The sequence below is a fragment of the Chlorobium ferrooxidans DSM 13031 genome, assembly GCF_000168715.1.
GTDB classification, from domain to species: domain Bacteria; phylum Bacteroidota; class Chlorobiia; order Chlorobiales; family Chlorobiaceae; genus Chlorobium; species Chlorobium ferrooxidans.
Genome location: NZ_AASE01000009.1, coordinates 1 through 57,671, shown reverse-complemented (window position 1 = coordinate 57,671; position 57,671 = coordinate 1). Strand labels below are relative to the sequence as shown.

General features: G+C 49.9%; 48 protein-coding genes and 3 tRNA genes (1 of these 51 running past the window's edge). 31 read left to right on the top strand and 20 right to left on the bottom strand.

Annotated elements, in window-relative coordinates; all coding sequences use genetic code 11:
* The 3 genes from CFERDRAFT_RS06320 to CFERDRAFT_RS06310 all read right to left on the bottom strand — a co-directional run.
* Positions 1–830: the 5' portion of an Nramp family divalent metal transporter gene (locus tag CFERDRAFT_RS06320; protein ID WP_006366379.1), read on the bottom strand. The gene continues 421 nt to the left of window position 1, outside the view; only the first 830 of its 1,251 coding nucleotides appear in the window; it begins with the start codon at positions 828–830; its stop codon lies off the left edge, out of view.
* Entirely contained in the window at positions 827–1,180 is a 354-nt protein-coding gene (locus tag CFERDRAFT_RS06315) for a nuclear transport factor 2 family protein (protein WP_006366378.1), read from the bottom strand. The genes CFERDRAFT_RS06320 and CFERDRAFT_RS06315 overlap by 4 nt, the downstream gene beginning before the upstream one ends.
* A 200-nt stretch (positions 1,181–1,380) precedes the next feature.
* Complete coding sequence (locus CFERDRAFT_RS06310; RefSeq protein WP_006366377.1) at positions 1,381–2,586, bottom strand: helix-turn-helix transcriptional regulator; 1,206 nt, start codon at positions 2,584–2,586, stop codon at positions 1,381–1,383.
* Positions 2,587–3,059: 473 nt separating this feature from the next.
* On the opposite strand from CFERDRAFT_RS06310, the gene CFERDRAFT_RS06305 reads away from it, so the two are divergent.
* Positions 3,060–3,335, top strand: a complete 276-nt coding sequence (locus CFERDRAFT_RS06305) for a hypothetical protein (RefSeq protein ID WP_040433338.1) — start codon at positions 3,060–3,062, stop codon at positions 3,333–3,335.
* 153 nt (positions 3,336–3,488) lie between these two features.
* On the opposite strand, the gene CFERDRAFT_RS06300 is transcribed toward CFERDRAFT_RS06305, so the two are convergent.
* The 3 genes from CFERDRAFT_RS06300 to CFERDRAFT_RS06290 form a co-directional block, all read right to left on the bottom strand.
* Positions 3,489–4,310, bottom strand: coding sequence for a fimbrial biogenesis chaperone (locus CFERDRAFT_RS06300; RefSeq protein ID WP_006366375.1), 822 nt, complete (start codon positions 4,308–4,310; stop codon positions 3,489–3,491).
* Between the two features lie 142 nt (positions 4,311–4,452).
* Positions 4,453–4,977 carry a hypothetical protein gene (locus tag CFERDRAFT_RS06295; RefSeq protein ID WP_040433336.1) on the bottom strand — a complete coding sequence of 175 codons (525 nt, stop codon included), beginning with the start codon at positions 4,975–4,977 and terminating at the stop codon, positions 4,453–4,455.
* A 60-nt stretch (positions 4,978–5,037) separates the two neighbouring features.
* Positions 5,038–5,295, bottom strand: coding sequence for a hypothetical protein (locus CFERDRAFT_RS06290; protein ID WP_006366401.1), 258 nt, complete (start codon positions 5,293–5,295; stop codon positions 5,038–5,040).
* Between the two features lie 277 nt (positions 5,296–5,572).
* On the opposite strand from CFERDRAFT_RS06290, the gene CFERDRAFT_RS06280 reads away from it, so the two are divergent.
* The 3 genes from CFERDRAFT_RS06280 to msrB all read left to right on the top strand — a co-directional run bounded on the left by CFERDRAFT_RS06280 (position 5,573) and on the right by msrB (position 9,473).
* Positions 5,573–6,052, top strand: a complete 480-nt coding sequence (locus CFERDRAFT_RS06280; RefSeq protein WP_006366373.1) for a hypothetical protein — start codon at positions 5,573–5,575, stop codon at positions 6,050–6,052.
* A 137-nt stretch (positions 6,053–6,189) separates the two neighbouring features.
* Complete coding sequence (locus CFERDRAFT_RS06275; RefSeq protein WP_006366372.1) at positions 6,190–8,868, top strand: hybrid sensor histidine kinase/response regulator; 2,679 nt, start codon at positions 6,190–6,192, stop codon at positions 8,866–8,868.
* A 161-nt stretch (positions 8,869–9,029) separates the two neighbouring features.
* Positions 9,030–9,473 (top strand): peptide-methionine (R)-S-oxide reductase MsrB, encoded by a 444-nt coding sequence (gene msrB / locus CFERDRAFT_RS06270; RefSeq protein WP_006366371.1) that lies wholly within the window; start codon positions 9,030–9,032, stop codon positions 9,471–9,473.
* A gap of 27 nt (positions 9,474–9,500) precedes the next feature.
* On the opposite strand, the gene CFERDRAFT_RS06265 is transcribed toward msrB, so the two are convergent.
* The 4 genes from CFERDRAFT_RS06265 to CFERDRAFT_RS06250 all read right to left on the bottom strand — a co-directional run bounded on the left by CFERDRAFT_RS06265 (position 9,501) and on the right by CFERDRAFT_RS06250 (position 13,502).
* Positions 9,501–9,854: a hypothetical protein gene (locus CFERDRAFT_RS06265; RefSeq protein ID WP_006366370.1), complete on the bottom strand. Its 354-nt coding sequence runs from the start codon at positions 9,852–9,854 to the stop codon at positions 9,501–9,503.
* A 109-nt stretch (positions 9,855–9,963) separates the two neighbouring features.
* On the bottom strand, positions 9,964–10,746 hold the full coding sequence (locus CFERDRAFT_RS06260) for a YoaK family protein (RefSeq protein ID WP_006366369.1): 783 nt from the start codon (positions 10,744–10,746) through the stop codon (positions 9,964–9,966).
* A gap of 189 nt (positions 10,747–10,935) precedes the next feature.
* Positions 10,936–11,781, bottom strand: a complete 846-nt coding sequence (locus CFERDRAFT_RS06255; RefSeq protein WP_006366368.1) for a thiamine pyrophosphate-dependent enzyme — start codon at positions 11,779–11,781, stop codon at positions 10,936–10,938.
* Positions 11,778–13,502 carry a 2-oxoacid:acceptor oxidoreductase subunit alpha gene (locus tag CFERDRAFT_RS06250; RefSeq protein ID WP_006366367.1) on the bottom strand — a complete coding sequence of 575 codons (1,725 nt, stop codon included), beginning with the start codon at positions 13,500–13,502 and terminating at the stop codon, positions 11,778–11,780. Before CFERDRAFT_RS06250 ends, CFERDRAFT_RS06255 begins: the two co-directional genes overlap by 4 nt.
* Positions 13,503–13,743: 241 nt before the next feature.
* Here CFERDRAFT_RS06250 and ygiD point away from each other — a divergent pair, with 241 nt between their 5' ends.
* The 14 genes from ygiD to CFERDRAFT_RS06175 all read left to right on the top strand — a co-directional run bounded on the left by ygiD (position 13,744) and on the right by CFERDRAFT_RS06175 (position 28,917).
* Positions 13,744–14,526 carry a 4,5-DOPA-extradiol-dioxygenase gene (ygiD, locus tag CFERDRAFT_RS06245; protein ID WP_006366366.1) on the top strand — a complete coding sequence of 261 codons (783 nt, stop codon included), beginning with the start codon at positions 13,744–13,746 and terminating at the stop codon, positions 14,524–14,526.
* Between the two features lie 20 nt (positions 14,527–14,546).
* Positions 14,547–15,107 (top strand): NADPH-dependent FMN reductase, encoded by a 561-nt coding sequence (locus CFERDRAFT_RS06240; RefSeq protein WP_040433332.1) that lies wholly within the window; start codon positions 14,547–14,549, stop codon positions 15,105–15,107.
* A gap of 86 nt (positions 15,108–15,193) precedes the next feature.
* On the top strand, positions 15,194–16,180 hold the full coding sequence (locus CFERDRAFT_RS06235) for a phosphate acetyltransferase (protein WP_006366364.1): 987 nt from the start codon (positions 15,194–15,196) through the stop codon (positions 16,178–16,180).
* 42 nt (positions 16,181–16,222) lie between these two features.
* Positions 16,223–17,428, top strand: coding sequence for an acetate/propionate family kinase (locus CFERDRAFT_RS06230; RefSeq protein WP_006366363.1), 1,206 nt, complete (start codon positions 16,223–16,225; stop codon positions 17,426–17,428).
* A 67-nt stretch (positions 17,429–17,495) separates the two neighbouring features.
* The gene (locus CFERDRAFT_RS06225; protein ID WP_156778016.1) at positions 17,496–19,916 is read left to right on the top strand and encodes a phosphoketolase family protein; all 2,421 of its coding nucleotides are present in this window, start codon (positions 17,496–17,498) and stop codon (positions 19,914–19,916) included.
* Positions 19,917–20,042: 126 nt separating this feature from the next.
* A complete protein-coding gene (locus tag CFERDRAFT_RS06220) occupies positions 20,043–21,518 on the top strand; it encodes an amidohydrolase family protein (protein ID WP_040433350.1) in 1,476 nt (491 codons plus the stop codon).
* Positions 21,519–21,545: 27 nt separating this feature from the next.
* Positions 21,546–22,352: a bestrophin-like domain gene (locus tag CFERDRAFT_RS06215; RefSeq protein ID WP_006366360.1), complete on the top strand. Its 807-nt coding sequence runs from the start codon at positions 21,546–21,548 to the stop codon at positions 22,350–22,352.
* Entirely contained in the window at positions 22,349–22,639 is a 291-nt protein-coding gene (locus tag CFERDRAFT_RS06210) for a nuclear transport factor 2 family protein (RefSeq protein WP_006366359.1), read from the top strand. Before CFERDRAFT_RS06215 ends, CFERDRAFT_RS06210 begins: the two co-directional genes overlap by 4 nt.
* Before the next feature lie 458 nt (positions 22,640–23,097).
* Positions 23,098–23,514, top strand: coding sequence for a DUF6088 family protein (locus tag CFERDRAFT_RS06200; protein ID WP_040433327.1), 417 nt, complete (start codon positions 23,098–23,100; stop codon positions 23,512–23,514).
* A 116-nt stretch (positions 23,515–23,630) separates the two neighbouring features.
* On the top strand, positions 23,631–24,425 hold the full coding sequence (locus tag CFERDRAFT_RS06195) for a nucleotidyl transferase AbiEii/AbiGii toxin family protein (protein WP_198002403.1): 795 nt from the start codon (positions 23,631–23,633) through the stop codon (positions 24,423–24,425).
* Positions 24,426–25,042: 617 nt separating this feature from the next.
* Positions 25,043–25,351, top strand: a complete 309-nt coding sequence (locus tag CFERDRAFT_RS06190; protein ID WP_006366400.1) for a hypothetical protein — start codon at positions 25,043–25,045, stop codon at positions 25,349–25,351.
* A 5-nt stretch (positions 25,352–25,356) separates the two neighbouring features.
* The gene (locus CFERDRAFT_RS06185; RefSeq protein ID WP_006366399.1) at positions 25,357–26,832 is read left to right on the top strand and encodes a B12-binding domain-containing radical SAM protein; all 1,476 of its coding nucleotides are present in this window, start codon (positions 25,357–25,359) and stop codon (positions 26,830–26,832) included.
* Between the two features lie 140 nt (positions 26,833–26,972).
* Entirely contained in the window at positions 26,973–27,746 is a 774-nt protein-coding gene (locus CFERDRAFT_RS06180) for an HNH endonuclease (protein ID WP_006366357.1), read from the top strand.
* A 367-nt stretch (positions 27,747–28,113) separates the two neighbouring features.
* Positions 28,114–28,917 carry a hypothetical protein gene (locus CFERDRAFT_RS06175; RefSeq protein ID WP_040433325.1) on the top strand — a complete coding sequence of 268 codons (804 nt, stop codon included), beginning with the start codon at positions 28,114–28,116 and terminating at the stop codon, positions 28,915–28,917.
* 149 nt (positions 28,918–29,066) lie between these two features.
* Here the strand turns inward: CFERDRAFT_RS06175 and CFERDRAFT_RS06170 are convergent, their stop codons facing one another.
* From CFERDRAFT_RS06170 to CFERDRAFT_RS06155, 4 genes are all read right to left on the bottom strand, one after another.
* Entirely contained in the window at positions 29,067–29,588 is a 522-nt protein-coding gene (locus CFERDRAFT_RS06170) for a hypothetical protein (RefSeq protein WP_040433323.1), read from the bottom strand.
* A gap of 1 nt (position 29,589) precedes the next feature.
* On the bottom strand, positions 29,590–30,309 hold the full coding sequence (locus CFERDRAFT_RS06165) for a hypothetical protein (protein ID WP_040433321.1): 720 nt from the start codon (positions 30,307–30,309) through the stop codon (positions 29,590–29,592).
* A gap of 1,059 nt (positions 30,310–31,368) precedes the next feature.
* Positions 31,369–31,665: a type II toxin-antitoxin system RelE/ParE family toxin gene (locus tag CFERDRAFT_RS06160; RefSeq protein WP_040433319.1), complete on the bottom strand. Its 297-nt coding sequence runs from the start codon at positions 31,663–31,665 to the stop codon at positions 31,369–31,371.
* Entirely contained in the window at positions 31,662–31,826 is a 165-nt protein-coding gene (locus CFERDRAFT_RS06155) for an addiction module protein (RefSeq protein WP_232209769.1), read from the bottom strand. Before CFERDRAFT_RS06155 ends, CFERDRAFT_RS06160 begins: the two co-directional genes overlap by 4 nt.
* Positions 31,827–32,422: 596 nt before the next feature.
* Between CFERDRAFT_RS06155 and CFERDRAFT_RS06150 the strand changes: the two genes are divergently transcribed.
* Both CFERDRAFT_RS06150 and CFERDRAFT_RS06145 read left to right on the top strand, forming a co-directional pair.
* A complete protein-coding gene (locus CFERDRAFT_RS06150; RefSeq protein WP_006366395.1) occupies positions 32,423–32,680 on the top strand; it encodes a type II toxin-antitoxin system Phd/YefM family antitoxin in 258 nt (85 codons plus the stop codon).
* 55 nt (positions 32,681–32,735) lie between these two features.
* Complete coding sequence (locus CFERDRAFT_RS06145; RefSeq protein WP_006366356.1) at positions 32,736–33,305, top strand: 3'-5' exonuclease; 570 nt, start codon at positions 32,736–32,738, stop codon at positions 33,303–33,305.
* Between the two features lie 166 nt (positions 33,306–33,471).
* Here CFERDRAFT_RS06145 and CFERDRAFT_RS06140 read toward each other — a convergent pair whose 3' ends face one another.
* Both CFERDRAFT_RS06140 and CFERDRAFT_RS06135 read right to left on the bottom strand, forming a co-directional pair.
* Positions 33,472–34,842: a metallophosphoesterase gene (locus CFERDRAFT_RS06140; RefSeq protein WP_006366355.1), complete on the bottom strand. Its 1,371-nt coding sequence runs from the start codon at positions 34,840–34,842 to the stop codon at positions 33,472–33,474.
* A 91-nt stretch (positions 34,843–34,933) separates the two neighbouring features.
* Positions 34,934–36,355 (bottom strand): amidohydrolase family protein, encoded by a 1,422-nt coding sequence (locus CFERDRAFT_RS06135; RefSeq protein ID WP_006366354.1) that lies wholly within the window; start codon positions 36,353–36,355, stop codon positions 34,934–34,936.
* A 605-nt stretch (positions 36,356–36,960) separates the two neighbouring features.
* Here CFERDRAFT_RS06135 and CFERDRAFT_RS06125 point away from each other — a divergent pair.
* Positions 36,961–37,332 carry a c-type cytochrome gene (locus CFERDRAFT_RS06125; RefSeq protein WP_006366394.1) on the top strand — a complete coding sequence of 124 codons (372 nt, stop codon included), beginning with the start codon at positions 36,961–36,963 and terminating at the stop codon, positions 37,330–37,332.
* A gap of 79 nt (positions 37,333–37,411) precedes the next feature.
* Here the strand turns inward: CFERDRAFT_RS06125 and CFERDRAFT_RS06120 are convergent, their stop codons facing one another.
* Positions 37,412–37,966, bottom strand: coding sequence for a hypothetical protein (locus CFERDRAFT_RS06120; protein WP_006366353.1), 555 nt, complete (start codon positions 37,964–37,966; stop codon positions 37,412–37,414).
* Positions 37,967–38,230: 264 nt separating this feature from the next.
* Here CFERDRAFT_RS06120 and CFERDRAFT_RS06115 point away from each other — a divergent pair, with 264 nt between their 5' ends.
* Both CFERDRAFT_RS06115 and CFERDRAFT_RS06110 read left to right on the top strand, forming a co-directional pair.
* Positions 38,231–40,129, top strand: a complete 1,899-nt coding sequence (locus tag CFERDRAFT_RS06115; RefSeq protein WP_006366352.1) for an ABC transporter ATP-binding protein — start codon at positions 38,231–38,233, stop codon at positions 40,127–40,129.
* Between the two features lie 220 nt (positions 40,130–40,349).
* On the top strand, positions 40,350–41,057 hold the full coding sequence (locus CFERDRAFT_RS06110) for a DNA alkylation repair protein (RefSeq protein ID WP_006366351.1): 708 nt from the start codon (positions 40,350–40,352) through the stop codon (positions 41,055–41,057).
* 1 nt (position 41,058) lies between these two features.
* On the opposite strand, the gene CFERDRAFT_RS06105 is transcribed toward CFERDRAFT_RS06110, so the two are convergent.
* Both CFERDRAFT_RS06105 and CFERDRAFT_RS06100 read right to left on the bottom strand, forming a co-directional pair.
* The gene (locus tag CFERDRAFT_RS06105; protein WP_006366350.1) at positions 41,059–43,257 is read right to left on the bottom strand and encodes a prolyl oligopeptidase family serine peptidase; all 2,199 of its coding nucleotides are present in this window, start codon (positions 43,255–43,257) and stop codon (positions 41,059–41,061) included.
* Positions 43,258–43,438: 181 nt separating this feature from the next.
* Positions 43,439–44,488, bottom strand: a complete 1,050-nt coding sequence (locus tag CFERDRAFT_RS06100) for an RluA family pseudouridine synthase (RefSeq protein WP_006366349.1) — start codon at positions 44,486–44,488, stop codon at positions 43,439–43,441.
* Between the two features lie 141 nt (positions 44,489–44,629).
* Between CFERDRAFT_RS06100 and lpdA the strand changes: the two genes are divergently transcribed.
* From lpdA to bchH, 4 genes are all read left to right on the top strand, one after another.
* Complete coding sequence (lpdA, locus tag CFERDRAFT_RS06095) at positions 44,630–46,045, top strand: dihydrolipoyl dehydrogenase (RefSeq protein ID WP_006366348.1); 1,416 nt, start codon at positions 44,630–44,632, stop codon at positions 46,043–46,045.
* 213 nt (positions 46,046–46,258) lie between these two features.
* A complete protein-coding gene (bchI, locus tag CFERDRAFT_RS06090; RefSeq protein WP_006366347.1) occupies positions 46,259–47,449 on the top strand; it encodes a magnesium chelatase ATPase subunit I in 1,191 nt (396 codons plus the stop codon).
* The gene (bchD, locus tag CFERDRAFT_RS06085; protein WP_006366346.1) at positions 47,449–49,302 is read left to right on the top strand and encodes a magnesium chelatase ATPase subunit D; all 1,854 of its coding nucleotides are present in this window, start codon (positions 47,449–47,451) and stop codon (positions 49,300–49,302) included. The genes bchI and bchD overlap by 1 nt, the downstream gene beginning before the upstream one ends.
* A gap of 137 nt (positions 49,303–49,439) precedes the next feature.
* Positions 49,440–53,270, top strand: a complete 3,831-nt coding sequence (gene bchH / locus CFERDRAFT_RS06080) for a magnesium chelatase subunit H (RefSeq protein WP_006366345.1) — start codon at positions 49,440–49,442, stop codon at positions 53,268–53,270.
* A gap of 78 nt (positions 53,271–53,348) precedes the next feature.
* Here the strand turns inward: bchH and guaB are convergent, their stop codons facing one another.
* Entirely contained in the window at positions 53,349–54,842 is a 1,494-nt protein-coding gene (gene guaB / locus CFERDRAFT_RS06075; RefSeq protein WP_006366344.1) for an IMP dehydrogenase, read from the bottom strand.
* Between the two features lie 210 nt (positions 54,843–55,052).
* Here guaB and CFERDRAFT_RS06070 point away from each other — a divergent pair.
* The 4 genes from CFERDRAFT_RS06070 (at position 55,053) to CFERDRAFT_RS06055 (ending at position 57,106) form a co-directional block, all read left to right on the top strand.
* A tRNA-Ser gene (locus CFERDRAFT_RS06070) sits at positions 55,053–55,143 on the top strand.
* A 579-nt stretch (positions 55,144–55,722) separates the two neighbouring features.
* Positions 55,723–55,805: transfer RNA gene (locus CFERDRAFT_RS06065), tRNA-Ser, on the top strand.
* 11 nt (positions 55,806–55,816) lie between these two features.
* Positions 55,817–55,906, top strand: a tRNA-Ser gene (locus tag CFERDRAFT_RS06060).
* Between the two features lie 591 nt (positions 55,907–56,497).
* Positions 56,498–57,106 (top strand): hypothetical protein, encoded by a 609-nt coding sequence (locus CFERDRAFT_RS06055; RefSeq protein ID WP_006366343.1) that lies wholly within the window; start codon positions 56,498–56,500, stop codon positions 57,104–57,106.
* Positions 57,107–57,671 lie beyond the last annotated feature (565 nt).

Below are 57,671 nucleotides of genomic sequence, written 5' to 3'. Positions count from 1 at the left end.
AGTGTTGCCGATGCCTCTTCAATATTGTATACCTGCACCTGATTATGAAAAAAAACCGCAGCCGAAACAATAATCATTGATGAATTGACAACCCAGCCGAGAGTCATGGCTGAAATGGTGTCGATTTTTTCATACCGGAGCAGCTTTATTTTTTCCTGTTCCGAGATTCCCCACTCTCTGCTGTGAATGACATTTGAATGCAGAAAGATATTGTGGGGCATGATAAGGGCACCGAGAATAGCCATCGCTACATAGATGTTCTCCCTGCCGAGTTGAGGACGAACCAGGCCGGTAGTGACTGCCGCCCAGTCAGGCTTGACAATCAGGAGTTCGATAAGATAACAGAGGGTTATCACCCCGAGAAAACCGACAATGATGGTTTCTATCCGATGGTAGCGCTGGCTGGTGACGAGGAAAATTTTGAGAAAAACAGTGAAGAGTACGCCGAGCCAGACCGGTATGCCGAAGAGCAGTGAAAAACCGATCCCGCCTCCCAGAAGCTCGGCAATATCCGTGGCAATGCAGGCAGCAAGTACCGTGATGCCGAGAAAGGCGGTCACCGGCCCCGGAAAATGTTCGCGTATGTTGACTGCAAGCGATTTGCCTGTGGCTATGCCAAGCTTGGCAGCCATATGCTGGATCAGTACAAGCATGAGTGTACTGAGTGTAACTACCCAGAGCAGCTCGTAGCCGAACCGTGATCCCCCTTCAATATTGGTTGCCCAGTTGCCTGGATCGACAAACCCCACCGTAACCAGAAAGCCGGGACCAAGAAAGCCCAGCAGCTTGCTGAACGGAACACTTTTTTTGGTTCTTGAGCTGCTGTTCATGCCTGCATCGCTTTACGCAGATCCGTAGCGTCAAAAACCAGCCGGATAGCTTTAATGCGGTTGCCGGAAACAGTAAAGAACTCCGCTGTGCGGATGACACCTGCCGGAGCAGGGGTTTCACAGTCATAGAGCAGAGCCGCTCCGTCGTTGTCATAGAAGCTCTTCAGCATGGTGACATGGCTTGTCATCCGGGCGAACTGTTTCAGTGCGGCAAGAAAATCGTCGGCATTTGAAAAGCAGTCAATACTGCCCCGGAAATCAAGGTCATCAGCCAGAAAAGAGCGTGCTGCGGCAAAATCTCCGCATGTCCAGGCCTTATGGTAGGCCTCTATCAGTTTACGGATATCCATTGACTGCCTCCCCTAAGGAAAAGGTTGTAAAAGCTGTCCGGTGGTCATTCCGGATGCCGCAAAAAAGCAGAACATACCATAGCTTAACAACAAACCGGGATGAAAAAATTCACAGAACGTGTAACCGGATGCCAAAAAAGAAAAAGCACTCTATCGCCAAAACAGATAGAGTGCTTTTTTCAACTATTCAGCAGGGGAGTTCAGAAGGTAACGGCCAGCTCGGAAAGATAGGTTTTGATGGATTGATGTTTTCCAAGACCGAGCTTTTTATGCATTCTGTAACGGATGCTTTCCATACCCCGTGTTGATATGCCGACAGAACGGGCAATATCGCCGGTATCGTAGTTCATCTTTACAAGCAGGCTGATTCTCAGCTCCCGCTGATTGAGGTTCGGGTGTTTTTTCTGAAGTTTTGAGAGAAATACCGAGTCGTCTTCAGTCTGTTCGGTGTTCAGCCTTTTTTCAATGGTTTCGGTCTCTATAAGGCCGAGACAGGTGTCGGCAATACCTTTTTTAACCTCTGTATCTATTTCAAGCGCATTGATCTGTGCAAGAATGTTCCGCAATTTGGTTGTTTTTTCGGCAATTGCAGTTGAAACCCTGGTGAGCTCCATATCCTGTGTTGCCAGCCTTGATTTAAGATCAGAGATCTCGGTTTTGAATTCGGTGACCGATTTTTTATTCAATTCCGCCTGTGCATTCATTTTTATAGTCATCTGGGTTATTCGATTTTGAAGGTTGTGGGTAAGCTCTTGTACTTCTTTTTCATAGTCAATATTTTTAGCGATAAGGTCAAGGCGAAGGGCTTCAATTGCTTTGAAAACCGTATAGTAACGGCTCTCCCCTGGTGGAAGCTCTATCGGCTCTTCAAGCAGGTTCAGCCACGACAATCTTGCGACAGCTCCAAGAAACCGATGCTCTTCCCTTCTCTCCTCATCAGGGAGCTCCATTGAAGGAAGCACTCCTGATTTATATTCCCTGACTCTTTCAATAACCTCTTCATAGGTTTTGGCCTGAATGACGCAAAGTTTTCCGGGTGCAATGGCGGCGAATGATTCGGTTATAATGCGCATTGACTCGGCGATATTGTAAAAACCTATAACCCCGAAAAAGGGACTCCAGTTAAAAAAGAGATCGGTAATCGCCAGTTTGTAGCGATAGGTAATGCTTGTGGTATTGGCAAGGTCAAAGATGATATGAAACTCTCTGTTTTCGAGGCCGGCTTCCTGAAGAACAACCTGCAGCAGCTCGGCATCCATGAAATCAAGAATCACATCCTTTTTTGACTCAATCCAGGTGTGAACGATATTATCATCAATCACCTCCATTCGCTTTGTATACCCGGCAGTCGGGTGTACACTTTTCCAGTTGCTGTTTTTTATGGTGCCCAGACTTGTTTCGCCCATAACAGAGAGGTGCCGGATTATTAACTTGTTATCGCTGTGGCGTATTAAGGTGAGTAATATCGGCTATTTATTTGAATAAAAACAACTATTTCAGCATTTTGAGAAATAAAATTTACTCTATTACGCCATAATACGTCTTAATGTGCCTCTTTGATACTGCATTGCTACAAGTCTCTCTATACCAGTTAAAACAGTATCTTTTCTTTATTAATTGCTCTATTATCATCTATTTTTACACCTGCATCTCTCTGTTTTATTTGTTCTTCCCTCGCGAGCGATCCATTCCTGCTTATTGCTGAGGCATAAACTCATCAACCGTCTCATCTTGAGTATTATAAAACGATACTCTTCCCTTTGAATTGAGAGGGGGGCTTTGGATTTTTATACCTTTTTTTATGATTCAGCAGATCATTGGATTATTTTTGACCGGTCAGGCTGTGAGCTTAATACAATCAAAAACAGAAGAGATCCCTATGCAGAAACAGAAGAGGTATGAGGCGCTGGTTGAGCAGATTGTTGAGGGGTGGGCCGAGGGAAAGCCGGCAAATCAAATGCCGGGATCAACCTCAACCAAACCTTGCGGTTATTACCGGTTGACCAATTACCTGCTGGAGTATATGCTGCTCCATAACGCCTTCCCCGAAGGGGTTCATGCCATGCCGGAGGGACGTGATCGCTTCAATCAGGTCGAACCATCTTTTCCGGTGGACTTTGATTCCCTGATCGGAGATGCAGAATTTCCCCTTTGAGGAGCTGACACTGTTTTTTTTCTCTCTCGCTTTCTGTGCGGGTGTGCACGCTCTTCGTAAAGGTTAAGCACAAAAAGGAGTTCAATGAGGTCCGCGACAGGATTGCAGCGTGTTTATTGCTGTCAGGCGCAGTGGTACATGGTAGAGTATTGTTCAGCGGAAAATCTTTTCAACCTTTTCGCCATCAATGGTGCCGGTTACAATAACGGTGTATCCGGTTGGAACAGCAGCAACCGGAAGCAGTGTTTTTATGGTTCGGCTGGTTCCGGCAAGTACCGGTGTTCTGTTCAGGCTGCCTGAAGTGATGAACCCTGCCGGCTTTTTATTGCTATGCGGCCATTCAAGGGAAGCGGGCAGAGATTTCAGCCCCGGAAACGACCCTTTTTTCCAGATCGCATAGTCTCCGTCAAACCTTGTGTGGACATTTCCCCGGTTTTCAATTTCGATATTCAGGATACCTGAGGTGCGGTCAAGCTTCAGGCTTTTTAACCTGGCAGCACGCCGCACAGCTCCGGAATAGCCATAGATCCCGATGCCCTGTCGGAAGGTGATTTCGACTCCCTCCATGCTTTTTGAGGGTGAGGTCTCGGTCAAAAAAATAATAGCCCGGTGTTCACCGGCTTCGTATGCCGGATCGGGTTTCAATGTAAAATGGATCACCTGCTCTTTTCCGGGTTCAACCGTGATGTTTTCGGGAGTAACCGTGATCACCTGATCGAGCGACTGGGGATCAGAGGGGAGTATGGCGAGGTTGTTCTGTTCATCTATTGTCCAGTTCCGGACAGTTGCTTGCAGAGTGAAAGGGGTTTCACTGTTGTTTGTAAGCTGTATGGATTCATTGATCGGTTCAGAGCCAAGATGCAGCTCAAACATTTGTGGCGAGATAAACAAGCTGTAGATATGATATGCATGGAGCGATCTGCCGAAAAAAACGCCCGTGACCAGAAGCAGGACGATCCATATCATGTACTTCATGAAAGCGATCCTTTTTTTTATTTATTAATCCGTTTGTCCCTTCCTGCCGGTGCACTCAGGGCGGACTTATGAAAAGGAAATCAACTTTCAGTTTAAAAGGTTGCAATCAAAGTGAGTGAATGACGGGAGCGTGGATTGCGTGTTAAATCTGGGCAAATGAGATGATTGTTTTAATGATCCCTTTGTATGCGCCCTTGCTGGTCGCAGCAAGGGGATAGATGATAATATCGACACTTTCCGACATCAGCCAGTGGTTGTTGACATACTCTTTTGAACGTATGCCTTTGGGTTTGATCTCTATTTTTACTGAAGATGAAGGATCGTTGATACTTGAGAATACATCCGCCTTTCCGTTCGTGCCGGTAACGATGTATTGGGTCGTGATTGCCGGGAGGTGCTCGTCCGGCAACTCCAGTTGCCATAGCCGGTTTACCGTTCGAATAACTTTTATTTCAGGTGATTTTTCCTTTAAAACACGTTTTTCAATGTTTTTGACATCGTCGAGCTGCAGGGTGGCAAGTTGTATGTCCTTCGGAATAACAACTTTTTCTGTGGCAGTGAGCCGTAAAGCCATCAATCCCTGAACAATGATCAAGATGAGGAGAAGAGCGAGCGGAAGCCTCTTCGGGCGGTTTTCCGCAGCGGATTTTATGCGCGATGTTTTCATGACAGGCAATTGACTGGTCACATTATTTTTCTTTCACCCCTGACAGAGATAACTGCTTTCTTATTGAGCAGATACGGACGTAGTATCGGCAGGTGAGGGCTTCGAAACCGTTGCTGAAGCAGGGTTGTTGTTCTTCAGAGCGCTCTTTTTTCTGAGCTTGTTGAGGTACTCGATTAACGATTCCGAGATGTTGACGGTAACTTTTGTCTGGACGGTGAGCGAGTTTTCAGCAAAAGCAGAGCCCTGCAATGCAAAAAGCTGGCTGAGAAGCAGGAGCGTAACGCTTCCGGTTATGGCTGTGAGTCTGGCCAGATTCATTGGCAGCGATTAATCCTGAAATTAACAAGCAGGAGCTCTGTCAGCCGGAAAAGAGAGTATCCTGGTTGTCAGAAATTCCGGATCAGGAATCCGGAATCCATCGAATACTACTGCAAAATACAAAATTCAGAATCATTATAAAGGGGAAAGCGGATGGACTTATCCATTTGCAAAACGGGGAAGGAAATTGCAACCGGGGCGGTGGTATGCATCTTTTCAATATTGTATTTTAGGGTATATCGTTATCTGTTCACAAAGAAACCCCGGAGATTATCCGATGGAGAGAGCCTCTCTGCTGCAACGTCTGCACGCAATTCAACAACCGGCCCTTCTTGATGGCGGCTACTGGCGGCTGGGCCATACGCTTTTCATTGTTACCGCAAAGGGGCTGATTACGGTGGATTGCCGTGTATATGATCCAATCCTCGGCCCGATTGAGTACAGTGAAAAACATTGCACTTTGATCGCCGGGATTGCCACCGAATGTGATACGCTCCAGGATAACAGCGACCTTGACCCTGATGAGAAACTCTTTCTTTTCAACAATGGCAAACCTGCTGTGCAGTACTGGGCTTTTCAGCCGAAAGATGATGCGGCTCTTGATGAATACTCCTTTTCAAGTGAAAAATCCGATATTGAGTGCGCCTTCATAAACCACTATCTCGGCGATGTAATTGAAGCCTGGGAGAGCATGGATGACAAGTCACTGGCCAGATGGGCCGGAAAAATCGAAAAACATGGCCGTAGGGACAGGTGAGGGGATTTATCATGAAAAAGCTGAAAACTCTTCCTATTTTGCTTCAGTAGTGACTCAGGCAGATGCTCTTCTGATGGTCACATGCTGAAGAGTTTCTGCCGGTTCAGCCGGGAGTTAACACGCCATTGAAATTTTCTATGCAGAACAGTACTCATAAGGGAGAGGAGAAGGAGCGCAATGCACAACAGCGCGAAAGCACACTCAATGCCGTTTTTGATGCCGTAGATGAACCGGCGTTTATTATGGACCGGGAAGGGACCATTCTTGACGCCAATCAGGCTTTTGCCAGAGTATATCACAAAGAGGTGCCTGCGTGCATTAACATAAATGCATATGATTTTTTTCCGCCTGAACTGGCAGCAACCCGGAGGATAAAAGCAGAGGAGGTGTTTTGTACCGGCCGGAGGATGATTTATGAAGATGAGCAGGAGGGCCATTGTTATCGCAATACCTTATACCCGATTGCCGGCCTTGATGGCAGGACGTCACAGCTCTATATTGTTGCGCAGGATATAACCGATCTGAAGAGAGCCGAAAGGGATGCGGAGACGACGCAGACTCTTTTTGGTGCGCTTAAAGAGGCGGTGCCAGGTGCCTTCTATATGCTTGATGCCGAATGGCATTATGCTGCATGGAATGCCTATCAGCGGGATGTTGTTGTCGGCAGACCGGATGCTGCAATGGCCTCTTTCACGGCCATTGATGCCATTCATCCCGATGACCGCTCAAAGGTCGGAGAGAAAATGGCTAATATCATGAAGAGCGGTGTTGAGGAGAGCGATGTAGTGAGAGTTCTTATTCAGGGAGGGCCTCGCTTCAGATGGTTTCAGTTGTCCGGAAAGAGAGTTTTTATCAAGGAGAAGCCTTTTCTTATCGGAGTCGGTACCGACGTCACCGAGCACAAGATGAAGGAAGATGAGGCGCTTCACAACAGCGAGGAGCGTTTAAGGAAGCTGTTTGACGAGCATTCCGCCGTCAAACTGGTTCTTGATCCTCTTACAGGCAATATTATTGATGCCAATCATGCAGCCGCAGCTTTTTACGGGTGGTCAATTGATGAACTTTGCCGCAAGCATATCCGGGAGGTCGACACTCATCCTGAAGAGGAGTTGAAACACCTTCTGGAGCAGGACCGTGTGTCGGAAAAAAATCAGTTTCCTTTTCAACACCGCCGGGCGGATGGTTCCCTTCGTGATGTTGAGGTGTTCAGCTCCAATATCAATGTTGGAGGCAGGGAGCTGCTTTACGCTATTGTGCATGACGTAACGGAGCGCAGAGCGGCGGAGCGGGAGCTGCAAAAACTGAGCGTTGCCATGCAGCAGAGCCATGCCATTGTGGTTATTACCGATCTGAAGGGAGATATCGAATATGTTAACCCGGCATTTACCATTGCCTCCGGTTACAGCCAGGAGGAGGTAATCGGCAAGAATCCCCGTATTCTTCAGTCAGGAACCATGCAGCAGTCGGTATACGAAGAGCTCTGGGGAACGATTCTTGCCGGCGGTGTGTGGAAAGGGGAAATGTACAACAGGCGCAAAAACGGAGAGTTTTACTGGGAGTCGGCCGTGATCTCGCCGGTTCTGAATGAAGAGGGTGTTATCACCAATTTTGTGGCGATCAAGGAGGATATTACTGAAAAGAAAAAACTGTGGAGCGAGTTGATTGCGGCCAAAGAGCATGCGGAGGAGAGTGACCGGCTTAAAACAGCTTTTCTTGCCAATATCAGCCATGAGATTCGCACCCCGATGAATGGCATTGTCGGCCTTTCAGAGATACTGAAAGATCCTGATCTGTCAAAAGAGGAGCAGTCGCTCTATATTGATCTTATTGACCAGAGCTGTCAGCGCCTGCTTTATCTCATCAATGACATCATTGATATTTCCCGGATCGAAGCCGGCAAGACCAACGTGAAGATCAGCAGGACGCCGGTCAACACTACTCTCCGGGATCTCCATGCCTTTTTCAAGCCCCTTGCAGAGCAGAAAGGGTTGCGTCTGAGCTGTACCACCGGGTTGTCAGACAGTGAAAGTGTCATTGAGACAGACAGCACCAAGCTTACGCAAATCCTGACGAATCTGCTGCAGAATGCCCTGAAATTCACCAGAGAGGGGCATATTGACTTTGGTTATGCCCGCAACAAAAATACGCTGGAGTTTTATGTCGCTGATTCCGGTATCGGAATATCGCCTGATATGCAGACGAAGATTTTTGAACGGTTCCGCCAGGCGGACAACTCCCTGACCCGTAACTATGAGGGTGCAGGTCTCGGTCTGAGCATTTCCCAGGCATATATTGAGATGCTTGGAGGCCTCATCTCGGTCAAATCTACAGAAGGAAAGGGGAGCGAGTTTATATTCACCCTGCCATACAATCCTGCCGGTTTTGTGGAAACTGATGTTCAGCCTGCTGCAGTCAAGCCCAACCATGATTCCTTGCCCGGAATGACCATTCTTATAGCTGAAGATGATGCCGTCAGCAGCATTCTGCTTGAGAAAACACTCCAAGCCGAAAGCATAACGATCATTTCCGCCGGTAACGGACTGGATGCGGTGGAGCTTGTAAAAGAGCATCCGGAGATCAGGCTTGTGTTAATGGATATCAAAATGCCGGTCATGAACGGTTTTGATGCGACCAGGCTGATCAAGCAGCTTCGGCCCGGGTTGCCGGTTATTATGCAGAGTGCCTTTACCTCAGAATCGGAGAGGGGAAAAGCGGAGGATGCCGGGTGTAATTCCTTTATCACCAAGCCGGTGAACAAAGCGCGGCTGCTTGAATTGATTCATGCAGCGCTGAATCGTCAGCCGGATAAACAATGAGATTTTCTGACGAACAACCTTTTTTGTAAAGGCCTTATTTCACGTTCCCGCATGCATATAAAACGAACGGTTCTTATCTTTCCTGTGTTTATGGAGAGGCGGCAAGGATTGGCTTGTGAAACGGAGCGCCATCGCCAACAGTCACTGAAAAATGCGAAACCATGACCCGGAAGACTCAAACCGTCAAATCCTACTTCTCCCGAAGTGATACATCCAAACTTAATGTACCGGATGCTGAGTGGAAAGAGTTGCTCTCCGGGGCACTTTATGAGGTTGCGCGAAAAGGAGCTACCGAGCAGCCATTTACAGGAAAGTACTGGGATAATGAAGAGTGCGGAACCTACTTCTGCGCCCTGTGCGGCAACACCCTCTTCCGCTCGGAGGCCAAGTTCTCCAGTTCATCCGGCTGGCCGAGTTTTTTTAAAACCGTGCGCTCGAACAGTGTCCGGTATCGCAAAGAGAGCTCAATGGAGATGGAAATACTCTGTGGTCGCTGCGGCGCCCACCTCGGTCACCTTTTCCATGACGGCCCTCCCCCCATGGGCCGCCGTTTTTCCATAAACTCCATTGTGCTTGGATTTGAAGCGGACTCTCTGCAACTATAAAGAGCAGCCCTGAGCGCTCTACTCTCCTCACGCCTTTGGCGGAAGCTCTTTTTTTACTGCCGCAATAAGTGCCTCAAGATCGCCGAGCCGGTCAATCTCTTTTTTGGAGAGCAGAATCTCGAAACTGTCGCTCTTTTTCAGAATGAGCGGGTATTCAAAGCTGCGACTATATTTTTTTTCAAATTCATCGCGGTGCAGGAACTCCACCGGAACACCGATCGAGATGCGGAACGCTTTCCAGGCATCCTTTTCGGTAAACGGGCCATGGGTCAGTTTGCAGAGACTGCAATCGTAGGTTTCGGGGCTGAGTATCTTGTGGCCCAGGTCGATAAGAGAGCTGAGCGGGTTGCTGTCGGTATTGTAGACAAAGATGAGCTTCATAAGGGTAGAGCTTTACCATCTGTTGGGCCGGGAGAGGTGAAATTCCGGCAAGCTGCATAGTACTTAAACACCCGCGGTTCTCAAGAGTTCCCTTGATGCCGACCCCTTGTCAATCCAGCCTACTTGCGGCCCTTTTTCGTGCCACTCTGTTCAGGTAGCCTCGAAGATCGTCTATTGCCGGTACGACGGCGAGCAGGACAAGGAGGAGTGCAAGAGGGACAGTCAGCGCATAGCCTATCGCCTTGAAGCCGAGAGCGCCAAAAAGTCCCCCGCCAAAGAAGGAGAGCGTCAGCGTCGCAAGCACCCTCAGCCGGTCCCGGTCAGCCACAACATCCTCCTCTGCCTCAAGGGTGTGGCGGTTCCAGTAAAAGAGTTTGCCGAGTTCAATGCCCATATCGGTAATAATGCCGGTCAGGTGGGTGGTTCGAATCACCGCATTCGAGAGTTTGGTGATAACGGCATTCTGCAGCCCCATCATGAAGCAGAGCAGCATCACCGTAACCGGTACAAATACGCCGTTGATGGTGGAGAGCTGAGCGCCAAGCAGGCCGAAAGAGAGCAGGAGAAGCGCTTCAAGCAGGAGTGGAAAAGCGAACTCGCTGTGCAGGTGCCGCCGCCGGGCAAAGTTGACCATGACGGCGGTCGTTGCAGCACCGGCCAGAAAGGAGGATACTCCGCCGAAAGCACCGAGCGCAAGATCACTGTTGCCGAGAATAATGTTGTCGGCCATTGATGAGACCATGCCGGTCATGTGCGAGGTGTAGAGTTTCACGGCAAGATAGGCACCGGCATTGGTTGCTCCGGCCACAAAGGCGAGTGCGAAGCCGAGATGACGGTTTGTTTCCGTCGATCGTTTGCGCCCCGACAGGCGTCTTGCATACTTGATGGGCATAAGAGGAGGGGGGATCCGGTTATTTTCGACAGCAGGCAGTATAGCAAAAAATTGAGTGCTTCTTATAGCCGGGCCCGGAGCAGAGGCTGATTTTTTCTGAACCGGCTCTTTGAAACGCTGACTTGCAGGGCGGGCGGGAAATCGTTTTTTCAGCTTCCCATTCAGTTGCTCAACAGCAATAAGCGTCAATCAGGGCATGAACAGCGTTATCGTCAGGCGGTTTTCGCTGATAGAGCGGGTCGCTCCGACGCCGATCAGCTCTTCATAAATCTCCCGCCCGTCACTCCGGAAGAGAACTCCCAGCGGAAGTTTGCCCGCTGCAGTCGCCAGCCCGAATGCGGCAGTACGGTCTGTGGCGTCGTGACTCTCCGGCAGGTAGACGGTATTCTCCCTGAACCACTGGTAGGTGTTCACTTTATTGAATATGACGCAGGGCTGGAAAACGTCAACAATTGAAAATCCCCTGAACGAAATTGCCTGCATGATCATTTTTTTTGTCTCTTCAACATCCCCGGCATAGGCCCTTGCAATGAAAGGCGCGTTGAGCGCAAGCGCTACGGCGAGCGGGTTGAAGGGCTCAAGCATGACGCCGTCAACCTGAACCGGGGTGGTCATGCCCCGCTGCGAAGTCGGAGATGCCTGGCCCTTCGTCAGACCGTAGACCATATTGTTGTGGACAATGACGGTGATGTCAATATTTCTGCGTATGGCGTGGATAAAATGGTTGCCGCCCTCTCCATACATATCGCCGTCCCCCGATTCCACCACAACAACAAGGTTTCTGTTCGACAGCTTTATGCCGAGTGCAGCGGGAAGCGAGCGCCCGTGAAGGCCGTTGAACATATTGACGTTGAGATATTGGGGAGCTTTGGCTGCCTGGCCAATCCCTGAGACCATCACCAGGTTGCTCGGGTCAATGGCGAGCTCATGCAGGGCCGCCTTTACGGCACTCTGCAGCATGTAGTTTCCGCACCCCGGACACCATGCGACATCAGCAGTCAGGGGCATATCAAAGAGGGTCGGTGTTTTCTTCATGGTCGGGCTCGTTTTGACTCTTTAAAGGCGCTCAAAGCTTCTGCAACCTCTTCCACACTGAACGGTTCGCCCGTGGTTTTAACTATCCGGTGCGCAATGCTCAGGCCTGTCTGAAGAGAGAGAAGATCGGCAAACTGACCGGCAGCATTGTTTTCCATAACCACGAGTGCTCTCTTTTCAAGCAGTGATTTTACATCCGGATTGAGCGGAAAGAGCTGCGAAAAATGGATACCGGCAACTCGTTTGTTTCCGAGTATTTCAATCGCCTCTTCAAGGACTCCCCGGTTGGAGCCCCAGGCAATCACCACAACATCAGCCTCTTTGATGCTGCCGATAATTGAGGGCATCAGGGCCGCTTCAGCGAGCGGTTTCATTCGTTTCAGCCGCTTTTCAACCATTCTTGCTCTCATTTCAAAGCTCTCCGTAATGAGGCCGTTTTCATCATGCTCATCGGAATCAACCCGAACCAGACCATCGCCATAGCCAGGAACACCGCGAGGACTCAGGCCGTCGTCGGTGAAGAGAAAACGTTGGTAGCCGGCCCCGGTTTTTATGACTGCTGTTTCAGCGGGGAGCCGTTTAATATCCCTGCGCTCAATAGTGGTGACAGCGTCGAGCAGGTACTGGTCGGTCAGCACAAACACGGGAATCTGGAAGCAGTGGGCAAGCGTGAAGGCATGCTGCATGGATTCAGCAAGTTCCTCAAGCGTGCCGGGTGCAAGGATGGCTCTTGCGAAATCGCCGTGACCGGCATGCAGTGCAAGGTTGAGGTCGCCCTGCTCCGTCCGGGTCGGCAGGCCAGTGGCCGGTCCGGGCCGCTGAGCGATATGGATAACAATCGGTGTCTCGATCATGCCGGCAAGGCTCACACCCTCCTGCATCAGGTCAAAGCCGCCGCCTGAAGTTGTCACAATCGCCCTTGCGCCGCAGTAGGAGGCGCCAATACCGGCATTGACAGCGGCAATTTCATCCTCAGCCTGATCGACTACGATGCCGAATGCTTTCGATCTGGCTGCAAGAAAAGTAAGGAGCCCTGTTCCGGGAGACATCGGGTAGGAGCTTATAAAATTGCAGCCGGCAGCGATTGCGCCGATACCGAGTGCTGAATTGCCGTCCATGAGCAGACGTCCGGAGCTCCCGGTCAGGGCCGGTGAAGGAAGAAGAATTGCTTTGTCAGCAGCAATCAGGCGTCCGAAATCGTAACCGAGCTTTGCCGCCATGCAGTTTTTCGAAACGGTATCTTCACCCTTTGCAGCAAACTGTTCACCGAGGTAGTCGGTAAAGCGTTCAAACGGCAGGCCGATCATGCCGAATACTGTTCCTGCGGCGACCGTATTTGAAAAAACAGGGCTGCCGGTTTCAACGGCAAACCTCCTGAAGGGGGTATCAATGTAGCGCTCATCCCATCTTTCAGCGAACTGCGATTTTTCAGCAAATATCAGTGTCCCGCTGTTGATCCGGCTTTTCAGGTGTTCGACAGCAAGCGGGGAGAGGGCAAAAAGCATATCGATGCGTTCCAGATAGGCGCGTTGCTTTTTGTCTGTTATCCGGATCTCCGTGGTATTGCACCCTCCACGGATTCGTGACATGTACTCTGTGCACGAGAAGACGTTGTAGCCGCTTTTTGCAAGAATGCGGAGAAGAGTTTCCGTCACGGTCTGAAGACCCTGTCCCGCCTCTCCGGCGAACACCATGGATATATCGTTCAAAAAGTGATGCATGGATCATTGGTTACAGGTTGCTCACACTCTGCTATAACCATTAATCTGCTTAACAAGTGCCGGCAGGCAGGAATATATAATCTGATTATTGAAAGCATGAGGGAAGCGTTCTGTCAGCGGCAACTCTCAGCGTCCGCTCTTTGTTTGTTCCATTACACATCCTCTTGCGAATGAGAGGAATCTATGCGGGCTGTTTCGTGTTGTAATAGACAGCAGATCATGAAAACAAGAGGCGAAGGCTATGAGTATGGTGATGCCGGCTGTTTTTTTCGGACATGGAAGTCCGATGAATGCGATGCAATCAAACAGATACAGCGAAAGCTGGCGCCGATATGGCCAAACCATACCCCGACCCGGGGCAATTCTGGCCATATCGGCGCACTGGTACCTGCCCGAAAGTGCGGTGACAGCCAGCCCTCATCCCGAAACCATGCACGATTTCGGAGGATTTCCGGCCGAACTCTACAGCGTAACATACCCTGCTCCGGGGAGTCCCGGACTTGCCCGGAGGGTTCAGCAGTTTCTTCTGCCGGTTGCGGTGCGTCTCGATGAGCAGCGCGGGCTGGATCATGGCACCTGGTCTCTGCTCGCTCATATTTTTCCCGATGGTGACATTCCCGTCGTCCAGCTCAGTATCGATGCCTCCATGAACCCCGAATTTCATTTTGAAACCGGGAGACGCCTTCAGCCACTGCGTGAAGAGGGGGTACTCATTCTCTGCAGCGGCAATATTGTCCATAACCTTGCCGCCTATGCCTGGGGCGATGAGTCGGTACCCCCCTGTGAGTGGGCTCTCAGATTTGAACATGAAGCACGCAAACTCATTATCGAAGGGCGGGGGCGTGAGCTTGTTGACTACCGGAAAATGGGTGAGGATGCCCGGCTGTCGGTTCCGACACCCGAGCACTTTCTGCCGCTGCTCTATCTGCTGGGTTTACAGCGTGAAGATGAACCGCCCGGCTTTCCGGTCGAAGGGATTGAGGGAGGTTCACTCTCCATGCTCTCGGTCTCTGTTGGCGGATAACTTTTAAAATGAAGAGGACCATGAAAGAATACAGAATTGCGATTATTGTCGGAAGCCTCAGAAAGGACTCCTTCAACCGTCAGCTGGCCAATGCGCTCGTCAGGCTGGCGCCCGGGGAGTTCTCGTTCAGCGATGTCAAAATCGGTGAACTGCCGCTTTACAATCAGGACGATGATGCCCGGCAGGCGGAATCCGTTCTGCGCTTCAAAAGCAGGATACGTGAGGCCCATGCTCTTATCTTTGTGACTCCCGAGTACAACCGCTCCATTCCCGGTGTGCTTAAAAACGCCCTTGATCACGCTTCGCGCCCCTCCGGGCAAAATGCATGGTCAGGTAAACCTGCCGGCATTCTTGGTGTCTCTCCCAGTGCAGCCGGTACGGCAATGGCGCAGCAGCATCTGCGCAACATTCTGGCGGCTCTCGATGTGGCAGTGCTCGCTCAGCCTGAAGCCTTCATTCAGCAGAAAGATGGCCTCTTTGATCAAAAGGGTGATATCGGGGAGGGGAGCCGACAGTTCCTGCAGAGCTGGATGGACAGGTATGTTGCCTGGGTGAAACTGCATGTTCCGTCGCCCTTGTAAGGTGCGGGCGTGGCTCCTCCGGGGCTGTTTCAGGCCTCTTACAGGGGATCGCTGAGCTTTTTTTATAAGGAACCAAAGGATAATTCATGACCGATACGCTTCATATGTTTGCAAGTGATGAACCGCCTGAAATACAGGTTCACTCCCATGACCGCTATCATGCAGTACTGAAGGCCTGCGAGGAATTGCCTCCGGTCATTACAGCAGTTGTCCATCCGGTCGATGAGCTGGTTCTCAGCTCGATTGTGACTGCCGAGCAGGAAAACCTCATTACCCCGGTTCTGGTAGGCCCTCTTGGCCGCGTTCGCGACGTTGCCGAAAGAGCCGGTATTGATATCTCCGCCTGGCAGCTTGTTGATGTCAAGCACAGTCATGCAGCAGCCCAGAAGGCGGTTGAATTAGCCGCTGCCGGCACGGTTGATGCAATCATGAAGGGCTCCCTGCATACCGAAGAGATGCTTTATCCTGTTGTGGCTTCAACGTCAGGCCTGCGAACCGGAAGGAGACTCTCGCACTCGTATGTTATGGATACGGCCGGCTATCATAAATGGCTGATCATTACCGATGCTGTAGTCAATATTGCGCCGGACCTTCTTGCCAAGGCGGATATCTGCCGCAATGCTGCTGATGTCTGGCTGGCACTGACTGATGAACACCGGCTGCCTAAAATAGCGGTTCTGGCCGCTGTTGAACTCGTGAATCCGAAAATGCAGGCGACACTGGACGCTGCCGCACTCTGCAAGATGGCTGAACGCAAACAAATCATCGGCTGCATTATTGACGGGCCGCTTGCTCTCGACAACGCTGTCAGCAGAGAGGCCGCTCTGGAAAAAGGTATTGTTTCCGACGTTGCCGGCGATCCGGATATTCTGCTCGCTCCCGATATTGAAGCAGGCAACATCCTGGCAAAACAGATTACGTTCATCAACCGTGCGGATGCAGCCGGAATTGTCATGGGCGCGCGTGTTCCGATCATTCTTACCAGCAGGGCAGACAGTCAGCGCACCCGGATTCTCTCCTGCGCACTGGCGGTTTTAGTGTCTGATGCCCGTCGTTCAGGTCGTATAAAATAAGATGGAGGGAGTCAACCCTGCCGTATCTTTTCACTGACATCTATGCAATTGAACAACCGAATTCTGGCTTTCAATACCGGGTCATCCAGTATCAAGTTTGCCCTCTATGAGGTCGGTGAAGAGTCGCGTGTGATTTTTTCGGGTTCACTGACACGCATCGGCAGCTCCGGAGGGAGCTACTCGCTTTTTGATGGAGGGGGTCGCTCTCTGGCGAGCGAAAGTGCATCGGTTGAGGATCATGTGGCAGCATGTGAATTTGTGTTCTCCCGTCTGACTTCGTACTTCGCAGCTCTCCGGCCTGATGCCATCGGTCATCGCATGGTTCACGGGGGCCCCCTTTTCTCGGAACCACAGGTGGTTACCAGGCAGCTCATCGCCTCGCTTGAGGAGCTCTCGCCGTTTGCGCCGGAGCACCTCCCTCCTGCATTGAAGGCTTTGCGCCATCTTGAAAAGCTTTTTCCCGGCACGCTGCAGGTCGCCTGTTTCGACACCTCCTTTCACGCAACAATGCCCTCTGTGGCAAAGCTCTATGCCCTGCCGCAATCCGTCCGCTCCGCAGGGGTTAGGCGCTACGGCTTTCATGGACTCTCCTATGAATACATCCTCGGAGAGCTTCTGAAGCAGGCTTCTCCGGGGAAGCTGGAGGGTCGAATTATTATGGCCCATCTGGGGCACGGCGCAAGCATGGTTGCCGTCAGGGATGGCCGGAGCATAGAGACCACAATGGGCTTTTCTCCGGCGGGAGGGCTCGTGATGAGTACCCGTACCGGTGACCTGGACCCCGGAGTGATTTTGTTTCTGCTTGAGCAGGGTCGCATGACTCCTGCCGAAATCAAGGAGTTGGTGACCCGGCGCTCCGGACTGCTCGGTATCTCCGGCCGGACGGATGATATGCGCGAACTGCTCAATGCAGAAGAGGCTGACAGCGCCGCACGTGAGGCTGTTGAGCTCTTCTGTTACCAGGCCCGCAAATCTCTGGGTTCACTTGCCGCTGTGCTGGGAGGGGTTGACAGGCTCATATTCAGCGGAGGGATAGGTGAAAATTCAGCTGAAATCCGCTCCCGCCTCTCTGCCGGGCTGGAATTTCTCGGCATCAGGATAGATGAGGCCAAAAACCGGGAGCATGCGGCGGTCATATCCCATGAAGAGGGAGCGGTTGAGATCAACATTATAAATACCAATGAGGAGCTGATGATTGCCCGCCACACCCTGAAGGTGCTGAAAGCGCGTCAGCTGAAAGAGATGTAGAGAGTGCCCTTACGGGTACTCCTGAAAAGCGTGTGAAGTGACCCTGAACAAACTAACTGATACGATGATGAGCAACCAGACACAGGAAGAGGTTTTTGCAGCACCGCTCACCCAAACCGGGCTTCATGCCATTCACGCCTGCTGGAGGGCAGCGAACTATCTTGCGGTGGGGCAGATCTACCTGCTCGATAATCCGCTGCTCCTGCAGCCATTGAAGCCCGAACATATCAAGCCCCGTCTGCTGGGTCACTGGGGCACAACACCGGGCCAGAATTTTATTTACGTGCATCTCAATAGGGCGATTCTTCAGCGCAACCTCGATATCATCTACATTTCCGGGCCTGGTCACGGGGGTCCTGCTGTTGTGGCCAATGTCTGGCTTGAGGGGACCTACAGCGAATACTATCCCAACATTTCGCAGGATGAGGCAGGAATGAAAAACCTCTTCAGGCAGTTTTCATTTCCAGGAGGAATTCCAAGCCATGTTGCGCCTGAAACGCCCGGCTCCATTCATGAAGGGGGTGAGCTCGGCTACTCGCTCTCACATGCTTTCGGTGCGGTTTTTGATAATCCCGACCTTGTTGCAGCCTGTGTTATCGGTGACGGAGAAGCTGAAACTGGCCCTCTTGCAGCATCGTGGCACTCCAGCAAATTCCTCAATCCCGCCCGGGATGGCGCGGTGCTGCCGATTCTGCATCTGAACGGCTATAAAATTGCCAACCCCTCACTGCTCGCCCGCATACCGCACGATGAGCTGGAAAGCCTCCTGACCGGGTATGGTTACAAACCCTATTTTGTTGAAGGATCAGAGGCTGAGCCGATGCATCAGAAGATGGCTTCGGTACTTGACATCTGCCTTGACGAAATAGCCGAAATTCAGTACGCTGCCCGCAAGCAGGGACTGCATGAACGGCCATGCTGGCCTATGATAGTATTGCGCACGCCGAAAGGATGGACAGGCCCGAAAGAGGTTGACGGCCTGAAAGTCGAGGATTTCTGGCGCTCCCATCAGCTTCCCGTTACAGCGGTTCGGGAAAATCCTGCACACCTCCGCCTGCTTGAGGAGTGGATGCGCAGCTACCGTCCCGAAGAGCTCTTTACCCCTTCCGGTGCTCCCCAGCCGGAACTGATGGCGCTTGTTCCGAAAGGGAAGAAGCGTATGGGTGACAATCCCCATGCAAACGGAGGGCTGCTCCTGAAGTCGCTGCGGCTGCCGGATTTCCGTGAGTACGGTGTTGCCGTGCCCTCACCCGGTTCGGTCAGGGCCGAAGCGACCATGGTGATGGGTGCCTTTTTGCGTGATATCATGAAACTGAATGAATCTTCCAGGAATTTCCGGGTATTCGGTCCTGATGAAACCGCTTCAAACCGCCTTGATGCACTTTTTCAGGTCACCGCCCGATCATGGATGGAGAATATTCTGCCCTATGATGAGCATCTTTCGCCCGACGGCAGGGTGATGGAGATTCTTTCAGAGCATACCTGCCAGGGCTGGCTTGAGGGCTACCTTCTGACCGGCAGGCACGGGCTTTTTTCATGCTATGAAGCCTTTATTCATATCATCGACTCCATGTTCAACCAGCATGCTAAATGGCTTAAAATCACCTCGACGCAAATTCCCTGGCGCAGGCCTGTCGCCTCGCTGAACTACCTGCTCACCTCCCACGTCTGGCGACAGGACCATAACGGATTCTCCCATCAGGATCCCGGCTTTATCGATCATGTCGTCAACAAAAAGTCGAGTGTAATCCGGGTCTATCTGCCTCCGGATGCCAATACGCTTCTTTCGGTGACCGATCACTGCCTGAAGTCGCGCAACTATATCAATGTCATTGTTGCCGGCAAGCAGCCTGAATGGCAGTGGCTTGACATGGAGGCAGCCGTCCGCCACTGTGCCTTCGGCATCAGTATCTGGGAGTGGGCCTCGAATGATTCAGCCGACGGTGAGCCCGATGTGGTCATGGCTTGCGCCGGAGATGTTCCCACACTTGAAACACTTGCAGCGGTTGATATTTTGCGGGAAAAGATTCCCGACATCAAAATCCGCGTTGTCAATGTTGTTAATCTGATGACCCTGCAGCCTCGTGAAGAGCATCCTCACGGATTGAGTGACAGGGATTTTGATGATATTTTTACAACCGACAAGCCAATAATTTTTGCCTACCACGGTTACCCATGGCTGATTCACCGGCTGGCCTACCGCCGTACAAACCATAAAAACCTGCATGTCAGGGGCTACAAGGAGGAGGGAACAACGACAACGCCATTTGATATTCTGGTGATGAACGATCTTGACCGCTTCCATCTTGTTGCCGACGTGGTGGAGCGCGTTGACCGTCTCCGGGACAGGGCGGCCTATATAAAGCAGTTTGTGCGCGATATGCTTATCACCCACAAGGAGTATATCCATGAGCACGGTGAGGATATGCCGGAGATCCGTAACTGGAAGTGGAAAGGCAGAACGGGTGCAACCTCAGCAGGAGATTGAAACCGACTGAGTGGTCAGGGGTGAAGGGGAGTGCAATTTCTTCTGCAGGTCGGATGAGTAATAATATGTAAATTACCGTAACCGGCTTTGCAGAGTACCCTTTATCATCAAACAACGTTGATGGTTATGCACAGAAAATCAGCTCCCCTGATCATGCTCTGGATGCTTCTTCTCCCATTAGCAACCCTGCATGCACGACCGAAAGATTCAGGTCCGTACAGCGCAACCAGGGCATACTATCAGAGGCTTATAACACCCGCAAAGCCGGATATTGCCGGACTGCGGCTCTTCTTTACCCTCATGCCGAAAGGGGGGGATATTCATCAGCACTTCACCGGATCACTCTACGCGGAGAACTATCTGGAGTGGATACAGCGGGAGGGTTGCTGGATCAGCAAAAGTGACTATTCGGTTATAACTCCAAAGGATACCGACAGACTGAAAGACACGGTCTCCGTTAAAAACCTGAGGAGCAACAGGGCGATGTCCAGTGACTTCTTCACGCACTGGTCCGACAAGGATTATGCCAATCACTATCATGATCAGCTTCCTCCGGACGCCCAGTTTTTCAATACCTTCATCTACTTCTCAAAAATCTTCAACAGTAACCGGAACTACTACCGCGAGGGGCTCCTGAAGCTCAAGGAACGGGCGAAAAATGAGAACGTGCAGTACCTCGAAACCATGTTTGTCTCTCCCGGTTATCAGAAGTCCGATCCGGTGTTTGACAGCCGTGCCAGAAGCGGCGTGATCAACATCGATAACAAAGATTTCCGCACCCTGCTTGACAGCTTCCTGCTTGGTGTTACCCGGGATACCCTTTTCAATGACAGGGTCCATCAGTATCGTGAACTTGTAGAGTCAAGCAGAAAAGGAGTTGATGACGAGAATTTTATCCTCCGGTTCCAGAGCTATGTTTCCCGGAATTCCCCCCCCTCGGTTTTCTTCTCCGGCCTCTATACCGCATTTTATGAAGCTGACAAAGTTAACGGGGTTGTCGGTGTCAACATCGTCAGTGCCGAGAACGATCCGGTTGCTCTCGGTGACTACCGCCTGCACATGCAGATGTTCCGTTATCTTAAAGAGAAGTATCCCCATATCAGAACCTCCATGCATGCCGGAGAGCTGGCATCAGGCATGGTCCCGCCGGAAGAGCTGAAATATCATATCGCTGAGGCCGTCTCGGTAGCCGGAGCCGCCAGGATCGGTCATGGAGTCGATATTGCCTATGAAACCGGAGCGCTCTCCACCCTGATGCGGATGAAGGAGGATCGGATTCCGGTCGAGATAAACCTCACCAGTAATGAGTTTATTCTCGGCATAAAGGATGAGGCGCATCCGGTCAGGCTCTACACAGGGAGCGGAGTGCCGGTAGTGATCTCATCTGACGATCCCGGTGTTTCACGCAACTCACTCACCGAAGAGTATGTGCTGCTTGCCAGCCGCTACCGCTACTCCTATGACGAGGTTAAACAGTTTGCTGCAAACAGCATCATCTATTCATTTCTGAAAAAGGATGAAAAGGAGCGAGCCCTGCTGCTCCTGCAGAAGAAGTTCACCGAGTTTGAAGGCAGGATTGCCGACTTTGCCCGTCGCAAGTAGCTGGCAACAATCAAAAACCTATCGGATATGTTTACCCTGATCATCTGTCTGTTGTTTGCCGGTCTGTTTGCCGGTATGCTGTTCAGTGTTGAACTCGGGCGTCGTATCGGCCTCGGAACCATCAGGCGTAACCCTGACGGTCTTGCAAAAGGGATTGGCCCGGTTGAGGGAGCCGTGTTCGGTCTGCTCGGACTGATTATTGCCTTTACCTTTGCCGGGGCCGAGTCGCGGTTTGAAAATCGCCGCCACCTGATCACCGAGGAGGCCAATGCGATTGGCACTGCATACCTGCGTATAAAACTGCTCCCACCCGATACGCAGCCGGAAGTCAGGGAGCTCTTCCGCCGGTACCTCGACACCAGGGTTTCTGCCTACAGAAATGTGGAAGATGAGGCCACAACAAAAGCAAACCTTGAAAAAAGTACGGCGCTGCAGGAAGAGATCTGGCAGAAGTCAATAACTGCCTGCGAAAGGCCTGATCTTCCGAAGCATTCCGGCATTCTTGTCTTTACAGCGTTGAATAACATGATTGATATTACAAACACCAGAGCCACTGCCACCATTGATCATCCGCCGTTTGTCATTCTGCTGCTCTTTTTTGCATTGAGTTTCATCAGCTCCCTGCTCGTCGGCTACAATATGTCGGTCAACAACAGGCGTCACTGGTTTCATCCGGTAGCCTTTGCTGCGATTGTTTCACTTACGGTATTTGTGATTCTTGATATCGAGTTTCCGCGCAGGGGACTCGTTCGCGTTGACCGGGCTGACAAACCCCTTCTCGAACTCCGTCAGAGCATGCTGAATTCACAGCAATCAAACAAGACAGCTCCATGAACAGCAAAAGCCGGGCCGCATTGGACGTTGTCCTGCAATTTCTCGACAGCTACTCAAGGCAGGATGTCGAGGCTTGCCTCTCTGCGTTCAGCAGCGTAAAAGAGCTGAAGCTGCTCGGCACGAACGATAACGAAGTGTTCAGCTCGCTTCAGTATATCCGCGAAGCCTTCAGCCGCGACTTCTCCAGCATGTCGAATATCCGCTTCGGCGAGATCCGCCACAGCCATTTGGAATCCACCGACACACTTGCCACTGTTCTGGTTGAACTGCCGATCACCTTTGAATAATATCCCCTTCAGCGCCGGAACCTACTCATTCTGAACCGGAGAACCGGGCCGACCCGTTTTTCAGCTTCCGATCTCTTTGGAACTTGATGCTGTTCGCTTCTGAATGAAACGAACAGGCATGGTATACCAGTATCCCTTTCGGGGTATATTCCTGAAATATACCTTGCGGGTTATATTTGAATCTCTTATCAAAGGGTTAAAATGGCTATGGCCAGCCGGATTTCCGGCACAGGTAGCCGATTCGATTTTTAAAGGGCTGAAGCACAGCTTTCCTGAGATATCAGATATGCCGGTTTCTGACAGTAATGAATACGTTTCGTTACCGCCTTCCCACAATTTCATCTCGTTATATTGCATGAATACCGGCAAAAAAAGAAAGGCTTGTTGTTATACCTAAAGTGTCGTATTTTTGCATAAGTAAGGTGTCGTATTTATGTGCATCTAAAGTACATTTTTTAATGAGCAGATACAGGAGTATTGAGTCCCGGATTACGGCACGAATAGCGAGAAAGAAATGCGCTGTTTTTGTTCGTGATGATTTTAAAGATTTAAGTAATGACTACGATCAGGTGGGAAGGGCGCTCAGAAATTTGACGAAAAAGGGGTGTCTGATCCGCCTTGGTTATGGTGTCTACGCAAAGGCGAAAACGTCACCCATAAACGGGATAATCGTTCCCGTGGCGCCGTTACCGGTATTGGCTAAAGAAGCGCTTGCGCGCCTGGGAATCAAGACTGCGCCATCCCGTCTTGAACAAGACTATAATGCAGGCAAGACAACGCAGGTACCTACAGGCCGATTAATCGGTGTAAAGGGCCGTGTCAGTCGAAAGCTTGGCTATCAGGGAGCATACATCAGCTATGAACGAGCGGCCTGAACAGGAGCTTTTTGAAGGTGTCGCAGAAATCAAAGCAATTGATGCGGCATTTGTCGAGAAGGATTGGTTTGTCACGCAAGTGATTTCCTCTCTGTTTGAGTTTAAATAGGAGGGGTTTGCATTTGTCTTTACGGGAGGAACTGCTTTTATCAAAAGCACATAACCTTATCCAGCGTTTTTCTGAAGATGTGGATTTCAGGGTTATTGCGCTGAAAGATCAGCAAAACCGCAGCTCTTTATCCAGGTTTAAGCACGAAGTGATTCAGCATTTGTGCCTGAACGATTTTCCTCTGGAGAATCATCATATTACGGCCCTGAATGATAACCGGTTCATCGTGATTGAGTTCGACTATCCAAGTTATTTTACTACCCCTGTCGCAATTCGACCTCATGTCCAGATAGAAATATCAGTCAAAGCTACACAGCGCAAAGGGATTTTGCTTCCCGTTTCCTCCTTCGTGAATACCATCACCAAAAGCCCTCCGGAAGCTGAAAGTGTTCTTTCAATCGATCCTGTTGAAAGTGCCGCCGATAAACTGAGTGCGCTTGCATGGCGAATTCCAACCAGAATCCGCGGTAGTGAAAATGATGATCGAGCTCTTGTACAGCATATTCATGATCTGGCATTGCTCAAAAAGCTGGCCCTTTTTGATGAAAATTTTGTTGACCTTGTTGCGGCCTCGATGCTTGAAGATGAAGGCCGTTTGAGAAAAAATCCTGAGTTTGCAGCCTACTCAATGGCTGAGAAATTTCAGCTTATGTTGAGCATCCTGAATTCAGATAAGGAATATCCGCGCGAATATGATTTGTTCGTCAAAGGAGTTTCCTATGCTGCGGAAGGAGAAGCACCGGATTTCATAACGGGGTTAAATGCACTCCAAGCCCTTGTGGATCAATTTTTAAAGGCATGAAGCAAAGCACTGCACAGCTCATCTGACCGTTCAGATTCTCCGGTTTCTGACAGTAATGCACACCGCCCCGGAATTGAGTTATAACCCGTCCATGTTATTTTGTTACCTCCGTCACTTACGTCCCTGAATATTAGCTATTGATGATGCGGTTTCAGGAGCTTTTTCCGCTTCCCGCTTCCCGCTACCGGATTACCGCTCGCCCCCTCCTTCAGGCTGCCGTTCAGTTCCATATTCCTGAAGCCTGAACCATTTTATGGTACTTCAGCCCCGTAAGATCGGGCTGTTGGCAGAAGAAGAGCATCCCGGATTGTCCTTCCTGTGTTTCGTTACCTCCGTCACTTACGTCCCTGAATAGATGTATGCCAAGCCTGGATTGGCATGATTTTCTCTTTCTCCTGTGACAGTTTCTTGTTTTCCTTATTACATCAAAAAGTGTGTTTGTTTTGTTGAAATATTTTGAAATAAGTGTATTGAATAAGTAAATTTATGCTACAAAAGTTTGTATTTGTCTGAGAAAGTCATTGGGAGCTAGATTGTTAGCTTTTATGATCAGGCAAAGTTTTAAAGGTTAAGGTGCATAAAGCGGATCAACATTTATTCAAAGGAGGGGATGAATTATGCAAAACGAAACTGACCATATCGCATTTGAACGCGGGGGAGTGAAGGTTAATACCACTAAAAAACAAATGGCTACTCTTATTGATAGCCTTGTTTTTGATGATAAATTCCGAGCTCGTTTCAGTCGAGAATATGTGGATATTCTTCAGAAAGAGGGTATCAAGATTGACGCTGATACTGTGAAAAAGCTCAATGCGGAAAACGTGGGAGCATTTGTCAGTGGAATGGTTCCTCATACAAAAAATCCTGCTGCAGTTGCAGTAATAGCTGCGGTTATTGTTGTGGCTACAGCACAACCAGCAGAATAGAGGTTTTGGGCTGCGAAGAATACAGAATTGCTTTTGTTATTACTCCAATTATTGAGTGGGATGGAGAAATTCTGCGTCCAGGTTATTTAGACAGGGTGCGGAGCAATCCGCACCTTGGACCGAATCTTCTCGCTGGTGTTCTCGAAAGTCACGACATTGATGTTACTGTTGTTGATTTGGTTTGTCGGGCGTCTTTTGAGGAAAAAATAGCAGAAGAACTTGAGGCTTATGACATAATTTTTCTATCATCAAACTCAACAAACTGGCCGGGATGTGCCCTCCTGGCTTGCTGGTTAAAGAGAAGAAACCCACGTGTTATCATTGTTTTGGGTGGTATTCATGCAACCTTGTTTGCTGAAGATATTCTCAGGCGATATCCCATTGATTACATCATACGCGGTGAAGGGGAAAAAACGTTGATCCCCTTATTAAGTGCCATTCGTGATGGGACTGGCTTTGAGAGGGTTCCTGGCCTGGTTATCAAAACAGCAAGTGGGAACATCATTCAAAACCAAATAGCTGAACTGCTTACCTCTCAGGAACTTGATGACCTTCCATTGCCATTATATGACCGGCTTGCTGAAAAGCAATATCGATCACTGACCATTGAGTCTTCAAGGGGATGTTTTGGAAACTGTGCATTTTGTGCGGTCCCCTTCAAAAAAAGCTGGCGTCCAATGTCTCCTGAACGTTTTGTTGATAAAATAGAGCTTTTGGAGTCAGCTCGGGCTAAAACACTCTACCGTTATTTCACTATCGTAGATGATTGCTTTACATCAGATAATGCTCGCGCAATTGCAATATCTAAAATTATCTCTGACAGGAGTCTTGATTTCCAAGCAACTTACGATGCAAGGGTGACGGACTTATTGAATGAGGAACTACTCGAAGCTATTGCTCCATATACGAAAGGGGTACTCGTAGGTGCAGAATCGTTTCTCCCTGATACACTTCTACGTATCGGTAAAAATATCAGCCCTGAAAGCATTGAAAAGTGTGCAAAACTTGTGCATAAGTATGGAATTGCAAAAGACAGCGTGTTTTCATTTATCATTGGATTTCCCTGGGAAACTAAACAGGATATAAGGGAAAATATTAGCCGAATAGCCCATCTTTCACTTACATGGGGGATTCAGATTTATCTTCAGTGGCATTTGGTTACGCCTGGATCAAGGCTTTGGAATAAAGCGATTAGTGATAGGCTCTTGAAGATTGAGGATATTGATGAAGTTGAATTTATCACAAGTGAACGGTGGTTTAGAGCCTCATCCAGTTTGTCTGACGAAGATCTTCTTTATCTCTCCGATATTGTTTTTGCGATTAAAAAAGTAGTTATGCTCACTGCACCGAATGGGATTGATAATAGCGCCATAACGTTCATGCTTCCTCCTCATCTTGCCCAACATCCAGATCGAATACAAACTTGGCTTGAGGCATATGAGCGACGTGCTCGACCCAATCTTTATCAAGGCAAACAATAGTGCCTTTTTACTTCCTATTCTCTAGAACTATGCGAAATCAATGACATCCTGGAATTTGTTTTTCTGGATGGCGGGGATGTTCTATCTTGGGTAGTGTGTTATCTCGGTGATTCCCTTGTGTTTAAATAATCGGCACCCACATGAAAGCAGGAGAGAAACTCTGGTCAAGAGACGAACTTATTCTTGCAATAAACCTCTATTGTAAGCTCCCCTTTGGTCGCCTGCATGCTCATAATCCAGAGATCATCAAGCTGGCAGCATTAATTGGCCGAACTCCGGGTGCGGTGTCGTACAAGCTGGGGAATTTTTCGAGTTTAGATCCCTCTCTACAAGCAAGAGGGATTAAAGGTGCGCCTAACCGGAGTAAGCTGGATAGGGAGATCTGGGAGGAGTTTTACCAGAACTGGGATGAGCTTCCGTTTGAAAGTGAAAAACTCAGGGCATCGTTTGAGCATTCTACGGTTGAGAAGATCAACTCAATTGATGAAGATGAACTGCCGAAAGAGGGAAAGGAGAGAGAGAGGATTGTTCGAGCAAGGGTGAATCAGTCGTTTTTCAGGAGTATGGTTCTATCCTCCTACAAAAGCACCTGCTGCATTACCGGACTCCAGAATAGTGAACTGCTTATTGCCGGTCATATCAAACCGTGGAGCAGTGACGAAAAGAACCGGCTCAACCCGAGGAACGGCATCGCAATGAATGCCCTGCACGACAAAGCCTTTGAATCAGGGCTCATTACCATAACGCCAGAGTACAAAATCCGGATTTCCAGCTTACTCAAAGAGCAGAAACAAAACCCATCAATTCAAACCTACTTCCTGCAATACGATGGTCGGGAAATAATCCCGCCTCGCCGATTTTTACCTGATTGTGAGTTTTTACGATATCACAACGAGGAGCGGTTCAAGGCATAATCCCTTCCATGACTTGATGACCAATCAGCTCAATTCTGATACAGGCTTTTAATTATGGCAGGGGGAGGCGTGAACGCTTAGCTCGGATGCAGTGGGCGTGATTGAGGTAACTGTCAATGAAGCTGGCGGTTATGAAGAGACCCTTTTAACGAATATTTTCAAAACGAAAAGACTTTTCTCGGGCTTTTGCTGATAAATCGCAGGAAATCTCTGTACTTTAAGGCTAATATTTGCTTCTTATGAAAAATATCAATTCACGATAGACAATGTGTGTCGTCGTCTAAAGGTAAGACGTCTGCCGATTACAGCAGTTATTTAAAGCAGAAAATTGAGGTTCGAATCCCCACGACACATCAAAAGTTACATTATGGAAAGTTTGGGTCTTACAGAGTTTCTTAAAACCGTAGGTCGCGCAGTTCATTCAATGAATACTATATGTGTTGGGCTGCATGGAGTAGGAACAGGAAAATATGAAAAACCTGATGACCTTACGATATCTTGGAATACAAAAGATCCTTGTGCTTCATCTCGTACTGCACGTCAGTTTGCAGTCGAGTCGGCACTGGTTTTTATTGAAGAAGCACTACTCCAATATCTTAAATATGTTTTAAATCATCCTGCAGCGCCTTCGTCTATGAAAGCAGCAATGCAAGAAGAGAAAGCAGCAGACAAGGTTGATAAGCTATCAAAACAGATACAACTAAAAGAGGTTTACTGGGCACCAATAGTAATTCTTCTTATTCATTGGAGAAACAGGATTGTTCATCACTCATCAAAAGCAAAGTTAAGTGACAACCAAGAAAAAATATTAATTGATAATCAGGATAAAATTAGATCAAATCATGCGAATATTGATATCTCTGAAACATTGGCGCATTTTTCAGAAAGAAAAATAACCCTTAAAGATGCTTCTACAATCATCGCGATCACCATTCGTTTTGTTCGGGATATAGATGAATTTCTTCAGTTGTATATTGTTACGCCTAATAATATACGTTATTTTATTGAATATTTGGATATTGTCGACGAATATAAAGAACAGTTAAAAGCTAATGGGATAGAGGTGAAAAGTCGTAAGATTAAGCAATTATTTAAAACATATTTACCATTTGTCTCTGAAGATTTTGTTGTTCAGGTCATTGAAAAACCGATTGAGTTTAATGATAAATAGTTTGCGCGGTATCGCATAACTTAATGGAAAAAAACATTTAAGCTCGCCTTTTTACCAAATATAATGGGTTGGTAATGGAATTAGGTTTCTATGTTTAAGTATAAATGTCTGAAGGACATTATGGGGAAATCTTTAATCTATGAGCCTTTCTAAGGATTCATGTAATTTAATGATTGGCTTACCATGCCATCTACATAACCAATAGTTACGTTCACACTTGGTTTATAGAGCGTGGGGTGAGCGCATTGATTTCTTTGGGATAACTGCCCTTGCAGTAGTCTGAGTTGAGCACGATTGATATACGCCACATCTTTACTGACATCTAATATCTGGGACTCCGAATATTGTTCTTTAAGTTCAATTAAATCTTTGAATGACCAATTTTTTCTAAGATTTCGTATATCAACCTCATGTTTTATGAATAAATACTCCGAGAAAACCTCAAAGTGACCTGCCCAAGAGAATACAATAGCCGCTTTCAATAATCCGTATTCCAAACATCGGATAGATTCTTTGAAGTATTCTTGAACATCAATTGGTGCACCTGATAGTTTCTTTAATAAATCTTCTAGTAGTACAATTCTCGAAGCGGCGGACTCATGTACTGAAAGGATGCTATGAGCATTACGTTCTGCTTTTCGAGCCCTTGCTATCCATTCGAAATATTGCATGTTAGTTCTTTGGACTAATTAACTGTTCTCGTAATGCTTTGAATAGTTTTTCATAGACTTCTCCGTTATCTGTTTCTGGCAGATGAAGCTGAATATTAATAGCTATCTGAGGGACATTCATCCCAACATTACTCATTATATTAGATGGATCTGTTTTGGCTTCTTGCCGTATATCATTGGATAGTAGACCAAGTTCAGATTCGGATTGCGACCGATTGTTTACAGATAAGTTTAATGGAGTTGCCACGGTTAGTTTGTTGTCTTTTTCTTCTAATAACATGGAAGCAATCAAAACGTCAACGACACAACGAGCTCCTGTTTTATTCCTTGAGTTGTTTTTTTGACCGGATACATAAAGGATATGTTCAGAAAATTCTTTCTCAGACATTCCTCCTTTTATTCGTACAGTCGAAATTAGGCCAGACACTGTTTCATTTGTTTGAACAGCTTCAGCAAAATATTTACTAATGTCTTCATTATGATGATGATCTAGTGCTCTTCCTAGGCGTTTTCCTAGTTCTGTGGCAGATTTTTTCATGCCACCGGAAATAATGCCTATATCGCTTAGGAATTTATTGTTGCTACTAATTATGGTTGAATGCAACCCTATCAGTTTAGCCAACGAATCAAGTGATGCATTATCCTGAGAATGGCTGTACCCCTTTATTATTTTCTGAACTTCTTCGTACGAAGATCCTGGGAGGTTGAATGAAGCGTTCATGATTTTGATGTGATGGTTAAAAGTGGGTTGTTTATTCATGAAAACCATGAAAATATTCCTTAGTTGCAAACGACAAGAGCTATAACAACAAATTCTTCAAATGGTAGTGTAGGATTAACAGGTAACTATCATATCCCCTTTGATCTCCACTAATCAAGGCTAAAAAGAGACCAATGTGATCTTTATTATCAATTATTTTTCACGCCTGTGTAAAATAGATGGTTTTGATCAGTGAATAGAAATATACGTGTTGTAGTTGAGAAATAGAAGTTTGATTGATGTATATGCCTACATGGGGTGCAATAATATTTCCTTGTAATTCTTTAACTTTTAGCTTACGTACCTGTTTTTCATACGGAGTCAACGGGGTTGCCGGGGAACTGGACGGCTCCGGTGAGGGATCTCGGCAACTGGCAAAGCGCACGCGGGGACGGTTATGATTTTCTGTATTTACTCCCGATTTCCAACTGGCCAACTACAGTATTGATTTAGCTTAGCTTTCTTATATCAGATTCCGCTGGTATCCCCGCTCCTTCGACTTGAGGGACGACAATTCATTCCGCTCAGTTACGCCAGTTAACCCCTACAGGGTCAAGACTCAGGATATCCTTGGGGTCGGCATGAAAGCGCCGATGAAAACCGGCAATGAGTAAAGTATGAAAGTTACTTACATGAAAGGCATAGCCAGCCATCATGACCCCGAGTTATGCCTCGACGTGCAGAAATGCAGTGGGGAAGCATTGACAGGGGGAAGCACAGGCACAACTATGAGCTCCGAAATCACCTCAATTCGCAGGCTGACTTCATTTAACTTCCGGGACGTCGTTGAGTAACGATAATAACTCCTCGCCCCTCTTCTTCTCATTACCCCGCTAACTCAATTTCATTCAATCCGATAACCGCTTTTTCTCAGCTCGGAGACGTAGACGACAAACTCTACTTGTTTACCGCAGTTCAATATGTTATCACTGGGGAACTTCAGGGATAGTCATGATTTACTGTATTTACTCTCGATTTTCATATGCAGATGGAGGCACGGGAGACGTTTTTGACTCTGTTTCATCCATGTGTCAGTGATCGCTTGATTTTCTTGGGGTTCCCTCGCAAATCAAGAACTCTCCAGACTACAACTGCATCGTCTGCAAGCTTGTAATAGATGGCATAAGGAAATCTTTTGGACAACATCCTGTGATAGCCGAAAAATCGAGGGTGAACACCACCGTAGAGCGTCAAAGAATCAATGTCGGAAAAGAGAGAGTCGAAGAAGTACTCGCCCAATCCTTCACCCTGTTTTTCGTAGAATAAACGCGCATCCGTCAAATCATCCAATGCGGAAGAGAGTACCCTGATTTTCATTCGAATTTTTTTCGAAGTTCGGATTTCGCTTGATGCCATTCCACAATCTGCTCTTGGCCTGTGCTCAATCGATGTTCAGTTTCCCGCAAAGCGTGATTGTGCCAGTCTGGAGATTCTAATGACTCTTTTTCATGCGTCAGATCTTCCCATATGGCTTCCATGACTCTCAGTTTTTCTGCCCGCGAAAGGTGCGCGATTTTAATGGTATTTTGCATCGCATAGAGGTCAAATTTGTGAATCGAAAAGTACCATCCATTGGTAAATATAACACATTCACCTCTATCGCAATTGTTTTAGTCCCGGCAGATGGAGGCACCTTACTCTGTTAACCAACGCTTGTCATGTTCCCTTTTGCTGATGCCTCTGGGCGTTGTTTCGAGACCCGGTTTCGTACTTTCTCAAGAAAATAACACGTTGCAGGGGAGAGGGATGAGCTCCTTCACTATGTCGCATTATCATCGATCCGACTCAGGCAGACGTCATCTGTTACCGGTTAAGCCATAACGCCGATCGATTGATGCTGAAGTATGGGGGACGTAAGTGACAGAGGTAAATAATTTATTTTCTGCTTGAGGGAGAGTACCATCCTACGGGACGACATTTATTCTTTTCAGTTACGCGAGTGAAACCTGCCGGGTCGTGATCCGGCGCTTTGAAGATCAACGCAGGTTGCAGCATGGGATGAGGGGAGTTATCCGGAATTGGGCTATATTGCTAATAATTTGTACACTATAGTGATACCTGAAGAGAAACAATTATGATTGCAATAAGTACTACAGAGTTGCGGCGTAACCTCCGGAAATACCTGGATATCGCAAACAAGGAACGGGTAATTATCCAGTGCGGAAAGAGCGAAACCTATGAAATTATCCCTGCCCGTAAAATGAGCGATACCGACCGTTATTTTTCAGATCCCAAGGTTGTTGAGCATTTACAGCGCTCTCTTCAGCAGGTAGAAGAGGGTAAAACAACAGTGCTCAACAAATCAGATATCAAAAACCTGCTGAAACCCTGACAGTCAACCTTCTTTCTGTTTACGGCCATTATGACGACCGATAACATAATAACCCATGTACCTATTTTTTGATACGGAATCAACGGGTCTGCCGCGAAACTGGAAGGCTCCGGTTACGGATCTCGGTAACTGGCTGAGGCTGGTGCAGTTGGCTTATCTCTCTTTTGATGGAGTCGGCAATCAAACCGGTTCAGGAAACTTTATCGTCAGGCCTGAAGGGTTTTCTATCCCGCCGGAAGCGGCTGCAATTCACGGGATATCGACCGCGCAGGCACTGGCTGAAGGGCTGGAGCTGAAGCGGGTGATGGAGGAGTTTTACGCCGAAGTCGAAAGGGCGGAGTGGCTGGTTGCCCACAACATGAGCTTTGACGAAAAGATTCTCGGGGCTGAGTTCCTGCGGCTCGGCATGCCGAACATCCTGCTTGCAAAGAAGAAGATCTGTACCATGCAGGAGTCGGTCGATTTCTGCGCCATCAAAAACTCCTACGGCAACAAGTGGCCGAAACTCTCCGAACTCCATCAGAAACTCTTCAACTGCGATTTTCAGGAGTCCCACAACGCATCGGTTGACGTGGCTGTCACCGCCAAATGCTTCTGGGAACTCAAACGTCTCGGCGTTATTTGAGCATTCTCTTCCCGGTGAAGGACGATATTCAACAAATTGCTTAAAGGGTGAACAACTGCGATAACTGCCCACCCGAGTTGATACCCTTAAAGGAATGAATCAAACGCAAAGCGGCCAATCATAAAGAGCTGAACTTCATGATTGGCCGCTGCAGTATATAACCCGCTTACTTTTTGACGCTCGTCAGGGTTTCTGTGGCCAATTGCGTTATCGTTCCGTCAGGCAAATAACGATAAAGAGTGACAGATTCGGCTGAAATACCGCTTTTCCCGGGTGTTACAACCACAAAAGTCATGATCGGGATATTGTTGTTATCGACCTTGCTGTCAATCCATGTTCCGGAATTGGCGTAAATCTTGTTTGCTTCCTTGTCATTCTTCTTCTCCTTTTGGAAGGGAATAATTTTCGCATCATGAGTGTGTCCAAAGATGACAATTCGCTTGTCAGAGGCTGGATTGGTAAAATATTGGGTTATTGCCTGGCTGTCGGTCTCAGTGTTTGAATCGGCCATTGTTATAGCATTCCGTGCCGATATAGGTACTGCTACCCTGTTGTGCTTCTGCCGGTCATCCCATGCTTTCTCCGTTGCAATTCCCTTGAATAACCGGACATCAATAAGGCGAGGCTTCAACTGAAACGGCACAAGGTCGTTGATTGAATAGTTTAACGTATAGCCGTCAATGCCGGTTTTTATGATCTTGTCATTCAGACCCGCTTTTATCGGGAATGCGGTCATGAGTTGGTGCCACTGCTTCCAGTATTCATACATCAGAAGTGTCTTGCTGCCGGGAGGTATTATCGGCAGAATGCCGCCAGGACCCTGTTTGCCTTCTTTAACTGATTGCGTCGCAATGCGTGTGAAAAAATAGCCCGGAGGCAGTATGGAGCCCTTTGCAATGGCCTGGTTTGAATAGGGGTCAGGTGCACAGAAAAAATTGTAACGATGCCCGTGTTCGATGACTATCTCGGGGTGTCCGAGGGGTGAGTATGACCCCAGACCCTGAACATCCCTTGCCTGAGTTATTCCCGGCAGGATACTCTGAACATCGCCGGCTGTAATCAGCAGATCGTGATTTCCCGGCAGATAGGTAACCTTGATCCTGCGCTCGTTGATAATCTGCTGAAAAGCATTGATAACCGGTTGATTGTTGTGTGCCAGGGCAGTGACAAAATTACGCTGATTTCCGCCGTTGAACGTATTAACTTCTGCGGGAATGAACCATTCATCAATAAGATCTCCGGCTATGACCAGCTCCCTTACAGCGGGAGATTGCCGGACCTCGTTCAGAAAGCGGACGAGGGGCTGACGGTTTTTGTTACACTCGGCATAGCTGTCATCGATACCTAAATGGATATCGCTGATGCAGACGATCTGGCCGATCTGATTGTTCGGGTTGGGGATTGCAGTTGTTTCATGGTTAAGGGGCGTTCCATTGCCTTTAACCGAATTTTCAGCGGCATTAACCTCAAGCAGGCTGCAGCAGCTGAGAATGGCGGTAAACGCGATGAGGAAAAGCCTTACGGGTGATTTTTTCATGGTTAAGCGTTTATGGTTGGTTTATTGCGCCGCTTTTCTCTTCCTGCACCAAAAAATCCTGAGCTCTCTGGCGCAGGGGAGAGGTTATTCATTAAATCCGGAGAAATGCCGCAGCATTATCTCCTGCCAGGCGGGAGTTAATGCCGGTATAATGGTTGAAGTACTCCTCAAGTCTCTCATTTGTCATGATGATCATAACAAAATCAGTGCCGAACATAAGGCGCTCCTCAACAATCGGGTGTTGTTTGATTATGGCCTCGATCTCCTGAAGCGAAACATCGGGGCAGTAGGCTATATCGGCGTACACATGCTCGAATCGCTCCATCAGGCGGATGATCTCTGCTGTCCAGTTATCCGGAGATGATGAGCCCCTTGAGGCGGCACAGGCTTTGATATGATCCGAACCGCCGAAATGGGCAAAATTAATGCGTAATTTGCTGAATTCGCTGTTTTCAAGCACTTCAACCCAGTTTTGCGGTCTGGCAAAAAAGAGACTTTGAGCGGTATCTCCCTCATGAACCCTCTTAACGGTTGTTTCGTCAAACAGTACTTTCACCACAGTTCCGTCTCGCTTCCGGCTCAGGGTGCTGATTGTGCCGCACTTTGACTGGAACCCACCCGGGGAGGTGTGGCAGGTAATGGGGATATCGTGCTCAATGCAGAGTTTGTAGACAGGATAGAGGTCGGGATGGGAGGGGAGGTATCCGAGAGGACAGTAGAGTTTTACTCCCTGGAATTTACCATCGATTACCTGCTCTTTTACAAGCTGCTCGATTCCGATACGCCTCGGGTCAACGGCCAGAAACGGGAAAACGGTTTCAGGGCTCTTTTTTTTAAGATCCATCAGGGTTTTCAGGTGTTTGCGATACCCCCTCGTCATCTGGACATCGCTGCGGGCAGTCAGCCCTCTCGTGTTGGGCTCTTCACCGGTACCGGATTTAAACTCTCTGATTACGCGGTCAAGCTCCGCAGTAACAGGAGCTGTGCTTTCTGCTGCCAGATCAATACCCCGCTCGTTCCGGGAAACCCGCTCTGCACAGGCACGGAGAACCTTTTGTTTCATCTCCTCCGCAAATGCATCAAATGAGTACTGTTCCTGCTCGGTAATCAGCGACGGGGAAAAAGCCGCCCTCTTTTTTTCTGCGGGCAATTTCAGGAGTTTTGATTTCTGCTTACAAGAGGTGCCGTTATCAAACATAAAAAAAATGTCCATCATGAGCGGCGCGGTAATCAACGGCCTGGAGGGTTTCCAAAGACTCGCGGTATAGCAGTGCTGTTCATAGTTGTAATTCTCTTCAGGGCTTCTGATGATGGCGGCAAACAACGAGGCGACATAGTTGATGAGCTTTTCCAGCTCTGGAGGAATGATATTGAGGGCTTTCAGTCTGAGCTGTTCATCCTGTTTATACGGGTAATGGTCATGCAGCAATCTCCATCCGATTTCGAGAAGTTCATCGAAGGCAAAAGCTCCATTGAAAAAATGGCAGTGAACATCAACGCTTCCTTTCTGCATAACCGTCCCCTTTTTGTTTCAGTGTGTTGATGGAGAGAGTGTTTAAGGGAAGTTAATGCTTCTGACGGATGCTATCATACCCTCCTTTACACCGGAGAACAGGAGTGCATCAGAATGGTATACCTCAGCTCTGTTCCTGCAAACGAAAGGCTACGGTCAAAAAAAGGGGGAGCGGCGGTTGCTCCTCAGGCCGGTAGTTGTGTGCCGGGAGCCGAAATATGGTGCAGAGACCGCTCTCTGTGATTAATGCAATTTTCTGCCGGTTTATTATTGTAAAGTATGTAATTGCTCTGTTTTAAGGAAGTATATTTCCTGTATATGTCCGTCGCATTACTCTTTTTTTAACTGCTTTTCCGTTTTTCCGACGATTTTCTCCCCCCGGTTTGATTTTTGTGCATTTTTTAGTCTCCCGTTAATCCCCTCTTAATCTGGCGGTTCTAAATTGTTAACAGTTGAAAGATGATCTATGCTGTGACAGACGAATGAATACGAGAGGGATTGATGAACATCCGGGGGGTTTTGTTTTTTTCGACAGTGTCGGCACAACGCGGAATAAACAGAACCCCCCATTTTTTGCAAAAGAATTATGAAAAACCGGGGGAGTTATGATGAAGAGGGTAATAAGAGCTGTTGCGTTGCTTTTTGCCTGTATCGGGTTTGCCCGGCAGGCAGAGGCTCAGGAGATGACCCTGGCGATGTTATCGTCGAAATACAACCTTCCACAAGGTCAGGAGACCTACAACCGGGCTTGTGGAGTCTGTCATGATAACGGTGTGATGAATGCACCGAAAGTTTGCAACGTAGCTGATTGGCAGCCACGGATGGCGCAGGGTATGCAGGCGCTCATCAATCATGCTATTGATGGCATCAATACTATGCCTGCAAAGGGGGGAATGGAATCACTGACTCTTGCCCAGTGTTCCGATGCTGTTGCTTATATGATGTCACTGTGTGATATAACAGTGGCCAAAAAATAGCAAAGTATCCTGCTCAGCTCAGTTCCCTGGAGGTTTTACCGCCGTGAAAAGATAAAGGCTTTTCACGGCTTTTTTGTTTCTACTGCAGAGCCCTGATTTTGTCAAAAACCGGTTTATGCGGGTGATTGAGCAGCTCCTCTTCATTTTCGGGCAGGGTGACATGCTTTGCTACGATTTCAAGCATGCGTTTGTCGAGATGCTGTGCGATGTCGAGCATGCGGTCGAGCCGGTTTTTGAGTTCGCTGAGAATGAACTTCTCGGCACTGTTTTTTTTCATTTTCTCAAGAATCTGAGCCATAACCGGAGCTTCAAGATGCAGTGAAACCTCATTGAAGTACTCTATCGGAAGGTCATTGGCATAGCCGACAGCCTGATCAACTCCCATCTTGCCGCATACACCGGCGGCTATCCGCGGTTTGATATGATCGACCATAAGCGGAATGACGACAAAATTCGGGATATACTTGACGATCATACCTATGGCGTTATAGAGCTCCTCAAATCCGTCGGTCTTGTGGCTGACCAGCGTCTCAGCCCAGGAGAGTATCTGCTGCTGCTGGCTGAACGGAAGCTGGCGCAGTACCTCCGGTACGGGAAGATTGGTCCAGGCCAGCGATTTTTCCAGTTCACTCATAGTGGTTCAATTCTTGCTTAGTGGAGGTCTGTGGAATGTATGATGTATTGCGAAGTTGATAAAAAAAACAGAGAACAGGAAACAGGAAAAATCAGGGATGGCTATCCTCCATCAGCTGACGGCAGCCCGGGCGGGAGGAGGGGGAGAATTACATGGAAACAAAACTGAAAGCATTGGTTATATTCCACCCTTTGCAAGATAATAAGGCGACACTATACAGGTGTAGCGATGCCGCAATGATAATATAAGGAACGGTGAAAAGGTATGGTGCTCTTAACAGTAGAAGGATTACAGAAAAAGTATGGTTTGAAACATCTGTTTACCGATGTCTCATTCGGTATAGATGACCGCGACAAGATAGGGATTATCGGAGCGAACGGCAGCGGAAAGAGTACGCTGCTGAAAATTCTTGCCGGGGTGGAAACTCCCGATAAAGGCAAGGTGATGGTGGCAAACCAGAAGAGGATTGCCTATCTCCCGCAGGACTCTCCGTTTGATCCGGATGATACGGTGCTTGAAGCCATTCTGAAATCGAGCGACAAGGTCATGGATCTTATCTATGAGTATGAAGTGGTCTGCAAGGAGCTTGAGACAAAACACACTGAGGACCCCTCTCTGATAGACCGCATGAGCCAGCTTGCCCATGAACTCGACGTCTGCGGAGCCTGGGAGCTGGAGTCGAATGCCAAGACGGTGCTTGGCAAGCTTGGTCTTTATGATCTTGAGGCTAAAATGGGCACCCTTTCCGGCGGTCAGCGCAAGCGGGTAGCCCTTGCCCATGCTCTCGTTGTGCCGAGTGACGGCCTGATACTTGATGAACCGACCAACCATCTCGATGCCGACAGCGTTGAGTGGCTTGAGCAGTACATCCGCCGTTACCAGGGAGCAGTGCTGCTCATTACCCATGACCGATACTTTCTCGACCGCGTGGCGACACGCATGCTTGAGCTTGACGGCCATACGGCTACAACCTATACCGGAGGGTACTCAAGTTACCTGCAGCAGAAGGCCGAGCAGGAGGAGCAGGCGATACGTGATGACCGCAAACGCCAGGCGCTTGTGCGTCAGGAGCTTGACTGGATGCGCGGTGGCTGCAAAGCCCGTACCACCAAGCAGAAAGCCCGCATGCTGCGTGCCGAAACGCTTGTCTATGCACCGAAAAAGGAGAAGCAGAAAGAGCTTGAACTCGGCTTCGGCGCGGGACGGCTCGGCGACAAGATCATTGAGTTTCACAAGGTCTCGAAATCCTACGGCGACAAACTGCTGCTGCACGAATTTGAGTACCACCTCCAGAAGGGAGACCGCATCGGCATTATCGGTCCGAACGGTTCCGGCAAAACAACCCTTTTTGATATGATTACCGGGCGCGTCAAGCCCGACAGCGGTCATATCGATATCGGCAAGACCGTCAACATCGGCTATTACGATCAGCAGAGCCGGGGACTGGATGACAGCAAGCGGGTTATTGAGTTTATTCAGGAGGAGGCCGAGCAGATCAAGCTGAAGGACGGAACGGTCTTTTCGGCGGCCAGAATGCTTGAGCGTTTTCTCTTTGCCCCCTCAACCCAGTACAGCTATATCCGCACGCTCTCGGGCGGAGAGCGCCGCAGACTCTACCTGCTCAAGCAGCTTATCGGTTCTCCCAATGTGCTGCTGCTTGACGAGCCGACCAACGATCTTGATATTCCCACGCTTCGGGTGCTTGAGGACTACCTCGACACCTATCAGGGGTGCCTCATTGTGGTCAGTCACGACCGCTATTTTCTTGACCGTACTGTCGAGTATATCTTTGCCTATGAAGCCAATGGCACGGTACGCCGCTACCCCGGCAACTATACCGTCTATCTTGATATGAAGGCCGCTCTGGCGGAGAAGGAGAAGGACGACAGGAAATCGGGATCGAAAGAGCAGCAGAAGATTCTTCCGGTGGTGTCGGCAAAGCCGAAGCAGAGCCGGCTCGGCAGCAAGGAGAAGCGTGAACTTGAACAGCTTGAAAGCTCCATTCATGAGGGCGAAACCCGGCAGTCGGAGATAGCGGCCAAACTTGCTGCAGCAGGCAGTGATTTTGAGCTGCAGCAGAAGCTCGGGAAAGAGTTGCAGGCACTCCAGAAGCAGCTTGAGAGGGAGATGGCCAGGTGGACAGAGTTGGCGGAACTGGCTTAGGGCAGCGATAAATCTGTTGCGCGATGCGATTGCTTCGTTGGGCGGTGCTCGAAAAAGAGATCAAGGACAACAAGGACAGCAGGGACTGCAAGGACGAAGAGAGCAGCTTGATGGTTTTCTTGGGCAAAATTTCGTGTAATTTCGTCTGTTTCGTGGTTCAAAAATCTGCAAACCGATCACGATGATGTGATCGGGGTGACTGTAACAGAACAAGCAGAAAATGGTAACAGCTGATGCCATATCCGCCCGGCTTGAGGTGCTGGGCAATCCGGAGGCGTCTCGCTTTGCCCTGAGGTTTTTCAGGACCGGGCCGGGAGAGTACGGCGAAGGGGACCTCTTTCGCGGCATCCGGGTTCCTGTGTTGAGAAAGCTTGCCTCCGGGCTGGACAACGTGCCTCCGGAGGAGGTGAACCGTCTGCTTGCTTCTGCGTTTCATGAAGACCGTCTGCTTGCCCTTCTCCTGCTTATTCGCCGTTTTCGCAGGGCTGACGGTGTTGAGCAGGAGCGGATCTACAACAGCTATCTGGCCAATACCCGCCGCATCAACAACTGGGATCTGGTTGATATTTCGGCGGAGCACATCGTCGGCTCTTTTTTGCGCAATCATGACCGGGCGCCGCTCTACCGGCTTGCTGTTTCGGAGAGCCTCTGGGAGCGCAGGATTGCCATCGTTTCAACCTTTCATTTTATCCGCCGGAATGAGTTTCACGATACCCTTGCGATTGCAGGAATGCTGCTCAACGACCGGGAGGAGCTGATTCACAAGGCCGCAGGATGGATGCTCCGTGAGGTCGGCAAGCGGGATCAGCCCGCAGAGGAGGAGTTTCTGCAGGTGCACTGCCGCAGCATGCCGAGAGTGATGCTGCGCTACGCCATTGAACGGTTTGAAGAGGGGAAGCGGCAGCGCTATCTCAAGGGGCTGGTGTAGCTCATTTAACCTGAAATTCCGGATGGCCGGTCTGCCAGAGGGCGAAACTGAGAACATCAGCCATGGTTTCAAACTCCCGTGTTTTGGTGTTACCCATGCCGTGACCGGCTTTATCGTCGGCAAAAAAGAGTACCGGTTTGCCTGAACGTGTTGCCTTTTGCAGTCGTGCGGCAAACTTTCCCGGCTGCCATGCCGCTACTCTCGGGTCGTTCAGTCCGGTGGTGACAAGCGCCGCCGGGTAGGCGACACGCTTTTTGATGCTGAGATAGGGGTCCATCTCGATGAGAGCCATACACTCCTCCGGATTTTTGATGGTGCCGAACTCCGGTACGTTGACCGGGCCGTTGGGAGTCTCCTCTCCCCTCAGCGGGTTCAAAGCACCGACCTGTGCAATCACGGCGGTAAAAAGATCAGGTCGTTCGGTCATGGCTTTTCCTACAAGAATTCCCCCTGCACTGGCTCCGTTGATGGCGATTTTTCCGGCGCCGGTATAGCCTTCGGCTTTAAGATACTCTGCACAACTGATCAGGTCTTTCCATGAGTTTTGTTTGGTGGTTTTCATGCCGTCGGTGTGCCACTGGTTGCCAAGCTCTCCGCCTCCTCTGACATGGGCAAAGGCAAGTACCCCTCCCTTTGTGGTCCAGAGCAGCATATCAGGACTGAAAAAGGGGGTTATGGACCTGCCGTATGCACCGTATCCATAGATCAATGCAGGATTTTTTCCGTCTCGTGCCATCCCTTTGCGGTAGATTACGGAGAGCGGAACCCTGACGCCGTCGTGAGAGGGAACCATCAGCTCTTCAACCACAAGATCCCGGTACTCGGGGTACTCTGCCGGAGAGGAGAGTGTCTCTTTGCGGAACTCGTGTTTTACACTGTCGAAGCGGTAGCGGCTGCTGTTGTGGCTCCATCCGGCAATGATCACCCAGAGATCGGGGAAGCGGAACCCTTTTGACGAGAGATGGATGGTACCCGTTTTGAAGGGGAGTTCCAGCTCCCCCGGCGCAGCACCCGGAGTATACTCCTTGCGGAAAAGCCCGGCCTCGACACCGTTGCGTGAGTGTGTGAAGTAGATCGCATCGCTGCAGAGGGCGAATGAGGTGAGCATAGCGGTGGGGTCTTCGGGCACGACCGTTTCAGCATGCTGAATGTCGGGATTGCTCAGCGAAGTTTTCAGCACCGTGAACCGGGGGGCATTTTTGGGGGTGTAGAGGTAGAGGTCGTTTTTGGTGACGGCAAAATCATGAATTTCATCCGAAGGCTGAAAGAGACTCTTCCAGCTGATTTTCTTTTTTGATAATTCGGAGACCGGGGCATAGTAGATGGTGAGCCGCCGTTCCACGCTTGAGACATTGGCAAAAAGGTAGCCGCTTTTGTGTTCATACTCAACAGCGGGGATCTCCTCGCTCCTGATTTGCAGTTCCGGATTGAGCGTGCGCGATAATATCTCCCGGTCGATGGAGGGGTTGCTCCCGATCCGGTGGAGCATGGTTTTGCTGTCGCTCTGGGGGTTCTGGCCGGATTGTGTAACCGGCCGCAGGCGATTATAGAGAAAGCCGCTGTTATCCGGCAGCCATGAGGGGGAGGCAAACCTGCAGCGATCGATTTTTTCGGGATAGAGTTTTTTTGCAGCAACATCCATGATGAGGAGGATGCTGTTCTCGGAGCCGTTGGCCGAGACGGCAATGGCCACCTTTGAGCCGTCATTGGAGGGGTAGAGTGCGCTGATTACATACTCTTTTCCGCTTTTTGCAAAGTATTTCCGGGCATCAAAGAGCAGGCGCTCCTTTCCCTCAAACCGGTCGCGACAGTAGAGTCTGCCGGTTTCATCCTCCGGCCTCTCCTTCAGATAGAAGTAGCGGTCGTTGTCGGTAATGGAGAGGTTGTAGACTTTTGATGAACGACGGCTGTCGAACTCATGCATTTTTTCAACGAGCGTGCTCCTGCCGGGGATGCTTTGCAGCGTTTTCCGGGAGGTTTCCGACTGTACTCTGAACCACTTCTGCACCAGCGGATCGCCGGTATTTTCAAAGGAGCGGAAGGGGTCGGCAACTTTTATTCCGTAGTACTCCTCAACCAGATTCTGTTCGAGAGAGGAGAAAGCATCCTCTTTCGGAGCTGCGGCTTCAAGAGAGGTGTGTGAAGCCGCGATGAGCAGCAGCACGGTTGCGAGGCGGATGAGCGAGCAACGTAGTGTCATTATTGTCGTTCAGTTCTTAAAGTGGTTAAGCCGTCCGCTCATTGAGCTGTTTCTGTTTTCACAGCTTCAGGGGCGTTCTGCTCAAAGAGAGCATTGATCGGCCGGGATTGATTACGCCCGCAAAAGAGCGAGGCGGCAGTAAGGAAAGAATAGCCTTATCGGCGAAAAAATACAAACCTCCTCATCGGGAGTTTGCCTCCACTACCGCTCTGATTTTTTCAATTGCACTCTGCATGTCTTCGGGCAGCGGGGCGGTGAAGGAGAGCGGCTCACGGGTGGTCGGCTGGTGAAATGAGAGTGTTGCAGCGTGCAGGGCCTGGCGCGGGAGCAGTTCGAGCAGGTTGCGGACGAACCCTTCACTACGGCTGAACGGGAGCGTGCGGAGCACTGCTCCGCCATAGGTTTCGTCACCGAGAATCTGGTGGCCGAGGTGCTGCATGTGAGCCCTGATCTGATGGGTTCTGCCGGTGTGGAGCGTCAGCGAGAGCAGGGAAAACCAGTGGAGGTTTTCCGTAACCGAATAGTCGGTGATTGCTGTTTTTCCGTCTTTTCCTTCATAGGGAAAGTTTGCCATAACCTTCCGGTCCTTTTTCGAGCGTCCGATATTGGTTGTTATGGTGCCGGATTGCTCTGCGGGCACGCCCCAGACAATAGCCTTGTAGATTTTCACAACCTGCCGGTCAGCAAACTGGCGGGCAAGACGGTGAAGGGCAACGGGATTTTTTGCCACAATGATGAGCCCCGAGGTGTTCTTGTCGAGCCGGTGCACGATACCCGGCCGGAGCGATGATTTGTCAAGCTCTTCAGCCCCGATGCCGATGTGGTGGAGGATGGCGTTTGCCAGTGTGCCGGTCCAGTTGCCGAAGGCCGGATGGACCACCATCCCGGGCTTTTTGTTGATGACCATGAGATCCTCATCTTCATAGATAATATCGATCGGGATATCTTCGGGTGCCAGTTCAGGAGCAGGGGGGCGCAGAAAGGTGATCTGGATGGTGTCGCATGACTTGATACGGTAGTTCGATTTGACCCTCTTTTCATTGACCAGCACCCGTCCCTCTTCAATGGCCTCCTGTACCTTGTTGCGTGTCGCGTTTTCAACCTGCCGGGTCAGATACTGGTCGATGCGCATCGGCGTCTGGACACGGCTTACCTGCAGGGTAAGCTTTTTCGGTTCAAGCGGGAGTGGATCCGGCTCTGTGGATTCGTTTTTTATCGGCTGATTTTGCATTTTGTGAAACTTGAACGCGCCCTGCGGTAATGCCTGTTACAATAAACGGTGCTCCTGACTGCCGCGGAAATTGCCTGTAGATCCGGCGCGGCAGATTTACTGAAGTGTCCACAAGTATACTAAAACCATACCACATCTTCTATGCATTCAACGCAACAGTTGCCTGAAGCGGAGGTTCTGAGGGTAGACCTGGCTGTAATCGGTTCCGGTCCCGGCGGTTATGAAGCGGCTCTTCGCGGGGCAAAGGCCGGCATGAAGGTCTGTATCATTGAAAAAGCAGCTCTCGGCGGAGTCTGCATCAACTGGGGCTGCATTCCTACCAAAGCTCTGCTGAAGAGTGCAGAACTTTTTGAGTCGCTTAAAAATCCCGGCACCTTTGGTCTTTCGGTGAAAGAGGTCTCGATTGATCTTGCCGAAGCGATAAAACGGAGCCGCAATGTGGCGCTGAAAATGTCGAAAGGAGTTGCTTACATGCTTCGCCGTAGTGAGGTTGAGGTGCTGCAGGGTGAAGCGCGCTTCAGCTCCCCGAACGATCTTGATGTTTATCGTGAGGGTACGCGAGTCGGCAGGGTCTCAGCCCGTCATATCATTATTGCATCCGGATCCCGTCCCCGTCTCTTTCCCGGTCTTGAGCCGGACGGCAACCGTATTATTACCAGCCGTGAGGCGCTGGCCATGAAATCGCTGCCCGGCTCCATGATTGTGGTCGGCGGCGGTGCTATCGGTGTTGAGCTGGCATGGTTCTATGCCATGGCCGGAACTGCGGTGACTCTTGTGGAGATGATGCCGCGGCTCCTGCCGCTTGAAGATGAAGAGATCTCGGCAGTGCTTTTGCGTTCTTTTCAGAAAGCAGGGATTACGGTCGCTGCCGGAGCGAAACTTGAGGGTGTCAAGGCAACCGGAGAGGGTGTTTCCGCTCTGCTTACGGTTGACGGCCAGGAGCCGCAACCGCTCAGTGCAGACTATCTTCTGGTTGCTATAGGGGTAACCGGTAATTGCGCCGATCTCGGCCTTGAGCATGCCGGAGTGGAGAGTGCACGGGGATTTGTGGTGACAGACTCGCTCTGCCGGACAGCCGCAGGGCATATTTTTGCTGTTGGTGATGTCCGTGGCGGCATGCTGCTTGCGCACAAGGCTTCCGCTGAAGCGGCCATTGCCATTGAGGTCATGAAGGGAGGAGCACCGGAGCCGCTTGAGGATTCGATGATCCCGCGCTGTGTCTACGCCGAGCCGTCGGTTGCCTCTATCGGTCTCGGTGAAAAGCAGGCTGAAGAGCGCGGTTACCGTGTCAAGGTTGGCCGTTCGATGTTTGCCGCATCCGGCAAGGCCAATGCTTATGGAAATCTTGAAGGGCTGGTGAAGCTGGTGTTCAATGCCGCCGATGATCGTCTGCTCGGTGCCCACCTGATCGGGCATGGAGCGGTTGAGCTGATCGGGGAGCTGACGCTTGCCCGCCGCCTGGAGGTTACGGCCGGGCTTCTCGCCGGAACGGTTCACGCGCACCCCACCCTGTCGGAGACAATCAGGGAGGCGGCGGAGAGTGTGCTGGAGGAGTGACAAGTAAAATAAATGGCACAAAAAAACGCGGAGTTGAGCTGCAGGATAAAAAACTCTCGGTGCATCCGCTCCGTTTATGAAAACCATTTTCTATTGTCTTTCTAAAAGCATAAATTCAATGTTTATTATCAAAACTCATTAAAAAACAGTAAACCTTTTTCTGTGAATGACTTCTCGGTTCATGGAGCAAGGGTACCAACCAAACCTTCAATTATGACTCAGACTGACAAGGCTGGAACGAAAACTGCTGCTAAAAAAGCTCCTGCAAAGAAAGCTCCTGTGGCAAAAGCTAAGGCGGGTTCAACGGTAATTGCAGCTCCGGAACCGAAAAAAGCAGCGCCTTCTGCTGCAAAGAAGAAGTCCGGTCTTGCCTTTCCTTTTACTGCTATTGTCGGTCAGGAGGAGATGAAGCTCAGTCTGATCCTCAATATCATTGATCCGAGGATCGGTGGAGTACTGGTTATGGGTCACAGGGGTACCGGAAAAAGTACCACGGTGAGGGCTCTTGCTGAAGTGCTTCCTTTTATTGACAGGGTCAAGGATGATACCTACAACCGTACGGTTGAACAGTATCTTGAGGGTGAAGAGAACAAAAAAGGGAAGGCGGCCATAGATCCGGCGTCCCTCCAGACAGAGAAAATTCCGGTTCCGGTCGTTGACCTTCCGCTTGGTGCTACCGAAGACCGTGTCTGCGGTACCATCGATATCGAACAGGCGCTTACCAGCGGTGTAAAGGCGTTTGAGCCGGGTCTTCTTGCCCAGGCAAATCGCGGGTTCCTCTACATTGACGAGGTCAACCTGCTTGATGACCATCTTGTTGACGTTCTGCTCGACGTTGCCGCCAGCGGCAAAAACGTGGTTGAGCGTGAAGGTATCAGTATCCGCCACCCTGCACGCTTTGTGCTTGTCGGCTCCGGTAACCCTGAAGAGGGCGAGCTCCGCCCGCAGCTTCTCGACCGTTTCGGCCTTCATGCCCGCATCATCACGATTCTTGATGTTGCCAAGAGGGTTGATATTGTCAAGCGCCGTCGTGAGTTCGATGATGATCCGGACGCTTTTATGAAAAAGTACAACCGCGAGCAGCAGAAGCTTCAGAAAAAGATCCAGCAGGCAAAAGAGCTGCTTCCTGAAGTTACCATGGATGACAGTGTACTGACCGATATTGCAAGGCTCTGTATGAACCTCGGCATTGACGGTCACCGCGGTGAGCTCACCATCACCCGTACCGCCCATGCCCACGCAGCTTTCCTCGGTCAGAAGGTAGTAACCATGAAGCATGTCAAGGAGATTGCCGGTCTCTGCCTGCGCCACCGTCTGCGCAAGGATCCGCTTGAAACCCTTGATGCCGGTGAAAAAATTGATCGCGAGATCGCTAAAGTCCTTGGAGAAGCGGAAGCAGTATAATGATAGCTTTTACCGATATTGTAGGAATGGATCTGGCCAAGAAGGCGCTTATGCTTCTGGCCGTTGATTCTTCTCTTGGCGGTGTAGTGATTCCCTCGGCTGTAGGGTCGGGAAAATCGACCATTGCCAGAGCCTTTGCCCATATTCTCCCCGAAGGAACCCCCTTTGTGGAGCTTCCCCTGAACGTCACCGAAGACCGCCTTATCGGCGGTGTTGACCTTGAGGCAACCCTTGCCACCGGCGTGCGCGTTGTGCAGCATGGCGTGCTTTCGAAGGCTAACGGAGGGGTACTCTATGTTGACTCCATCAGTCTGCTTGACAGTTCGGCGGTGTCGCACATCATGGATGCCATCTCGCGCGGCGAGGTGCTTGTCGAACGTGAGGGTCTCAGCGAGGTTCATCCGGCAAAGTTCATGCTGGTTGGGACCTACGACCCTTCAGACGGAGAGGTCCGCATGGGTCTTCTTGACCGGATAGGGATCATTGTCCCGTTCACTGCCCAGAACGACTACCGCGCACGTAAAAAAATTGTCAACACGGTGCTCGGCAAGCGGGATGCGGAGGATACTCAGGATGAACTCAACATGCTTACCGGCTTTATCCAGGCCGCCAGGGAGCAGCTGCCGCATGTCTCCATTACCAAAGAGCAGGTGCAGGCACTGATTCAGACGGCAATCAGCCTCGGTGTTGAGGGTAACCGTGTCGATATCTTTACCGTCCGTACCGCTCTGGCCAGCGCCGCTCTGGCACAGCGCAGCGACGTTGAGGATGAGGATATGAAACTGGCCATTAAGCTGGTACTCATTCCCCGTGCCACCCGGATGCCCGAGAGGGAAGCCGAGGCCGAAGAGATGCCACCCCAGGAGGAGCCGCCGCCGGAGGATCCGGAAGCCGAGGATGAGAACTCCCAGGCTGATACTCCGGATGCCGAAGCCGAGGAGGAGCAGAAGGATACTCCCGATATGATCGAGGAGTTGATGATGGATGCTGTTGAAATGGAGCTTCCTGACAACATTCTCAATATTTCGCTTGCATCAAAAAAGAAGGCTACAACCGGCAGTCGCGGTGAAGCGCTGAACAACAAGCGTGGCCGTTTTGTAAGATCCCAGCCCGGAGAGATGCGCAGCGGAAAGGTTGCGCTTATTCCGACACTGATTTCAGCCGCCCCCTGGCAGGAGACCCGCCGTCGGGATAAAAAGATGGCAGGCAGGCCGAAAACAGCCCTTATCATCACCAAGGATGACGTGAAGATCAAGCGGTTCCGCGACAAGTCGGGCACGCTCTTTATCTTTATGGTTGATGCTTCCGGCTCCATGGCGCTGAACCGTATGCGTCAGGCCAAGGGTGCTGTGGCAAGTCTTCTGCAGAATGCCTACGTGCATCGTGATCAGGTTGCCCTGATCTCGTTTCGCGGCAAACAGGCCCAGGTACTTCTCCCTCCTTCGCAGAGCGTCGATCGTGCCAAGCGCGAGCTTGACGTGCTACCGACAGGTGGCGGTACACCGCTCGCCTCTGCCCTCTATCTCGGATGGGAGACGGCCAAACAGGCCCGTACCAAAGGGGTCACCCAGGTGATGTTTGTGCTTATTACCGACGGACGCGGCAACATAGGGCTTCAGGCAGCCTTTGAACCGGACGCTGAAAAGGCATCCAAGGAGGTGCTTGAAAAAGAGATCGAATCCCTGTCGCTCTCCATTCAGGCCGATGGTGTTGCAGCTATTGTTATTGATACCCAGATGAACTACCTCTCAAGGGGTGAAGCGCCCAAGCTTGCCCAGAAACTTGGCGGACGTTATTTCTACTTGCCGAATGCAAAAGCTGAACAGATCGTTGAGGCGGTTTCAAGCTTCTGATTTCCGAAGACCTTTCCGGCTTATTCTGCCGGAAAGGTCCTATGCGGAACTATCCCCCTACTTTCATACATTTAAGGTAGTAGTATCATGCAGTTATTATTACCGCACAATGTGTATTTCACCTACCTCATCCAGCCATGTCAAATCGTCGTAAAATTGTCGCAGTTGTAGGCCTTGAGCAGTACAATGCCGGCCTATGGAGAAAGATCAAGGGACTACTTGACAGTGAAGCCGAGCTTACCCAGTTGAGTGATATTGATCTTGAAAAACAGTACCCTGAAGCGGCAACAGCCATTCAGGAGGCAGACTGTGTTTTCATGAGTATGATCAATTTCAAGGAGCAGATTGACTGGTTTAAAAAACAGCTTGATCTTGCGACGAACGAGAAAACCATCTTTATTTTTGAGTCGATGCCCGAGGCCATGGCGCTCACCAAAGTCGGAAGCTATTCGGTTGGTGACGGGAAGGCAGGTATGCCGGATATGGTGAAAAAGGTGGCGAAAATGCTGGTCAAGGGTCGTGATGAAGATGCGCTTTACGGTTACATGAAGCTCATGAAGATCATGCGCACCATTCTGCCGCTTGTGCCCAACAAGGCCAAGGATTTCAAGAACTGGCTGATGGTCTACTCCTACTGGATGCAGCCGACTCCGGAGAATATTGCCAACATGTTCCGCCTGATTCTGCGTGAATATTTCAATGAGCCGGTAACCGTTGGTGCGATCGTTGATGTTCCGAATATGGGACTCTATCATCCTGATGCGCCGGACTATTTCAAGGATGTCAAGAGTTTCAAGAACTGGTCAAAAAAACGCGGCATAAACTTCGACAAGGGGCAGAAAATCAGCATTCTCTTTTTCCGGAAGCACCTTATCCAGGAAAAGACCTATATCGACAATACCATACGTGTGCTTGAAAAACAGGGAATTCATGTATTTCCCGCATTTGTGATGGGTGTAGAGGGCCATGTACTGGTGCGTGACTGGCTGATCAAGGAGAAAATCGACCTTCTGATCAACATGATGGGGTTTGGGCTTGTAGGAGGACCGGCGGGTTCCACCAAGCCGGGAACTGCCGCAGAGGCGCGTCAGGAGATCATGGAAAGGCTTGATACGCCATATATTGTTGCCCAGCCGCTCCTGACTCAGGAGTTTGAGTCCTGGAAGGAGCTCGGTGTCTCTCCCATGCAGATGACCTTTACCTATGCCATTCCGGAGATGGATGGAGCAATCTGTCCGGTTATTCTCGGTGCGTTGCAGGATGGCAAGATCGAGACCGTTCATGAGCGTCTCGAACGCCTTGCACTGCTTTCCAAGCAGTGGCTCCGTCTGAGGGCAGCGGAAAACCGTGATAAAAAGCTTGCGTTTGTTGTCTATGATTATCCTCCGGGGCTTGGCAAAAAGGGAACAGCCGCCCTGCTTGATGTACCGCGCTCACTCTTTGCCATTCTGCAGAGCCTCAAAAAGGCAGGATACAATGTGGGACAGCTTCCGGAGAGTCCCGATGCACTCTTTGAGGCGATTGACCGGGCAACCGATTACCAGATTCAGCAGAACAAGCCTGATGCACTTAAAGTAAATTCTGAAAAATTCAGGGAGCTCACCTCCTCACGGGAGCGTGAGCGCATTGAGGCGCGCTGGAATGGCTTCCCCGGTGACATTGTTCCCATGGGAACGGATGATGTGTTTATCGGAGGCCTGCGGTTCGGCAATATCTTCATCGGTGTACAGCCCCGCATGGCGGTTCAGGGTGATCCGATGAGGTTGCTCTTTGACAAGGAGAACACGCCGCACCATCAGTATATAGCCTTCTACCGCTGGATCAGCCGTGAGTTCGGGGCTCATGCCCTTGTTCATGTCGGTATGCACGGTTCAGTTGAATGGATGCCGGGTCTCCAGACCGGTCTTACCGGTGATTGCTGGCCTGACGCTCTTTTGGGTGAGGTGCCGCATTTCTACATCTATCCGGTTAACAACCCCAGCGAGTCGACCATTGCAAAACGTCGCGGTCTTGCCACCATGGTATCCCATGTGGTGCCTCCACTGGCCCGTGCAGGCCTCTACAAGGAGCTTCCGGCACTCAAAGAGCTGCTTGCCGATTATCGCGAGCGCTTTTTGGGCACAGCCCATGAGGGGAGTATGGATGGTTCAGGTGTTGAAGAGGCTATCATGCAGAAAGCCGAGCTGCTTAACCTGACCGATGACTGCCCGAGAAGGGAGCAGGAGGGGTTCGGGGATTTTGTCAGCAGGCTCTACAGTTATGTGGCCGAGCTTGAAAACCGGCTTATTTCCAACTCGCTTCATGTTTTCGGTGAGGCAAGTCCGCTTGAGTCGCAGATTATCACGATTACTGAAACCCTCAAGAATCGTGGTGAAGATGGCAGGACCCTGCCAACTATTCTCATGAAATCATCCGGTAAAAACGGCCATTACGGCAGTTATGAGGAGGTCAGCCTCCGCTCAAGACAGGGAGATGAAGAGGCGATCATTATGCGCGAGTGGATTGAACAGGCGTGCCGCGATTTTGTACAGCAGGTATTCTTTGACCGCAAGAATGCAGCGGGCGCTTTTGCCTCTATTACCGGCGGCACCCAGCTTCCGGCTGAATACGCACCCTTCATTGATCAGCTTACCATGGATGGCGGCAAGCTGCTCTACGCGCTGCGCGATAATACCGGTGAGATGAGTGCGCTTTTGCGTGTTCTTGACGGTCGCTACATCGCTTCAGGTCCCGGCGGCGACCTGGTGCGTGACGGTGTAAGCGTGCTCCCTTCGGGGCGCAATATTCACTCCATTGATCCGTGGAGAATTCCCTCTGAACTTGCTTTCAAACGCGGGACGCTCATTGCCGACAGCATCGTCAAAAAACATCTTGAGGAAAACCATGGACTCTATCCGGAGACTATAGCCCAGGTGCTCTGGGGGCTTGACACCATTAAAACAAAAGGTGAGGCCGTTGCCGTGGTTATCAGGCTGCTTGGCGCAGAGCCGGCCTATGACGCTTTCGGCAAAATCAGTCACTACAGTCTGGTGCCGCTTGAAAAGCTCGGTCGTCCGAGAATCGATGTACTTATGCAGCTCAGCCCGATTTTCCGTGATGCTTTCGGTCTTCTTATGGACCAGCTTGACCGCCTTGTCAAGGAGGCAGCCAAAGCCGATGAGCCGCATGAGATGAACTATATCAAAAAACATGTTGATGAAGCGCTTGCTACCGGTGTGGAGTTTGACAGTGCAACCGCCCGTCAGTTTACCCAGTCACCGGGCGCCTATGGCACCTATGTTGATGATATGGTTGAAGATTCAGCATGGGAGACCGAAAACGATCTGGACGACCTCTTTATCCGCCGCAACAGCAGTGCCTACGGCGGAGGAAGAAAAGGGGAGAAGGAGACCGAGATCCTTCAGAAACTTCTCGGTTCGGTTGACCGGGTTGTCCATCAGGTGGACTCGACCGAGTTCGGTATTTCCGATATCGATCACTACTTCTCCTCATCCGGATCCCTGCAGCTTGCTGCACGGCGACGCAATACAAAGGGGGGAGACATCAAGCTTAATTATGTGGAGTCATTCACATCCGATATCAAGGTTGATGATGCCGAGAAATCGCTGCGTATCGAGTACCGTTCAAAACTGCTCAATCCGAAATGGTTTGAAGGGATGCTCAAGCATGGCCACAGCGGTGCAGGCGAAATCAGCAACAGGGTCACCTATATGCTCGGCTGGGATGCGGTAACCAAAAGCGTTGATGACTGGGTCTACAAAAAAACCGCAGAGACCTACGCGCTTGATCCCGAGATGAGGGAGCGCCTTGCAACCCTGAATCCGCAGGCGATCAAGAATATTGTCGGCCGCATGCTTGAAGCCCACGGCAGGGGAATGTGGAAAGCCGATCAGGATATGATCAGTGAACTGCAGGAGATCTATGCCGACCTTGAAGACAGGCTGGAAGGAATGAACGACGATAAATAGTATTGTCGAAGAGGAATGAAATCCCTGTAAGTCCTATACGTCATATGAGACCTATAGGACTTACAGAAGATTGAAGCGTTACATCGAGGTTGAGTAGTTGGGGGCCTCTTTGGTGATTTTGACATCGTGCGGGTGGCTCTCCCGGAGGCCGGCAGAGGTAATACGCACAAACTTTGTGGTTGTTTTCAGCTCATCAATACTCCTGACTCCGCAGTATCCCATTGCCGATTTAAGCCCGCCGATTAACTGGTATACCACTTCGTCAAGCTGCCCTTTGGATGGAATCCGGCCTTCAATACCTTCCGGTACATACTTTTTCGACTCCTTTGATGCATCCTGAAAGTAGCGGTCACTGCTTCCTTCCGGTTCGCTCATGGCCCCCAGAGAGCCCATTCCGCGATAGGTTTTGAATTTCCGTCCTTCATAGAGAATGGTCTCCCCCGGACTCTCATCGGTTCCGGCGAAAATACTTCCGATCATAACGGAATCTGCTCCGGCAGCAAGGGCTTTGGCTATATCACCGCTGTATTTGACACCGCCATCGGCAATGATGGGTGTATTGGTTTTCGCTGCCTCTTCCGCACAGTTTATGATTGCCGTCAACTGAGGCATGCCGACACCGGCAACAATGCGGGTGGTACAGATGCTACCCGGTCCTATTCCTACTTTAACACAGTCGGCACCGGCTTCGATCAGGTCTCTTACCGCTTCAGGTGTGGCGACATTACCGGCGATAACCTGAAGATCGGCGTAGGCATTTTTGATCAAGCGTACGGTGTCAAGCACCGCCTTGCTGTGCCCGTGTGCGGTATCTACGGCAACAACATCAACACCGGCATTAACCAGCGCCTTGACCCGATCAAGGGTGTTCTCGCGGATACCTACGGCAGCTCCGACCCGGAGGTGACCCTGACTGTCCTTGCAGGCATTGGGGAACTGTTTGCGTTTCTGCACATCTTTGAAGGTGATCAACCCTTTCAGATTGCCATCACTGTCGGTAATGAGCAGTTTTTCGATTTTGTTGAAAAGCAGGATCTCTTCGGCTTTTTCAAGATCAACATCCTCTCTGGCGGTAATGAGGTTTTTGCTGGTCATGATGCTCGCGATCTTGGCATCCAGTTCCGGTTTGATGCGAAGATCCCGGTTTGTGACTATCCCTTTAAGTTTTTGTGAAGTGTCGCCTTCGAATTTCGGGCGGGCAATCACCGGTATTCCGGAAATGGAGTGACGAAGCATGAGGTCAAGAGCATCCTGCATGGTTGCATCTTCATAGAGGGTGAAGGGGTTGCGGATAATGCCGCTTTCAAACCGCTTGACCCTGGCCACTTCGCGAGCCTGCTCCTCTATTGAGAGATTTTTATGGATAATACCGATACCGCCTGAACGGGCAAGTGCTATGGCAAGATCTGACTCTGTCACCGTATCCATTGCTGCGCTAACCAGAGGAATTTTAAGCGTAATGGTTTTGGTGAGCCGGCTTGAAACAACCGTTTCCTTGGGAAGAACACTTGAATATGCAGGGATAAGAAGAACATCGTCAAAGGTCAATGCTTCATAGAGAATCTTCGTCATTGGCAGCACGGTTAATGGATTGCGGCAAAATCAATTTTGCCAATTTACAAAAAGTGAGCGTAGAATGACAATCTTAATCACGCTAAAGCGCAACCGGAAAATAGAGGATTTGACAGAGAAGCCCTGAAAAACCGCTTGTGGAAAGATATATCAGTAACAGAATGCTTTTGAAAATCTAAAATAGAGTGTAAATTGCAGGCCTTTTAATACGGAGAGGTCGCATAGTTGGTCTAGTGCGCTCGCCTGGAAAGCGGGTAGGGTGTCAAAGCCCTCGAGGGTTCGAATCCCTCCCTCTCCGCCAGCAAGAAAATCCACCGAAGCAAAGATTCGTGTGGCAGTGTTATTTGAGATTGAGGAAATGAGGAGGGATGAGAACCCGGTAAGAGGCGTTCGACAAATGGGCCGCGCAAGCGGAACATTTGGACGGCGACCGAAGTGGAGCCGCCCCGCAGAGCGGGGTGAGATGCAAAGCATCGAATCAATCCCTCCCTCTCCGCCAGCAAGAAAATCCACCGAAGCAAAGATTCGTGTGGTCATGTTATTTGAGATTGAGGAAAAGAGGAGGGATGAGAACCCGGGAAGAGGCGTTCGACAAATGGGCGGCTTCAGCAGGCCATTTGGACGGCGACCGAAGTGGAGCCGCCCCGCAGAGCGGGGTGAGATGCAAAGCATCGAATCAATCCCTCCCTCTCCGCCAGCAAGAAAATCCACCGAAGCAAAGATTCGTGTGTTTATTGTGTTTTTTTATAGGTCCTATGGGTCCCATAAGTCCTATAGGACCTATAGAAGAAGTTTAAAGGCATTAAATCCTGTTAACGCATTTTTTTCTGGCATTTTCAGGAGTATTCACTATCTTTGTCCCTGTTCTTTATAACATCGAGGAGGATTAGCCTAATTGGTAAGGCAGCAGTCTTGAAAACTGCCGGGTTCACGCCCATGGGGGTTCGAGTCCCTCATCCTCCGCCGTACAATCAGGAGAGGTGGCCGAGTGGCTGAAGGCACCGGTTTGCTAAACCGACATAGTTCTTATAGAGCTATCGAGGGTTCGAATCCCTCCCTCTCCGCAATAAACCCCGCACCAGCGGGGTTTTTGCATTTCAGGGAGGGATGAGAACCCGGGAAGAGGCGTTCGACAAATGGGCCGCGCATGCGGAACATTTGGACGGCGACCGAAGCGGAGCCGCCCCGCAGAGCGGGGTGAGAAGCAGAGCTTCGAATCAATCCCTCCCTCTCCGCAATAAACCCCGCACCAGCGGGGTTTTTGCATTTCAGGGAGGGATGAAAACCCTTCCCACCCATCCTCTCCGCATAAAAGAGAGCTTCCGGAAAACCGGGAGCTTTTTTTGTTTGCAGGTTAACGTGTCAACCTGCTCTTCTGTCTCGCAAACAGTCTCACTATCGTCTCTCTGTGTGTCTCATAAAACGATACAATATAATCTAAATGAGACGGAATCTTCCCTGCCGGGGCGTTTTCAGTGCTCTTGATTGAGAGGAGGTTAATAAAGCCGGTAAATACCATTTAAAAAAAGAGATATCACCATTTTTGTTACTTGAGTCCGGCTGCTGTTGCCGGTATGAAATATCTTTGGCACGGGAGTTGATGCATTACATGCAGAGAAATTAAATCAAACGACCATACGTAAAGGAACAACACCATGAAACACCTTAAAACAATCAAGTCTATAGCTTTGGGTGCAGCACTTCTCGTTATGAGCGCAATGCCAAAATCAGCCGAAGCAGCAGTAACCCAGTCGGGAACAACCACGGTCACCGTTACGATGCCGGAGTATCTTGTTCTGCACTACTACAGCGCGGTTGCCCTGAACTTCTCGGCCACCTCGGCAAGTTCATCGCAGACCGGTTCACCGTTGTCGGCTACCTGGACCACGCTTGGTGATACCACAGAGACCCTCTCGGCCTCAGCAACAGAGGTTGGCCCGTCAACCGCCAAAATCACACTGAAGAATGCATGGGCGATTGCCGGTCTTTCAAGCAGCGGAACAGCAACCGTATCAATTACCGGTACTGATTTCACAGCAACAAGAGCCGGTTCAACCTCAAAGATCGGTGTGAGCGGATACGGACTGGCCTCAACCAATGGAGTAAGCGGAGCGGTTTCAGGAAGCACCATTACCACGCAGCTGCGCGGTGTTACCGGCCAGACCCAGACCGTTGGAGATGTCAAGATGACGCTCAACTTCTCGAACACGACAGAGTCCGGTGCGCACACAGGATCGTTCACGATTACCGCACAGACTATCTAAGATAAAGGAACGTTAAACGCACCGGTTCTTAATAAAGAGTCGGGGCAGTAAAAAGGGAAGGTTCATGAGCAGGAGCCTTCCCTTTTTGATGTTTATGAACGCCGGCAGCTCTCTCCTCTGCAGGTGAGGTTCCCGCAAACGGATTCAACCGCAATAAGCGGCCCGGTAGTCTCACCAAATGTCTCAAAAAACGATGATGATAGATTAATGTGAGACAGATTGTCTCCATCAGTAACCGCTCCGGTATGTTAATGTAACCCTGAACGCTCTGACCGGTGAGAACGAATCATCGGGGAAGAATCGCGATAAGAAAATGATAAATATAGAGATAACGATATTTCGAGAGAGGCGGAATGGTCGCGTTGTTGTTTGCAGGTGTTTTTCTGGCACGGTAGTTGATGCATTATATACCAGAATTAGAAACACAAAATTATCAACTACGACCAAACAGGATACGATCATGAAAAACAGCAAAACTCTTCGCACCCTTGCTCTCGGAGCCGCACTTCTCGGTCTCTCGGTTATGCCCTCAACAGCTATGGCAACACCGGTCTCCCAGTCAGGA

Coding starts and splice junctions, on each gene's coding strand:
- CFERDRAFT_RS06315 (WP_006366378.1), bottom strand. CDS start 1,180: ATGGATATCCGTAAACTGATAGAGGCCTACCATAAGGCCTGGACATGC.
- CFERDRAFT_RS06310 (WP_006366377.1), bottom strand. CDS start 2,586: ATGGGCGAAACAAGTCTGGGCACCATAAAAAACAGCAACTGGAAAAGT.
- CFERDRAFT_RS06305 (WP_040433338.1), top strand. CDS start 3,060: ATGCAGAAACAGAAGAGGTATGAGGCGCTGGTTGAGCAGATTGTTGAG.
- CFERDRAFT_RS06300 (WP_006366375.1), bottom strand. CDS start 4,310: ATGAAGTACATGATATGGATCGTCCTGCTTCTGGTCACGGGCGTTTTT.
- CFERDRAFT_RS06295 (WP_040433336.1), bottom strand. CDS start 4,977: ATGAAAACATCGCGCATAAAATCCGCTGCGGAAAACCGCCCGAAGAGG.
- CFERDRAFT_RS06290 (WP_006366401.1), bottom strand. CDS start 5,295: ATGAATCTGGCCAGACTCACAGCCATAACCGGAAGCGTTACGCTCCTG.
- CFERDRAFT_RS06280 (WP_006366373.1), top strand. CDS start 5,573: ATGGAGAGAGCCTCTCTGCTGCAACGTCTGCACGCAATTCAACAACCG.
- CFERDRAFT_RS06275 (WP_006366372.1), top strand. CDS start 6,190: ATGCAGAACAGTACTCATAAGGGAGAGGAGAAGGAGCGCAATGCACAA.
- msrB (WP_006366371.1), top strand. CDS start 9,030: ATGACCCGGAAGACTCAAACCGTCAAATCCTACTTCTCCCGAAGTGAT.
- CFERDRAFT_RS06265 (WP_006366370.1), bottom strand. CDS start 9,854: ATGAAGCTCATCTTTGTCTACAATACCGACAGCAACCCGCTCAGCTCT.
- CFERDRAFT_RS06260 (WP_006366369.1), bottom strand. CDS start 10,746: ATGCCCATCAAGTATGCAAGACGCCTGTCGGGGCGCAAACGATCGACG.
- CFERDRAFT_RS06255 (WP_006366368.1), bottom strand. CDS start 11,781: ATGAAGAAAACACCGACCCTCTTTGATATGCCCCTGACTGCTGATGTC.
- CFERDRAFT_RS06250 (WP_006366367.1), bottom strand. CDS start 13,502: ATGCATCACTTTTTGAACGATATATCCATGGTGTTCGCCGGAGAGGCG.
- ygiD (WP_006366366.1), top strand. CDS start 13,744: ATGAGTATGGTGATGCCGGCTGTTTTTTTCGGACATGGAAGTCCGATG.
- CFERDRAFT_RS06240 (WP_040433332.1), top strand. CDS start 14,547: ATGAAAGAATACAGAATTGCGATTATTGTCGGAAGCCTCAGAAAGGAC.
- CFERDRAFT_RS06235 (WP_006366364.1), top strand. CDS start 15,194: ATGACCGATACGCTTCATATGTTTGCAAGTGATGAACCGCCTGAAATA.
- CFERDRAFT_RS06230 (WP_006366363.1), top strand. CDS start 16,223: ATGCAATTGAACAACCGAATTCTGGCTTTCAATACCGGGTCATCCAGT.
- CFERDRAFT_RS06225 (WP_156778016.1), top strand. CDS start 17,496: ATGAGCAACCAGACACAGGAAGAGGTTTTTGCAGCACCGCTCACCCAA.
- CFERDRAFT_RS06220 (WP_040433350.1), top strand. CDS start 20,043: ATGCACAGAAAATCAGCTCCCCTGATCATGCTCTGGATGCTTCTTCTC.
- CFERDRAFT_RS06215 (WP_006366360.1), top strand. CDS start 21,546: ATGTTTACCCTGATCATCTGTCTGTTGTTTGCCGGTCTGTTTGCCGGT.
- CFERDRAFT_RS06210 (WP_006366359.1), top strand. CDS start 22,349: ATGAACAGCAAAAGCCGGGCCGCATTGGACGTTGTCCTGCAATTTCTC.
- CFERDRAFT_RS06200 (WP_040433327.1), top strand. CDS start 23,098: ATGAGCAGATACAGGAGTATTGAGTCCCGGATTACGGCACGAATAGCG.
- CFERDRAFT_RS06190 (WP_006366400.1), top strand. CDS start 25,043: ATGCAAAACGAAACTGACCATATCGCATTTGAACGCGGGGGAGTGAAG.
- CFERDRAFT_RS06180 (WP_006366357.1), top strand. CDS start 26,973: ATGAAAGCAGGAGAGAAACTCTGGTCAAGAGACGAACTTATTCTTGCA.
- CFERDRAFT_RS06175 (WP_040433325.1), top strand. CDS start 28,114: ATGGAAAGTTTGGGTCTTACAGAGTTTCTTAAAACCGTAGGTCGCGCA.
- CFERDRAFT_RS06170 (WP_040433323.1), bottom strand. CDS start 29,588: ATGCAATATTTCGAATGGATAGCAAGGGCTCGAAAAGCAGAACGTAAT.
- CFERDRAFT_RS06165 (WP_040433321.1), bottom strand. CDS start 30,309: ATGAACGCTTCATTCAACCTCCCAGGATCTTCGTACGAAGAAGTTCAG.
- CFERDRAFT_RS06160 (WP_040433319.1), bottom strand. CDS start 31,665: ATGAAAATCAGGGTACTCTCTTCCGCATTGGATGATTTGACGGATGCG.
- CFERDRAFT_RS06155 (WP_232209769.1), bottom strand. CDS start 31,826: ATGGAAGCCATATGGGAAGATCTGACGCATGAAAAAGAGTCATTAGAA.
- CFERDRAFT_RS06150 (WP_006366395.1), top strand. CDS start 32,423: ATGATTGCAATAAGTACTACAGAGTTGCGGCGTAACCTCCGGAAATAC.
- CFERDRAFT_RS06145 (WP_006366356.1), top strand. CDS start 32,736: ATGTACCTATTTTTTGATACGGAATCAACGGGTCTGCCGCGAAACTGG.
- CFERDRAFT_RS06140 (WP_006366355.1), bottom strand. CDS start 34,842: ATGAAAAAATCACCCGTAAGGCTTTTCCTCATCGCGTTTACCGCCATT.
- CFERDRAFT_RS06135 (WP_006366354.1), bottom strand. CDS start 36,355: ATGCAGAAAGGAAGCGTTGATGTTCACTGCCATTTTTTCAATGGAGCT.
- CFERDRAFT_RS06125 (WP_006366394.1), top strand. CDS start 36,961: ATGATGAAGAGGGTAATAAGAGCTGTTGCGTTGCTTTTTGCCTGTATC.
- CFERDRAFT_RS06120 (WP_006366353.1), bottom strand. CDS start 37,966: ATGAGTGAACTGGAAAAATCGCTGGCCTGGACCAATCTTCCCGTACCG.
- CFERDRAFT_RS06115 (WP_006366352.1), top strand. CDS start 38,231: ATGGTGCTCTTAACAGTAGAAGGATTACAGAAAAAGTATGGTTTGAAA.
- CFERDRAFT_RS06110 (WP_006366351.1), top strand. CDS start 40,350: ATGGTAACAGCTGATGCCATATCCGCCCGGCTTGAGGTGCTGGGCAAT.
- CFERDRAFT_RS06105 (WP_006366350.1), bottom strand. CDS start 43,257: ATGACACTACGTTGCTCGCTCATCCGCCTCGCAACCGTGCTGCTGCTC.
- CFERDRAFT_RS06100 (WP_006366349.1), bottom strand. CDS start 44,488: ATGCAAAATCAGCCGATAAAAAACGAATCCACAGAGCCGGATCCACTC.
- lpdA (WP_006366348.1), top strand. CDS start 44,630: ATGCATTCAACGCAACAGTTGCCTGAAGCGGAGGTTCTGAGGGTAGAC.
- bchI (WP_006366347.1), top strand. CDS start 46,259: ATGACTCAGACTGACAAGGCTGGAACGAAAACTGCTGCTAAAAAAGCT.
- bchD (WP_006366346.1), top strand. CDS start 47,449: ATGATAGCTTTTACCGATATTGTAGGAATGGATCTGGCCAAGAAGGCG.
- bchH (WP_006366345.1), top strand. CDS start 49,440: ATGTCAAATCGTCGTAAAATTGTCGCAGTTGTAGGCCTTGAGCAGTAC.
- guaB (WP_006366344.1), bottom strand. CDS start 54,842: ATGACGAAGATTCTCTATGAAGCATTGACCTTTGACGATGTTCTTCTT.
- CFERDRAFT_RS06055 (WP_006366343.1), top strand. CDS start 56,498: ATGAAACACCTTAAAACAATCAAGTCTATAGCTTTGGGTGCAGCACTT.